This window comes from Pseudomonas sp. WS 5412 (genome assembly GCF_012985615.1).
In the GTDB taxonomy this organism is placed as follows: Bacteria; Pseudomonadota; Gammaproteobacteria; order Pseudomonadales; family Pseudomonadaceae; genus Aquipseudomonas; species Aquipseudomonas shahriarae.
This window is the reverse complement of the sequence record NZ_JAARMB010000009.1, coordinates 1-57257: the sequence shown is the minus strand read 5'-3', so window position 1 is coordinate 57257 and position 57257 is coordinate 1. Positions and strand designations below refer to the sequence as shown.

The window sequence follows — 57257 nt, the reverse complement described above, 5'->3', positions numbered from 1 at the left end:
AACTGGGCAAAACCGCCGACTTGGGCCCGGCAATCAGTGCTTTTCTCGATAACAAGCGCCTGTCCGCCGAACAGCAAAACGAAATTCATCGCCTGCTGGGCCTCTACACCCGAGTGAAATACGGCACGGCGGCTACCGAGACCCTGCGCGAGCTGGTGGCCATACCGACCTTCCAGGTAGAAGGCGTAGCCCAGCACGACAACCCTGAATTCATCAAGATCGCCGACAAGATCAAAAGCCTGGCCCAGGCGTTCAACCTGAAGTTCCGCAATATCGACAACCGCGTCTACGAAATATCCCTGGAAGGTGCCGGCGACGAAGTTGTGGGCATCCACGCCCACGCCGACGTGGTGCCGGTGACCCCGGAAAACTGGGTACTGGCCGATGGCACCCGCCTCGACCCGTTCAAGGTCACGCTGATTGGCGACCGCATGTACGGCCGCGGCACCGAGGATGACAAGAACGGCATCGTGGTGACGCTGTATGCGATGAAAGTGATCAAGGAAGAAAACCTGCCCCTGGCACGCAACTTCAAGCTGCTGGTGGACACCACCGAAGAAACCACCGGCGACGCCATTCCCTACTACTTCGAACACAACCCGACGCCCAACTACAACCTCGCGCTGGACGGCGGCTACCCGGTCGTCATCGCCGAAAAGGGTTATGGCACGGTCATGGCCACCTTTGCCAAGCGCAAAGCCGACGGCAAAGGCGCCGAAATCATTGCCATGACCGGCGGCCTGGCGACCAACCAGATTCCTTCGGCATCGGTGGCCACGTTGCGCAGCGACAGCCCAGCCGAACTGGCTGCCAGCCTGCAACAGGCCGGGAGTGAATTCGCCAAGGCCAATGGTGGCGATTTCACAGTAGATGCCAAGGTCGTCGACAAAGACGTCAAGCTGACCGTCACCGGGGTATCGGCGCACTCTTCCGAACCCGAATCGGGCATCAACCCGGTGGCGCGGATGCTGGTCTTTATCAACAGCCTGGACGGCAAGGTTGCGTTCAAACACAACGAGATTACTGACGCTGCCCGCTATGCCGCCGATAACTGGGGCCTGGATTACCTGGGTGGCAAATTGGGTGTGGGCTTTGCCGATACGTTCATGGGGCCACTGACCACCTCGCCGACCTTTGTCGGCATGGACGAAAAAGCCTTCAAGCTGGCGGTCAACCTGCGGGTGCCAAAAGGTAAATCCCCAGAAACGCTCAAGAAAGAGATCGCTGACAAGCTGAGCGCCTGGAGCCAAAAGACCCATATTGCGCCAGCCTTCGACTACTCGGTCGCCGCGCCGATGTACCGTAACCCCGAGGGTGAATGGGTCAAGGCGCTGCTGGCCGTGGCCACGGAAAACCTGGGCATGAAGCCTGAGTACGGGACTTCGGCTGGCGCAACCTCGGTGCATGACCTGCCCAATGGCGTGCAATTCGGCCTGGCCCGCCCCGAGGTCAAATACACCGGGCACACCGACAACGAGTTCAAGACCACCGAGCAGTTCCTGCTGGACCTGCAGATCGTGACGGAAATGATGGGCCGTATCGGGCAGTTGCCGAAACTCTGACCCAGCACCTGGACCCGCTTGTGCGGCGGGTCCATTTGCGCAGGCTTGAATTGCAGACAAACAAAAACGCCGCTCATCACTGAGCGGCGTTTTTGTTGAATATGGAGCGGGAAACGAGACTCGAACTCGCGACCCCGACCTTGGCAAGGTCGTGCTCTACCAACTGAGCTATTCCCGCAAATGGCGTCCCCTAGGGGACTCGAACCCCTGTTACCGCCGTGAAAGGGCGGTGTCCTAGGCCACTAGACGAAGGGGACACGCTAACTGAAACACATGGTGTGTGTTCCAGTGCCCAGAGGCCTTGTCCGAAGACTTGGTCCTGGTTTCACTCAGTGCCGCCCGAAAGCCACACTGTTTAAAAATGGAGCGGGAAACGAGACTCGAACTCGCGACCCCGACCTTGGCAAGGTCGTGCTCTACCAACTGAGCTATTCCCGCAATGGCGTCCCCTAGGGGACTCGAACCCCTGTTACCGCCGTGAAAGGGCGGTGTCCTAGGCCACTAGACGAAGGGGACACACGTACAACATTCACTCCCTACCGCGTTTCGCTGTGTGCTTTACGCTGTAAGTGGCGCGCATTCTATGGATGGATTGAAAGGTCGTCAACCCCCAAGGATAAATTTATTTAAATCAATGACTTCGCCCCGCTTTACCGCCACTGTCGGAGTTTCTCGCCGTCCAGGCTTTGGCGCCTATATTCTGGCGCCCGACAAGACGTTATAGTCCTGACCCGCGAATGGTGGCAATGTGCATCTATTCAGAGTTACCTACATATACAGATGAAAGCACTGACTCATCTCGTCGAAGAGTCCTATCCGCCGCAAGCGCCAATCACTACACTTCAACGCACATCCTACAAAGAGGTCACACCGGTGACACCACTCATGATCACCCTGCTGGTAATAGCCGGGATCGTAATACTGATCGCCATTGGCTACATGAACCACGTGGTGGAAAACAACAAACTGGAAAAAGCCCGGGCCCAGATTGAGCTCAATGATCGGCTGCGCCGCTGTGGCGAGATCACCGAGACGTTCCCCGGCCAACTGATGACGCCGCAGCTCAAACTGCTGCTGACCCGCCTGGAACTGAACGTCAACCAACGCATGCTCCACCTCAACAAATCCAGCAGCACCATCAAGGCCCGTATTGCCGAGTTGGAAGCACTGGTGGGCCAGGGCGAGTCGATCCCGGTGAACAACCCTCCAGGGCCGATCCAGACCGAGGCCAAGGCCAAGGATGTACGCTTCCTGCTCGAAGCCCTGCACGGCCAGGTCACCCGCGCCGCCCAGGACGGCTTTTTGCCCACCAACGAGGCCAAGCACTGGATCCGCGAAATCCGTCACCTGCTGGTGCTGCTGCACATCGAGTTCTTCAACAATCTTGGCCAACACGCGCTGCAACAGGCGCAGCCCGGCCAGGCGCGCCTGGCGTTCGAGCGCGGCGTGCAATACCTGCGCAAGCAGCCTGAACCGGCCACCTACAGCCAGCACCTGCAACTGCTGGAAAAACAATTGGCGCGTGCCAACTCCATGGTGCTGACCAACAGCCAGCAAACCGCCGAAGAGACCAATGAGCTGACCGCAGGCTTGAAAGCCGATGACGCTGATGCCGAGTGGAAAAAGAAAGTCATCTACGACTGATCCTCTCCTGCCTTGATTCGCCGGGTGCATGCTTTGCACCCGGAGCCATCATCCTGCCTCTACCCCTCGCTGCAATAACTCGCGTACAAAAGTGCACTTCATTCCGTAAACGAAAGAGGCCTTCATGCCAAGTGTCATCATTGATGGTCAGCCCCTGCACTACGTGGACCAGGGCGCGGGCCCTGCTGTCCTGCTCGGCCAGAGCTACCTGTGGGACCAGCACATGTGGGCACCGCAGATCGCCGCCCTGTCGCAACAGTACCGAGTGATCGTGCCAGAGCTGTGGGGTCACGGTGAGTCTGGCCCGCTACCGGCACAGACCCGCACCCTGGACGACCTGGCACGCCAGGCCCTGGCCTTGCTGGACCATCTGGAGATTGCCCAGGTCAACCTGGTGGGTTTATCCGTCGGCGGCATGTGGGCTGCGCCGCTGGCGTTGCTGGCGCCCGAGCGGGTCAACAGCCTGGTATTGATGGATACCTATCTGGGCGCAGAGCCTGAGGCCACCCGCGAACAGTATTTCGCACTGCTCGGCGCAATCGAGGCCGCGGGTGCTATTCCAGATGCCCTGCTGGATATCATCGTGCCGATCTTCTTCCGCCCCGGCATCGACCACGACTCTGCGCTGTATCAGGACTTCCGCCAGTCCCTGCGCGACTTCCCCAAGGATCGCCTGCTGCAAAGCATCGTGCCCCTGGGTCGCCTGATTTTCGGTCGTGGGGATGCGCTGGAAGGCTTATCCCGCCTGAATGCTGATACGACTCTGGTGATGTGTGGCAACGAGGACCAGCCGCGCCCACCCGCAGAAGCGCAGGAAATGGCCGATCTGATCGGCTGCGATCTGGTATTGATCCCGGACGCAGGGCATATCTCCAGCCGGGAAAATCCTGATTTCGTCAATGAGGCACTGCTGACCTTTTTGGCCAATCACGCCTGATCACACCTTGAGTATCTTCAACGTAGATGAGATGCCGAGGCACGCAGCTACACTCCCCCCTGTGGGAGCGGGCTCGCCCGCGATGGCGCCCGTGAGTACACCTCAGGGTGTCAGCTCCCCCAGGGAACTCGTTCCGGCCCTGAATATGATCACAGCCGGAAATGCCCCACCATCCCCTTGAGTTCCGCCCCCAGTTGCGCCAACTCGATACTCGATGCCGCATTACCCTGCATGCTCAGCGCCGATTGATCGGCGCTGGCGCGGATACTGGTGACGCTGCGGTTGATTTCTTCGGCCACCGAGCTCTGCTGCTCGGCCGCGGCCGCGATCTGCTGGTTCATCTGCTGGATCAGCGACACCGCCGCGGCAATGCTGCCCAACGCACTTTCGGTTTCCAGGGCATCGCTGACAGCCAGCTTCACCAGCTCGCCGCTGTGCTGGATATCCCGCACTGAAGACTGCGCCGCGCTGCGCAAGGTGCTGACCAGACGTTCGATTTCCTCCGTCGATTGCTGGGTGCGCCTGGCCAGGGCGCGCACCTCATCGGCGACCACCGCAAAGCCGCGCCCTTGCTCCCCGGCGCGTGCCGCCTCGATGGCGGCGTTGAGCGCCAGCAGGTTGGTCTGCTCGGCAACACTTTTGATCACCTCCAACACGCTGCCGATATTCTGGATTTCGGCGCTCAGGCTTTCGATGCTGGTGCTGGCAGAGGTCGCCGAACTGGCCAGCAGCTCGATGCGCTGCAGGCTCTGGCGTACCACCTGCTGGCCAGTGTCGACCTTGTCGTCGGCGGTCTGCGCCGCTTGTGCGGCCTGCTCGGCATTGCGTGCCACATCGTGCACCGTGGCGGCCATCTGGTTCATGGCGGTGGCGACTTGCTCGGTTTCTTCTTTCTGGCTACTGACTTCGAGATTGGTCTGCTCGGCCCCCCTGGACAATGACTGGGCCGAGCTGGCCAATTGTTCAATCCCCGCCTGCAGCCCGCTGACCATATTGCTCAGGCCCCCGCCCATCTGCTGCATCGCCTGCATCAACTGGCCCATCTCGTCCTGTCGGCTCACCTCCATGCGCCCGCTGAGATCCCCGGCCGCAATCTGCCGGGCCACGGCAATCACGCTGCGCAGCGGCATCACGATCAGCCGGGTAATCAGCCACGCGGCAATCACCCCGACCAATAAGGCCAGGGCCGATGACACAATGATCAGCAAGCTGCTCTTGGCCAACTGCGCCTGCATCGACTGGTCCTGCGCGGCATAGGCCTGGTTGACCTGCGCCACCACTTGCGCGGCCCGCTCATGCAACTGTTGGTAGACGATTTTTTCCTGGGCCAGCAGGCCGGTGTATTCGGTGAGTTTTTCGCTGAAGGCTCCGATATGCCCGACCACTTCATTGAGCACGGTCTGATAGCCAGGATCCTTGACCAGGGCCTGCAGTTGCCCGGCCTGGGCCAGGGCCTGATCGGCCTGCTCGATGTGGCCTTGCCCGGCACTGTCCGCGTCGCCCTTGCGGCTCTGATCCAGGCGCACATGGGCTTCGTTCATGGCCTGCAACATCAAGCGCGAAACCTGCCCCACCTGCCCGGCCTGCTCGATAAACTCGGCGCCCTCTTTGCCTTGGCTTTCCTTGAGGTTATAGGCCCCATCGTCGGCCAGGCCGGCCTGCAATACATCGAGGTTGTTGGCGACACTGGACACCGACCAACTGGCCATTTCCAGCGCCAGGTCCTTGGCCTGGGTCAGCTCGACAAATTCGTCAAATGCCTTGCGATAGGCGCCCAGCGCCTGCTCGACCTCGCTCATGTTGAGCGCCTGGGCTTCGGCCACCAGGCTATCCACCCGTTGGTGCAGGACCTCGACCGAGTCGGCATCGCTGCGCAATGCATACTCCTGCTCAATCAAACGCACATTCAGCAGCCCCTCATTGAGCGAAGACATGCCCTTGAGCCCCACAAAACGCTGACCAACGGTTTGCAGGGACCACACGCCAATCGCCGCCACCAGGGCCGTCAACAGCAGTACCAGGGCAAACCCCAGCCCCAGCTTCCTGGCCAGCCCAAGGTTGGCAAATCGTCGTTGCACGGCCGAAATCATTGCGCAAAGTCCTCTTGGGGTGGCGAACGCCAGCAAGTCCAGTATTCGTACAACGAGATTCGCAATCCCGGGCCCTGCAACACAAGACGTTGGCGCCACAATAATGGCAAAAAGCTACACCTCCGTCGTTTTCAGAATGGTGGAAGTCGATCCTGTGGGGCCCATGGCCTTGAACAATGCCAGGGCCCGATGATCGCAGGCATAGGCCACATTGATCCGCAGCCAGTCAGCGTGCTCGCCGGTCGGGCTGAACAACTCGCCAGAAGACAGCAAGACCCCAAGCTGCCGGGCCCTTGCGTGCACCCTTGAGCCATCCCCTGAACCCGGGCGCGCCCACACAAACATGCCACCTGCGGGCACCGCAAAGACCTCCCACTCTTCATCCTCCAGCACCTGCAAGGTCTTCGCCATCTCCGCGCTCAGCCGTCGGCGCAGGCGCTGTACCCATTTGCGGTAGGTGCCGTTGGTCAGGAGACTGGCCACCATCGCTTCGGCAAAGCGTGAGGTGCCCATACCGGTCAAGGTCTTGAGCTTGAGCAATTGGCTGATGAGGGCCGTGCTGGCGGTGAGATAGCCAACCCGCAGGGCGCTGCTCAGGGTCTTGGAAAAGCTCGAGACATAGATCACCCGATCATCATGGGCCAACGCCGCCAGACGGGTACAGGAAGCATGTTGCAGGTCGCCGTAGACATCCTCCTCGACAATCAGGAAGTCCCGAGTGTGGGCCAGGTGCAACAGACGCTCGGCGACCACCCGCGACAGGCTGGTGCCCGTCGGGTTGTGGTAGAGGCTGTTGATGAACAGGCACTTGGGGCGGTGGCGGGCCAGCAGCGTTTCCAGGGCCTGGATATCCGGGCCGCTGCGGGTTCTGGGCACCTCCAGCAACATGACACCGTGGAAAGCCAACTGACGATACAGGTTGCCGTAGCCAGGGCTCTCGACCACCACCGTGTCGCCGGCCTTGAGCAAGGTGCGGATCAGCAGGTCCTGGGCATGGCTCGCGCCGTGGGTGGTGAGGATCTGCTCGGCAGTGCTGGCCACCTGGATCTGTGTCAGGCGCTTGTGCAATTGCTCACGTAGCGCTGGCAACCCCAGGGGCGTGCTGTAATTGAAAACCCCAGCGGTATCGGTACGGCTGATTTCGCGAATCGCATAGCTGATGTCATCACTTTCACGCCAGGAGTCCGGCAGCCAGCCGCACCCCAGCTTCAATTCTCCCAACTGGTTATCGGTAAAGGCCCCCCACCTGCGTTCTGCCCCCTCATACCACTGGCACTCCGCCAATGGGCTGCTGGCCACCGGTTGCTCGGCGATAACAAACCCCGAACCGGCCCTTGAGGCCAAGACCCCTTCGGCCACCATGCGCTCCAGCGCCTCGATCACACTGGATTGACTGAGCAGGTTGTCCTGGGCCAGTTGCCGGATGGAAGGCAAGCGCGTTCCGGGGCTGACCCCGCTCTCCCGAATCCATGCGGCAATGGCGCTGACAATTTGCTGAACCACCGGTACAAGGGCTTGTCGATTGATCCCTAAATCCATGAGCCACCCCCCTTCAACTGTTTGGCATTTAACTCAAAACAGTTAAGCACAGAAGGCCAGGATCACCCTGCTCATAAATTTATTAAATCATTGATTTTATTGGGTTATTTACCTATTGAAACACAATAGCCCAGGGCATCTTGCCACCTGCGGAAACGCCCCACAGCACTGGAAATCACTTTCTCAGTGGTGCACGGCGACCCGTCCTAAATAGCCGTCGCACCGCCATCCACGGCCAATGCCTGGCCAGTGGTGAACGCGGCGCCATCGCTGCACAGATACAGCACCGCGCTGGCGATTTCCCCGACCGTGCCAATGCGCCCGACCGGGTGCATGGCGGCGGCAAACTCGGCCTTGCGCGGGTCGGCTTCATAGGCACGACGGAACATGTCGGTGTCGATCACCGCCGGGCACACGGCGTTGACGCGGATTTTCTTTTTCGCGTACTCGATGGCTGCCGACTTGGTCAGGCCAATCACCGCATGCTTGGACGCCGCATAAATACTCATCTTCGGCGCAGCCCCCAACCCCGCCACCGATGCGGTATTGACGATCGCCCCACCGCCCTGGGCCAGCAGCAACGGCAGCTGATACTTCATGCACAACCACACGCCCTTGACGTTGACCCCCATGATGGCGTCGAACTCATCCAGGGTGCCATCGGCCAACTTGCCCTGTTCAATCTCGATGCCGGCATTGTTGAACGCATAGTCCAGGCGACCATAGCTGTTCAGCACTTGCTGCATCAGTTGCTGCACATCTGCCTCCAGGGTGACGTTGCAGCGCACGAACAACGCCTCGCCGCCCGCCTCGCGGATCAACGCGACGGTGCCCTCGCCGCCCGCCACATCCAGGTCGGCGACCACGACCTTCAGGCCTTCGTTGGCGAATGCCAGCGCCGTGGCGCGGCCGATACCGTTGGCAGCGCCGGTGACCAGGGCGACCTGGCCGGAAAACGTCATGCTCATTGCTTATATCCTTGGATGAATGCCCGTGGGCCCAGCATAGCCAGGGCCAGGCGCCACGCGTCAGCACTATCAGAGGGCCGGTTGAGCGCCCATGCACGGCAGTGATAAGCCTGCCGGGCCCACTATCAACCCAGCCTATCGCCGGGCATTCGCAGGTATCGGCCGACCTTGCTCCTGGCGCCTGGAAGGTCTATCACTTGAGGTCCATTTATCCAGAGTCCTTGCCATGACTGCCCAGACCAACCGCCAATTCCTGCTTGCCAAACGCCCGGTCGGTGCGGCCACGCGGGACACCTTCACCTACCAGGAAGTGCCAGTGGGCAACCTGGCGGACGGCCAGGTGCTGGTGCGCAACGAATACCTGTCCCTCGACCCGGCCATGCGTGGCTGGATGAATGAAGGCAAGTCCTACATCCCGCCGGTCGCCATCGGCGAAGTAATGCGCGCCTTGGGCGTAGGCCAGGTCATCGCCTCGAACACACCGAAATTCGCGGTCGGGGACTACGTGAATGGCGCCCTGGGTGTACAGGATTACTTCCTCGGCGAGCCGCGCGGTTTCTATAAGGTCGATCCGAAACTGGCGCCGCTGCCGCGCTATCTGTCGGCGCTGGGCATGACCGGCATGACCGCCTACTTTGCCCTGCTCGACACCGGCGCGCCCAAGGCCGGCGATACCGTAGTGATTTCCGGCGCCGCCGGGGCGGTGGGCAGCATTGCCGGGCAGATCGCCAAGATCAAAGGCTGCCGCGTGGTAGGGATTGCTGGCGGCGCCGACAAGTGCAAGTTTTTGCTGGAGGAACTGGGGTTCGACGCGGCCATCGACTACAAGCACGAAGACGTGCCGGCGGCCCTCAAGCGCGAATGCCCAAAAGGCGTGGACGTGTATTTCGATAACGTCGGCGGCGATATCCTCGACGCCGTGCTCAGCCGCCTCGCGTTGAAGGCGCGGGTGGTGATCTGCGGGGCCATCAGCCAGTACAACAACAAGGAAGCCGTGAAGGGACCGGCCAACTACTTGTCACTGCTGGTCAATCGGGCGCGTATGGAAGGGTTTGTGGTGATGGACCATGCGGCGAACTTTGCCGCCGCCGGGCAGGAAATGGCCGGCTGGATGGCGCAAGGCAAGCTCAAGAGCAAGGAAGATATTGTCGAGGGACTGGAGACGTTCCCTGAAACGCTGATGAAGCTGTTCAACGGCGAGAACTTTGGCAAGTTGGTGCTGAAGGTCAACTGACACCCCACAGCGCCCTTGTGGGATCGGGTGCCAAGCGGCACACCGTAAGCAACTGTGGGAGCTGGCTTGCCTGCGATAGCATCACCTCGGACTGACTGAAAAACCGAGGTGCCTGCATCGCTGGCAAGCCAGCTCCCACATTTTTAGCGCAAAGGCATCAGGCGATTTCGGCAACCACCGCCGCCAGGGCCTTGGCCGGATCGGCCGCCTGGCTGATCGGACGACCGATCACCAAGTAATCAGAACCCGCATCCAGCGCCTGGCGCGGCGTAAGAATCCGCCGCTGATCGTCCTGGGCGCTGCCCGCCGGACGAATCCCCGGGGTCACCAGTTGCAGCGTAGGATGGGCAGTCTTCAACGCCTGGGCCTCCAGCGCCGAACACACCAGGCCATCGAGGCCGGCTTTCTGCGCCAGGGCCGCCAGACGCAGTACTTGCTCCTGGGGCTCGATATCCAGGCCAATACCGGCCAGGTCCTCACGCTCCATGCTGGTCAGCACGGTCACACCGATCAGCAACGGCTTGGGACCGCTGCGCTGATCCAGCACCTCACGGCACGCGGCCATCATGCGCAGGCCGCCGGAACAGTGGACGTTGACCATCCACACGCCCATCTCGGCCGCGGCCTTGACCGCCATCGCGGTGGTGTTGGGGATATCGTGGAATTTCAGGTCGAGGAACACCTCAAAACCCTTGTCACGCAGGGTGCCGACGATTTCTGCGGCACAACTGGTGAACAGCTCCTTGCCGACCTTGACCCGGCAGAGCTTGGGGTCCAACTGGTCAGCCAGCTTCAGTGCGGCGTCACGGGTGGGGTAATCCAGGGCGACGATGATAGGAGTCTGGCAGACGGACATTGGAATGGGCTCTCAGGCAAGTCGAAATCGGCGCGGATTGTAGCGCAAGCAGCAGCTTTGCGGGATCCGATGATCGGTAAATCCTCGGCAAGCGCCTATTTTTCTGGGAGAACCGACTAATATTTCAAAGCAGATACATTCACGACACGCCTGCAACATGCCCCGACAGTAGCCTCGCCCGCAGGTGACGGCAAAAACGTGACTACCCTGGACCTAGCCATTGCCGGCTCCTACAAAGGATCAGCTCACCTTGTCCTCGCGACGAACCTGCGCCTGAGTCGCGCTCCAATCCGTCAACAGGCTATACGCCACCGCCAACAAGGTCGGCCCGATAAACAAGCCGATAAAGCCAAACGCGATCAAGCCACCAAATACCCCCAGCAACACAATCACCAGTGGCAGGTTACCGCCGCGGCTGATCAGGTAGGGCTTGAGCACGTTGTCTACGCCACTGATGATGAATGTGCCCCAGACGCCGAGGAACACCGCGTAGGTGTAATCGCCCTTCCATACCAACCAGGCCGTGGCCGGGATCCAGACCAGGGGCGGGCCCATGGGGATCAGGCTGAGCAGGAAGGTGACGATGCCCAGCACCAGTGCCCCGGGCACGCCGGCAATCAGGAAGCCGATCAGTGCCAGCAATGCCTGGGCGGCGGCGGTGCCGATCACGCCGTTGACCACCCGTTGCACCGTGCCGGCCACCAGGTCGATGTAGTAGCCGGCGCGATCACCGATCAAACGCTCCAGCAGGCGGTGGACGAACATCGCCAGGCGTGGCCCGTCGCGGTAGAAAAAGAATACAAACACCAGGCTGAGGGTCAGTTCGAGGATGCCGCCGCCGATCTGCGCGCTGCGGGCCAGCAGCCAGTTGCCGACCTGTCCCAGGTAGGGCTTGATCGTGACCATCAGGGCCGCGCCCTGCTGGTCGATGCTGTCCCACATGCCCACCAGCCGCTCTCCCACAAACGGGATCGAGCCCAGCCAGGTGGGTGCTTCGGGCAGGCCGTCGACCTGGACGTCCTTGATCAGCGCCACGGCATCGCGCACATGGTCGGCCAGGTTGAAGCCCAGCCACACCAGTGGCACTGCCACCAGCAACATCCAGCCCAAGGTCAGAATCCCCGCTGCCAGGGACTCACGGCCGCCCAGGGCGCGGGTCAACAGGCGCATCAGCGGCCAACTGGCAAACGCCAGCACCGCGCCCCAGAACAGCGCCGACCAGAACGGTGCCATCACCCAGAAACTGGCACCAAACAGCACCAGGAGCAGGATCTGCACCAGCAGGCGATCATTGTTGAGCATGTGCTTTCTCGAAAAGAAGTCTGTTGAGGGAGAGCTTAGGCGAACGGCGCGGGTCCGTTCGCCCTGGAACGATCAGCGGATCACTTGCAGATGCAGGCCCTGGGTCTCGCCAGTAGCGGTTTCCAGGCGCGCCGCACGCACGCCCTTGTCGATCAGGCCCTGGCGCCAGGCTTCAGCGTTGGGTCCGCTCAAACTGACCCGCAAGGTGGTGTCGAGGTTCAATCCACGGGAAATCAGGGTCAACCATGTTGCGTCGGGCTCAGCCCCCAGCAAAGGGAAATCCAGGTCGCCGGTGCTTTTCAGTTCGCGCAGCAGTGTGGCAGAGGTCGGCAGCAATTGCCCCAATGGCGCGCTGGCGTCCATTTGCTCCACATGCAGGTAAGCCCGGCGATTGCCGCGGGTGATGCCGTACAGCGCCACCAGAGAGTTGTCCTGAGGGGCGGCCAGGCGCAGCAAGAGGAATTCCTGCTGGCCATCGGCGCCGACCAGCTTGGCATTGCCCAACACTTCATTGGCCCAGAGGCTGCTTTCGCCACAATCGCGGGCCTGGCACCAGAACAACAACTGCGCGCCCTGTTCTTGCAACGCCTCGCGCGTGGCTTTGAAGGCCGTGCTGGAGCTGTGCTCGGCAGGCAGTTCATAGGTGATGGCGGTTACTTGGCCGCGGGCCGTGGCCTGACCGTCGTAGCGCAACTGGCCGCTGATCTTGCGGATCGCGCCCATGGGGTAGATGCGTTCTTTTTCTTCGGCGGGACGGTAGTCGACAATCTGCGCATCCACCTGACGGGCCACGCTGGGCAGATCCTGGCTTCCCGGTAGATCAGCAGCGAAGACCAACGGGCTGATGCAGCACAGCCCAAGCACACGGATAATTCCCTTGGCACTACTCATCGGATCGGTGCGCCTGGGCCGGTGAATGCCTTCGCGGTATTCGGATTGTTCATGGTTGACTCCCTTTCAATCCGCCCAGCCTCGACAGTTGCCCCCGCCAAGTCAAGGCGCGGTGAAGAACCGATTGAAACAGTCTGCAACAAGAACCGCTCCCGACTCGTCATTCAGGTGCAAATGATGGCCACCTGCAAGGGTGGTGACAGTGAACGGCACCTGCGCAAGCAGCTCGGGATGTTTGGCCAGCATGCCTTCTTGCGCGACCACCAACTGTGCAGGGCACGCCACTCGACGCACAAAGGCCATGGCCTGTTCTTCCGTCAGGCGTATTGGCGAGGCCAGGGTCAGGCGGCTGTCACTGCGCCAGGTGTAGCCGCCCGGCACTGGCATCAAGCCGCGCTGGGCCAGGAGTTCCGCGGCTTCACGGCTGACGGCCACCACGCCTTTCATTCGCGCTTCCACCGCCCGGTCGAGGGTGCCGTACACCGGTTTGCGTTTGTCCTGCAGGTTGATTTGCGCCTGCAGGGCCATGCCCAGGCGCTCGGCGGGGTCCTCGCCGGTGGCGGTCGGCGGGATCACGCCGTCGATCAATGCCAAGTGCGTCACGCGCTCCGGCATGGCCCCGGCCAGCACCGTGGAAACGACTGCCCCCAGGGAGTGGCCAAGTAATGCAAAACGTTTCCAGCCCAGCTGTTCGGCCACTTGCAGCACATCAAACACGTAATCCCACAAGGCGTACCCTGCCCCAGCCGGGCGGTGGGCCGAGTGGCCGTGGCCGGCCATGTCCAGGGCGACAATGCGCAAACCCTGCAGCTTGGGCGCCAGGCGCGCAAAGCTGTTGGCGTTGTCCAGCCAGCCATGCAGGGCGATCACCGGCAGGCCGTCTTCCGGGCCGAACAGATGGGCCGCCAGCTCAATGTGCGGCAGGCTCAGGCGCACCTCTTCGACAGGCGTGGTCATGCGCAACTGCGCTCGCGGGCTTCCCAACGGGTAAACAGGTTCTTGATCAGGGTCGCCGTGTCCTGCGGCCGCTCAAGGGGAAACATGTGGCCGCCGGGCATGGTCAGCATCTCGCCCATGGGCAGGCGTGCGACGCCGCTGGCGTGATGGCGCATCACCACCCGGCTCTGCCGGCCGCGTACTACGGCCAGTGGCACTTTCAATTGGCGGGTCTGGCCGGGGCTGGTGTGTGGCACGCCCCGATAAATGCTGATTTCCGTGGCCGGGTCGAACCGCAGGCGCAGGCGATCGCCGACCTGGTGCAGACCATGTTGCAGGTAGGCCTCCAGGCAGTCCGGGTCAAACCCGCGAAACAGTGTCTTGCCGGAAAAATACTGACGCGCGGCGTCCAGGTCGCTGAACTCTTCGCGCCGGCCCAGGGTGCGGCCAGCCGGGGTCAGGCGGTCGATCAGGCCAAAACGCTTGGCCGCGCGGATCACCCAGCGGTCGGCCAGGGTCAGCACCGGCGAGTCGAGCATCACCACCCCGCGATACAACTGCGGGCAACGCAGGGCCGCGTGCAAATGCAGCACCCCGCCCAATGAGTGGCCGACGCCCCACACCGGCTCCGGCTGCTGCTCCAGGTGGTGGATCAGTTCGTCCACCAGGTTCTGCCAATTGTCATCCACCGGAAACCGCGGGTCGTGGCCGTGCTGCGACAGGTGCGCCACCGCGTACTCCGGGGCCAGGGCATCGAACAATTTGCCGTAGGTCGCCGAAGGAAAGCCATTGGCATGAGTGAAAAACACATGTTGCGACATAACCAACCCATCATCCAAAACAGAATTCGATTGTCCTCACGCCTGGCCGCTACAGCAATGACTGTAACTGCCAGGAATGATGACACTCACGCCACACCTATCGCGCCGGCGGGTTCTCGCCCAGGGGCACCACGGCCATGGTCAGGCGCGACACACAACTGGCCTTGCCCTCGTCACTGGTCAGGCGGATGTCCCAGACATGGGTGGTGCGCCCGATATGGATCGCCCGGGCCACCGCCGTTACCCGCCCGGAACGCAGGCCACGCAGGTGGTTGGCGTTGATTTCCAGGCCCACGCAATAGAACTTGCTGGCGTCGATGCACAGGTAGCTGGCCATGGAGCCGACCGTTTCGGCCAACACCACCGAGGCCCCACCGTGCAGCAAGCCATAGGGTTGATGGGTGCGGTGGTCGATCACCATGCTGGCGGTCAGGGACTGGTCGTCGAAGGTCTCGAAACGGATATCCAGCACTTCACCAATGGTGTTTTTCTGGATGGCATTGAGTTGCTCGATATTGGGGAGGGTGCGCCACAGGCTCATTGCAGTGTCCTTGTTGATTTTATTTGGGTGCTCAATCCTGCCACAGCACTGCCTCGGAACGTGCGCTCCAGGCCTGGAACTGTGGGCCGTAGGTTGACTCGATCACGTTGCGCTTGATCTTCAGGGTCGGTGTCAGAAAGCCGTTTTCCACGGCCCAACTGTCTTTCACCACCACCAGTTGACGCAAGCGCTCATGTTTATCCAGCACCTGGTTGACCTCTTCCAGCAGGCGCTCCAGGCTGCCATGCAAAGATTGCCGGGCCTCGCCGGCGGCCTCCTGCTGGCCCACTGCAGACAGCACGCACAAACCCATCGGCGCGCTCAGGCCATCACCCACCACACACACCTGTTCAATACGCCCGTGCTCCGCCAGGCGGTTTTCGATGGGGGCCGGGGCGACGTACTTGCCCTTGCTGGTCTTGAAGATCTCCTTGAGCCGCCCGGTCAGGCGCAGGCGGCCTTCGGCATCCTGCTCGCCCTTGTCGCCGGTACGCAGGAAGCCGTCTTCGGTGAGGGTCTCGGCAGTCTTCTGCGGGTCCTTGAAGTAACCGAGCATGGTCGCGCCGCTGCGCACCTGGACTTCACCGGCCGGGTCAATGCGCACCTCCACGTCCGGGCACGGCAGGCCGATCCAGCCAATCTTCTGCTGGCCGGGGCGACAGACATGGGAATAACCACAGCTTTCGGTCATGCCATACACCTCCAGCACATCCAGGCCCAGGCGCAGGTACCAGCGTAGCAACGCCTCAGGCACCGGCGCCGCGCCGGACAGGGCCACCCGCACGGCGTCCAGGCCAAGCCCGGCGAGCACCTTGCGCCCGACGCGCTTGCCGATAAATGGCAGGCGCAATAGCAGCTCCAGGCGTTTTTCCGGGATTTTGCCGTACACCCCCATCTGGAACTTGGTCCAGATCCGTGGCACGCCAAACAAGGCCGTGGGCCGGGCGCGTTGCAGGTCGGTGAGGAAGGTGTCGAGGCTTTCGGCAAAAAACACCGTTTGCCCGGTGTAGATCGCAGCCATCTCGACAAACATGCGCTCGGCCACATGGCACAGCGGCAGGTAGGACAGCAGCCGGTCGCCCTCCCCCAGGCCGAACAGCTCGGTGCCTCGGGTTGCCGCAAACGCCAGGGCGCCGAAGGTGTGCATCACGCCTTTGGGCAGGCCGGTAGTGCCGGAGGTGTAAATGATGGTGGCCAGGTCAGTGGCAGCCGGCGCCGGGTCATCCTGGATCGGTGAGCAGGCCTGCAGGTCGGCCCAAGTGAAGTCGAACGGGCCCTCAGGGCACAGCGGCAGGCTGATGGTCGCAAGCCCGGCCTTGATGCCTGGGGCCATGGCCGGCCAGTCGTCGAGCTTGCCGATAAACACCAACGCCGCCTCGGAGTGCTCCAGCACGTGGGCCACGGAATCGGCGGTGAGGTTGGGGTACAGCGGCACCGAGACATGCCCGGCCATCCAGATCGCCAGGTCGGCGATAATCCAGTGCGCGCAGTTTTTCGAGATCAGGGCAATGTGCGAGCCCTGGGGCAACTCCCGTGCCCGCAGCCAATGGGCGGCGCAACGGGCCTGGTGGCCGACCTCGCCCCAGGTAAGGGTCTGCACCTCGCCGCCACCCGTGGGCTGGACCAGGAAGCGCTGGCGCGGATGGCGCGCCTCACGTTCAAAGAAGACCTGCAGCGGCAAACGAAAAGCGACAGACATGGGACGCGCTCCTGTGTGTTCCGATGGTAGCCAACCAAGCACTTGCTTGGTGGACTATTCCATGCACACAGGAGCACTGCAAGTCGCTTGCGGGCAGAACGCAATCAAACTGTGGGAAAGGGCTTGTGTGGGAGCGGGCTTGCTCGCGAATGCGGAGTGTCAGCCAATACATTCATTGACTGATGCACCGCATTCGCGAGCAAGCCCGCTCCCACAGTTGATTGTGTTGTGCCTTAAAAATCAGGGGTTTTTCACGCTGTTGAGGCTCATCAGCCCCGCCAGCGGGAAGTCCCCTTCCAGCTCCGCCAGGCTGGCGGTGTGCATCGGTTGCGGCTGGCGCTGGTGCCCGTGCTGCAAAAAGCTGATCAGGTTGCCCACCAAAGGCTGATGGCTGACCAGCAGCACATTGTCATCGGTGTCGAGTTTTTCCAGCACTTGCAGGGGGTTGCCGTCCGGCGTCAGCCACGACACGGTGCGGATTTCTGGCACAAACCCCAACGCCTCGCGCACCAACTGGGCAGTCTGTTGCGCCCGCACATAAGGGCTGGCGATGATCGCGCTGATGGGCTGGCCGATCAGGTGTGCGGCGCTGTGCAGCACTTCTTCGCGGCCACGCTCGGTCAGGTTGCGCTGGGCATCGCTGGGTGCATGGGACTCGGCTTCACCGTGGCGCAACACCCACAGCTTCATAGCTTGGGCTCCTCATCGCGCACCGGGTGCGGGGCTGGCGGCACGCTGTGGGCGGCTTCGCCTTCCGGGGCGCGCGGGGTTGGCCAATCAGCAAAGGGCCAGGGTTTCTGCTCACTGTGGAAACTGCCAAAACGGCCAATCTGCGCGAGGAACTGGCTGAGGCTGTCGCCAAAGTTCATCAGGCCCAGGTTCGGTGCGCCGTAGATCAGGCGGTAGATCAATTGCACCACCACCAACGCCCCGAGGATGAACTGCGCTACTTGCCAGACCAGGGCAAACACCAGCATCCACAGGATGCGCAGGGCAATGGATTCATACTTGGGTGCTGCTTTCGGATCGTTCATCGCGGGTTCCTCAGTTGAAACCACTGGTGGAAATAAAGTCGACATCAGTCTTGGGCTCGGCACGCATCAGCAACTCGATGACCTGGTTCAAGGTGCGCCCTTCGAACAGGATCGCGTGCAGGCCGGCGACCAACGGCATATAGACCCCGGTTTCCTGGGCCTTGGCCTTCAGTACTTTGAGAGTATTGACCCCTTCGGCCACTTCACCCAGGCGGGTGACGGCATCTTCCAGGCTCAGGCCCTGGCCCAGGGCGAAACCGACCTGATAGTTGCGGCTTTTCGGTGACGAACAGGTGACGATCAAGTCGCCCACCCCGGCCAGGCCGAGGAAGGTCATGGGGTTGGCGCCCTGGTTGACCGCAAAGCGGGTCATTTCCGCCAGGGCACGGGTAATCAGCATGCTCTTGGTGTTTTCCCCCATGCCCAGGGCCACCGCCATGCCGGCGATGATGGCGTAGACGTTTTTCAACGCGCCGCCCAGTTCTACGCCAAAGCGGTCAGCACTGGCATAGACACGGAAGGTACGGCCATGCAGCACGGCCTGCACCTGTTCGCACAAGGCCTCGTCTTCACTGGCGACCACCGTCGCGGTCAAGGCATGTTCGGCCACTTCCCGCGCCAGGTTCGGCCCGGAGAGCACACCAATGCGCGCCTGGGGCGCGATTTCTTCGAGGATTTCGCTCATCAGCTTGAAGGTCTGGGCCTCGATACCTTTGGTCAAGCTGACCAGCATCTTGCCCGCCAGCCGCTCGGCATGGGGCGCCAGCACCGAGCGCAGGGCACTGGAGGGCAGCGCAACGAAGCACAGGTCGCAGTCATCCAGGGTGGCCTGCAGGTCCGTGACCGGTGTGACCGCAGCGTGAATCTTGATGCCCTTGAGGTAACGGGGGTTTTCGCGGTTGACCCGGATGGCCTCGGCCTGTTCGGGATCGCGCATCCACTGGCGCACCTGATGGCCGTTTTCGGCCAGCAGATTAGCCACGGCGGTACCAAAACTTCCGCCTCCCAGGACCGCAATTGGGCGCTTTTCAGTCATATGCAATCCGTTAATCCATAAGCAGTGGCGATGGCGGCATTATACGGGCCGGCCAGACGGCGACCAGCCCTTCTGTGTTTTCCGCATTTGTCGGAAAATGGCCGAATAGACCACAGTAATTGCGATGGTGCCGACTGGCAAAAGCGCCCGCCTCAGTTAACATGGGCGGCTATCCGCAATTATCAAGGCCGTGCCGTGTATTTGGGCCCTCCTCCTCGTTCATCTCTGTTTCTGGCGCTATTGGTCAGCACGCCGTTGCTGGCCGACGATCTGTTCCTCGACAACCAGCCACTGCCCCAGGTCCTGACGGCGACCCGACTCAAGCAGTCGGCCGCCGCGGTACCTGGCAGCATGACGGTGATCGACAGCGAACTGATCAAGGCCAGCGGCGCTCGGGATATCGCCGAGTTGCTGCGCCTGGTGCCGGGGATGATGGTGGGCTACACCTCGGGCAACCAGGCTGCCGTCAACTATCACGGCACCAACGCCAGCGAAGCGCGGCGCATGCAGGTGCTGATCGACGGCCGCTCGGTGTACCGCGCCGGCCTGGCCACGGTGGACTGGAGCGATATTCCGGTGGCCATGGAGGATATCGAGCGGATCGAGGTGTTCCGTGGGCCCAATACCGTCAGCTACGGCGCCAATGCGCTGATGGCGGTGGTCAATATCCTCACCCGCTCGCCGGCCAACAGCCAGGGCACTCGGATGAAAATGATCCGGGGCGAGCGCGGGATCAACGATTGGTATGCCAGCCAGGGCCTGGGCTGGGACACCGGCAACCTGCGGCTGTCGCTGTCCGGGCAGCAGGATGACGGCTTTGACAGCAACCGCGTGGGTGCCGACTACCGCGACAGCCGGCGCCTGAGCCGCTTCAGCCTGAAGGTCAGCCAGACCCTCGACCAGCAGCAAAGCATCGACTGGCAGATCAACGCCAAGGAAGGGACCAACCAGCGGCCATACACCTACAAGCCGGTATTTGCCGGGATTACCGATGGCGGTACCGATTCCGACGTCAGCGCCAAGGACTACGCCGCCTCCCTGCGCTGGAACTTCGATTTCAATCCCGACCACAGCCTGTATATCCAGGGCTCGGCGCAGCAATGGGATCGCCGGCAGATCTGGAAAGCCTGTGATGCCAAGGTCTCGTTCAGCCCGCAGTTGACGCAACTGTGGCAAATGAACCCCAACTACGCTGAAAAGTTGGCGCGGCACATAAAGGATTTTGAAAACGGCAGCCCACCACCCGGCTCCCCTGCCGAGCAGGCATTGGCCGAAGAAGTCCTGAAACAGTGGAATAACGGCGGCAAGGAAAGTGTCTGCGGCAATATCGACCAAAGCACCAAGGAAAGCCGCTACGACCTGGAAGTGCAGGACACCCTGAGCCTGTCCGACAGCCTGCGCCTGGTCAGCGGCATGAATTACCGCTACGACCGCGCCGACTCCGACACCTACTTCAATGGCCGGCTGGACGACACCACCTGGCGCCTGTTCGGCCACCTCGAATGGCGCGCCAGCGAACACTGGCTGTTGCAGGGCGGGGCGATGTATGAAAACACCCAACTGAGCGATAGCTCGCTGACGCCCAGGGTCGCGATCAACTACCTGATCAACCCGCGCCACGGGCTGCGGGCGGTGTACTCCGAAGCCATCCGCTCGCCGGACATGTTCGAGAACAACGTCAATTGGAGCTATAAGGTCACCAACCTCAGTTCCCCCACCTACGGGCAGAACTCCGGCCAGTATTTCGTCAAGACCCGGGGCCCGGGCAACCTCGACAAGGAACTGATGCGCTCCCGGGAACTGGGCTATAACGGCTTTTTTGCGGATTTCGGGCTGAACCTCGACATCAAGCTGTTCTATGACGAAATCACCGGCATGATCAGCGAGCCCCTGCGCAATAACCAGTACATCGCCAGCAACAGTAACAGCTCGCGGTTTACCGGCACCGAAACCCAGCTGGACTGGCACCTGAGTGCCGCCGACCGCCTGCGCCTGACCTATGCTTACGTGGATGCCCACGCCAGCAACGCGCTGGACCGGCAACAGACTGCGCGAAACAGCGGCTCGGCCGGCTGGATGCGCGAGTGGGGGCAAGGCTGGTCCAGCGCGCTGTTCTATTATGGCAACGACGCACTCAACCAATATCGCTTTGAACGGGTCGATATGCGGGTCGCCAAACGCATCGCCCTGGGCAAGGCCAACCTGGAGCTGGCCGGCATGCTGCAACAACGCCTCGACCGCCAGCCCACTACCCATGTCGACAATAACTACGACCAGCGCCATGTCCTCTACTTCAGCGCGGAGTTAGAGTTCTGACATGAACCCTGCCCAGTCAAGGATGACCGCCCTCTTCGGCGCCAGGTTCTGGCGCCGCTGCCTGCTGCTCGTCAGCCTGGCATTGGCCGTGCCCGCGTGGAGCGCCGAAATCCTACTGACCGCCGCCGAGGATGGACCCGGCGTGCAGGCATTCACCCAGGCCCTGCGCGAACAGCGCCCCGCCGATAGCGTCACCTTCAAGGCCCTGCAAGACATGCCCGCCCCCGGCCAATTACCGACCAGCACCCGCCTGATCCTGCTGGATCTGCCGAGCCTCGACTGGCGCCTGCAGGCCCCCCAGGGCCCGGCCACCCTGGTGCTGCGCATCAGTCGCCTGCAAGCCCGCGAGCGCCTGGGCAGCCATGTGCCCGGCAAGATCAGCCTGCTGTGGAGCGATCCGCCCCTGGACCGGCAGCTGCGCCTGATCGCCAATATCCTGCCCCAGGCCCGGCGCATTGGCGTGCTGTACGGTAGCGACAGCGAATTCCTGCTGCCGGAACTGCGCCAGCATGCCGCAGCTCTGGACCTGGAAATCGTCGCCCAGCACTGGGACAACATTAATGACAGCCGCCCGCTGCTCAGCCTGTTTAAAAGCAGCGATGTATTGCTGGGGCTGGATGATCCCCAACTGTACAACCCGAAAACCGTGAAAAACCTGCTGTTGAGCAGCTACGCCAGACAACTGCCACTGATCGGTCCCAATGCCGGCTTCGTGCGGGCGGGCAGTCTGGCCAGTACCTACAGCGATCAGGCCGACTGGTTGAATGTGCTTGACCGCCTGCTCGATCACGCGCCGGCCGCCTGGCCGCGCTCGCTGTACCCGGAACACTTTAAAGTCGTGGGCAACCCGCAAGTGGCGCGCTCGCTGGGGATCGAAGTGGTGGACGAGACCACCGTCGCAACCCGATTGGCCGAAGGGGAAAAACACCCATGACCTTGGTTCGCCGCTGGGATATCAACACCCGCACCCAGATCATCACCCTGGGCCCGGCCCTGTTACTGACGCTGCTACTGATCAGCTTCTTTACCTTCGTGCGGATCCAGGACTTGCGCCAGGAACTGGACCACACCGGCCAACTGATCGCCAACCAGTTGGCCCCGGCCACCGAGTACGGGGTGATCTCCGGCAACAATGACGTGCTCGACAGCCTGCTGCGGGCGACGCTGGCCACGCCCCATGTGCGTTTCCTGGAAATCCAGGACAGCGCGGAAAACATCCTGGTGTATGTCGAGCAGCCGTCGGAAAAGCATGACCGTTCGCTGTCGGTGAAAGTCTTCCAGGCGCCGATTCGCCTGCAGCATATCCAGCTGGGCAACGATTTTTTCCAGGACAGCACCGCGCAACCCAAGGCGCCACGGGCCGACTATCTGGGGCGGGTGATTGTCGGCATGTCCAATGACGCCTTCAGCCAGCGCCAACAGGAAATCCTCTTCAAGGCCGGGATCCTCGCGCTGTTTGCCCTACTGTTCACCTTCCTCCTGGCGCGCCGCCTGGCCTCCAGCCTGTCGCAACCGATCAGCGCCATGGGCCATGCGGTCAAGGCAATCCAGCAGGGTGATTACAAGACCCCGCTGCCGATTGTCGACGACTCCGAGTTGGGCGACCTGTCACGGCATATCAACAACCTTGCCGAAGGCCTGCACCATGCCAGTCGCGAACAGCAGCAGGCCATGGCCCAGTTGATCCAGACGCGTGAGGAAGCCGAGCGCGCCAACAGCGCCAAATCCGACTTCCTGGCGATGATGAGCCATGAACTGCGCACGCCGATGAATGGCGTACTGGGCATGCTGCAACTGCTCGAAACCACCGCCATGACCGACGAGCAGACCGAGTACGCCGCGCTGGCCTCGGAGTCCACCGAACACTTGCTCAAAGTCATCAACGATATTCTCGATTTCTCGCGTATCGAACGCTCGGCCCTGGAGCTTGAGCATATTCCGTTCAACCTGGTGGACCTGATCAACAGCTGCGCCCAGGCCTTCCAGCACAGCGCCATACAGCGCGGGCTGGTCCTGGAGTTGCCGATCCCGCCGGGCATGGAAGCGCTGCGCGTGCAGGGCGACCCGACGCGGATCCGGCAGATCCTGGTGAACCTGATCGGTAATGCGCTGAAATTCACCGAACAAGGCACGGTCAGCGTCGAGCCGAACTGGCAGACCCTGGACCACGAACTGCTGTGGTTCACCTGCACCGTGCGCGACACCGGGATTGGTATTTCGGCCGAGCGCCTGGAACTGATGTTCGACGCCTTTCAACAGGCGGACAGCTCTATCTCCAGGCGTTACGGCGGCACCGGCCTGGGCCTGCCGATTGCCCGGACCCTGGCCGAGCGCATGGGTGGCACCTTGCGCGCCCAGAGCGAGGAAGGCCTGGGATCGGTGTTTACCCTGGAAATTCCCCTGGCGATCTGCCAGCAGAGCCTGCCGCAGATTGCTCCGGACGCGCAGCACAAAGCCGGCGCCGGTGAAGGCCGCCATGTGTTGCTGGTGGAGGACAACCCGGTCAACCGCACCGTGGTGCAAGCCATGCTGCGTAGCCTGGGGTTTGAGGTGAGCGTCGCCACCGACGGCGCCGAAGCGATCCGCAGTGCCGAAAGCCTGATCTTCACCGCGATCCTGATGGATTGCCGGCTGCCGGTGATCGACGGTTATGACGCCACCCGCCAGATCCGCCAATTGCCCGGCTGCACCGACCTGCCGATCATTGCCCTGACGGCCAATGCGTTACAGGGTGATCGCGAAGCCTGCCTGGCCGCCGGAATGAACGATTACCTGGCCAAGCCGTTCAAACGCACGGATTTGCAGCAAATCCTACAGCGCTGGGTGCATTAGATGGGCAGCATCAGCCAACTGCGACTGGCGTGAAAGACGAAAGTGCGGCAGTCTTAGGCACCCGAGCGGGCCTATAAATGAGTCCGGTTTAAAATTTCAGTGCACAAGTGTACATTCATGTCCTTGATGCTGTGACTTTCACTACAACGCAATAGTCTACCTGTAGGCTGCCGACGTGAGGCAAGCACGCTTCAGTCGGTCGGGAAGATTTACCCGGCCCTGCCGCATGGGATTATTGAGGAGCTCGCATGACCAAACAAAACGCCTTTACCCGGGAAGACCTGCTGCGCTGCAGTCGCGGTGAGCTGTTCGGCCCAGGTAACGCGCAACTGCCCGCCCCCAACATGCTGATGGTGGATCGCATCACCCTTATCAGCGAAGAGGGTGGCAAGTACGGCAAAGGTGAATTGGTCGCCGAGCTGGATATCACCCCGGACCTGTGGTTCTTCGCCTGCCATTTCGAAGGTGACCCGGTGATGCCGGGCTGCCTGGGCCTTGATGCCATGTGGCAGCTGGTCGGCTTTTTCCTCGGCTGGCAAGGCCTGCCAGGCCGCGGTCGTGCCCTGGGTTCGGGCGAAGTGAAGTTCTTTGGCCAGGTCCTGCCGACCGCCAAGAAAGTCACCTATAACATTCAAATCAAGCGCGTCCTCAAGGGCAAGCTGAACCTGGCCATCGCCGATGGTTCGGTGAGCGTCGACGGTCGCGAGATCTATACCGCCGAAGGCCTTCGCGTCGGCGTGTTCACTTCCACTGACAACTTTTAAGGGTTATCCGCATGCGCCGCGTCGTTATCACTGGTCTGGGCATCGTTTCGTGCCTGGGCAATGACAAAGAGACCGTCTCCGCTAACCTGCGTGCAAGTCGCCCTGGCATCCGCTTCAACCCGGAATATGCCGAAATGGGTCTGCGTAGCCAGGTTTCCGGCTCCATCGACCTTCCCCTCGAAGAACTGATTGATCGCAAGATCTATCGCTTCGTTGGCCATGCCGCAGCTTATGCCTACCTGGCCATGAAAGACGCGATTGCCGACTCCGGCCTGAGCGACGACCAGGTGTCCAACGTCCGCACCGGCCTGATCGCCGGCTCCGGCGGCGCGTCGACCTTGAACCAGATGGAAGCGCTGGACATCCTGCGCGAGAAAGGCGTCAAGCGCGTTGGCCCGTACCGCGTCACGCGGACCATGGGCAGCACCGTTTCCGCGTGCCTGGCCACGCCCTTCCAGATCAAGGGCGTGAACTACTCGATCTCCTCCGCCTGCGCCACCAGTGCTCACTGCATTGGCACTGCGGTCGAGCAGATCCAGTTGGGCAAGCAGGACATCGTGTTCGCCGGTGGCGGTGAAGAAGAGCACTGGAGCCAATCGTTCCTGTTCGACGCCATGGGTGCACTGTCCACCCAGTACAACGAAACCCCGGAAAAAGCCTCCCGTGCCTACGACGCCAAGCGTGACGGTTTCGTCATCGCCGGCGGTGGCGGCATGGTGGTGGTCGAGGAGCTGGAACACGCTCTGGCCCGTGGCGCGAAGATCTACGCGGAAATCGTCGGCTACGGCGCGACTTCCGACGGCTATGACATGGTCGCGCCAAGCGGCGAAGGTGCCATCCGCTGCATGCAGATGGCCATGGCCACCGTTGATACCCCAATCGACTACCTGAACACCCATGGCACCTCCACTCCGGTGGGCGATGCCAAGGAAATGGAAGGCGTGCGTGCGGTATTCGGCGACAAGGCTCCGGCCATCAGCTCCACCAAGAGCCTGTCGGGTCACTCCCTGGGCGCCGCAGGCGTTCACGAAGCGATCTACTGCCTGCTGATGATGGAAGGCAACTTCATGGCCGGCTCCGCCAACATCGACGAGCTGGACCCAGCCGTTGCCGATATGCCGATCCTGACCAAGACCCGTGAAGATGCCACCATCAACACGGTCATGAGCAACAGCTTCGGCTTCGGTGGCACCAATGCCACCCTGGTGCTCAAGCGCTGGCAGGGTAAGTAATACCCCGCAGGTTGTGCTTATGAAAACGCCCCGACTGGTTCGGGGCGTTTTTTATGGGGTGGGGTTAACTTTAGACCGCGTCGCTTTCATCGCAGGCAAGCCAGCTCCCACATTGATCGCATTCCAACTCGGTCGGGTATGGGCTTGCCTGCGATGGCGACCTTCAGCCCTACACCGAAAACCGCGCCACCATGGTGTTCAGATCCACCGCCAAGCGCGATAACTCCTGGCTCGCCGCACTGGTTTGATTCGCCCCTGCCGACGTCTGCATCGACAGGTCGCGGATGTTCATCAGGTTGCGATCCACCTCCCGCGCCACCGCTGCCTGCTGCTCCGAGGCGCTGGCAATCACCAGGTTGCGCTCGTTGATCAGGGTAAACGCCGAGGCAATCTCCTCCAACGCCGTGCCCGCAGACTTGGCAATCTCCAGGGTCGCACGCGCCCGGCCATTACTTTGCTGCATGGAACTGACCGCCTGATCGGTACCCTGCTGAATCCCGCCGATCATCTGCTCGATTTCCTGGGTCGATTGCTGGGTGCGATGGGCCAAGGCCCGCACTTCATCGGCGACCACCGCAAAACCACGCCCGGCCTCGCCGGCCCGCGCCGCCTCGATCGCCGCATTCAACGCCAGCAGATTGGTCTGCTCGGCAATGGAGCGGATCACATCCAATACCTTGCTGATGCCGTACACCTTCTGCGCCAAGTCCTCGACCTGGGTGGCATTGGCGGTCACGTCGTCGGCCAGGGACTCAATCGACAGCACCGTCTGGTGTACCTGTTCGCGCCCGTGCTGGGCAATACGATCGGATTCGCGCGAGGCCTGTGAGGTAGCTACCGCGTTACTGGCCACCTCCTCCACCGCCGCCGTCATCTGGTTGACCGCCGTGGCGGCCTGTTCGATTTCCTGGCTTTGCTGGTGCAGGCCACGGGTGGCGTCTTCGGTGACCGAACTGAGTTCCTCGGAAGCGGACGCCAGTTGGCTGGAGGACTGGGAAATACGCTGGATGGTCTCGCGCAGGTTTTCCTGCATGCTCTTGAGCGCCTGCTGCAGGCGCGCTGGCTCGTCCTTGCCGCTGACGGTGATCTCGCCGGTCAAGTCGCCGCTGGCCACCCCTTGGGCGACCCTCAGCGACTGCGCCAGTGGCGACACGATACTGCGGGTCAACAACACGGCCAGGCCGATGGTAATCAGCGCAGTCAGGGCAATCATGCCAATCACCCCTATTCGGGATTGACTGAACACTTGCTGGGCCAGTGCCGCCGCCTGATTGGCGCTGACCTTGTTGAGAGTGACCAGTTCGCCCAGGGTACCGGCCATGGTATCGGCCAGATGATTCATCTCGCCATTGACCACCTTGACCGCATCTTCCAACTGGTTCTGCCGGGACAACGCCATGACCTGCTCCTGGCGTTGCAGGTACTGTTGCTGCTCAACCTTGAAGCGGTCGAACAGTACCTGGTCCTCGGGCAGCACAATCAACGCTTCATACAGCAACTGCGCGGTGTGCAACTGCTTTTTGATTTCGAGGATTTTTTGCTCATTCTGCGCCACCGCCTGAGGGTCGCGATTGACCAGCAGGCGCAGGGTCAAAGCGCGTATGCGCAGCAGATCCTGACTCATTTCACCGGCCGCCATCACACTGGGCAGCCAGTTGGTTTCCACCTGGTCGGACTGCTCGCGCATATTGGCCATTTGCAGCAAGGCGAACCCGCCCAGCACAAACACCATCAACGCCAACAATCCAAAACCCAAGCCTGCACGCGGAGCGATATTGAGACTTCTGATACTCATTGCGCTGATTCCTTTCAAGAGCGCTGCATCCACCTGCAGCGAGTTGCTCTTGAAAGGTATCGGCGTCTTCGGCTTTTTGCGTAAGACGAAAACGCGATATCAAAACGCCTTTATCTACTGAGTCTATTAGTGTAGCGATTCAGCGCACAGTAAAGCTCTTCTGGGTCAGCAGGCGATCACCCTGGAACACCATGAACCGCCACTCGCCCGGCACCACTTCGTGGCTTTCGGTGAACTCGTAGGCCATCACGTCCTGAGGCGCACCGGGCACCAGTTTCTGGGTCACTTCGAACTTGTCATGCCGCTGGCCATCAGCCGTGCGAATGCCTGGGGTGAAGTAGAGCAAGGTCAGCGGCGTGTCTTCGGCCACCTTGCCGAGCAACTGGTAACGCAGGCCAAACTTGGTCCCCAGCTTGGCCGGCACTACGGTGGTGGCCTGGATCTGCTCGTTGCTACGGCGCAACACGCGCTCGCCCGATTGCAGCTCGGCTTTCGGGCCTTCGAATACGCCGAATTCCACCGGGCCTTCGATACGGACTTCGGCACTGGCCAGGCCGCTGATCATCATCAATGCCGCCAGGGCGCTTAAACGGGTGAGGTGCATAGTGGGCTCCTTGAGTGAGATGGCGGGAGCTTATGACACCGGTATGACGGGACGATGACAAACCCGATCAACGCGCCTTGGGCAAAATCGCCAGGAAATTGTCCCGTGCGACTTTTCGCGCAACGTCTTCAGGCAAGGCATCGAGGAAGGGATTGAAGCTGCGCATCTCCTTACCCAACTTGTTGAACCGCCCTACTACATCAGACCCCAGCATAAAGCGCTCCGGGAAGCGCTCTACCAGCGCCAGCCATTGCGGACGGGGCTTTCCCGCCTCGTCCAGTAAATAAGGGGTGAGCACGCTCCAGGACAGGTCGATGTACAGGTTGGGATAAGCCTCCAGCATGCGGCTCAGGGTCGGCAACAGGAAGTCCAGCTGCGTCTGGTGCCGGTGGATCTCCATGCTGGTGCCGGCATGGGCCCAGATAAACCGGGTATGCGGATGATTACGCAGTGGCCCTTCGATCTCCGCCAGGTACAAGGGGTTGCGCTCGCGCTTGGAGGTGATGTTGGAGTGCACCAGCACCGGCAGGTCATTCTCGGCGGCCAGGTGATAGATCCGCGTCATGGCCTCGTTATTGGCCCGAGGTGTGTCACCGGAGGTCAGCGCAGTCAGGTCATCGTGGCGGGTGAAGACTTCGCCAATGCCCTGCCACAGCCCCGGATACAGGTCGAGCATGCGCTGGATATGCGCCTCGGAGTTCTTGTCGTTGGGGTTGAAGCCGCTGAGGAACGGGTGGAAATGCTGGCGCTGCTCGGGGGCCAGCTTGCTGACGGCTGCGGCGACGATTACATCGGTGGCGCTGTACCAGTAGGCATCCGCGTCATCTCCGGCGTAATAGCGTGGGCGCTTGGGTTCGTCTTCGTGCCACTTCTTCGCAACCGGGACGCCGGAAATCATCACATGCTCGATGCGATTATCGGCCATGGCCTTGAGCAGCTTGTCCATGCCGGCCGTCTCCTGGAAGAAGTCGACGTAATGCAGGTGCGCGTCGCTGTAGGCATAGTCGCGGGCTTGTACGGTAAGGCTGCTGGCGGCGAGCAACAGGGCAAGACTCAGGCGGGTCCAGGGCACGATACAACCTCAATAAGGGATTAGTCAGGTAGACCAGCGGCGGCCTGCCGGGGTTCAGCTGATAAAAATACGGAACACTCAGGTGCCAGCATGCTCTATAACTGCATGATCTTCATCCTGCCACCCTGTGAGGTTTACCATGCCTGTTATCGTTAATACGCTGAACACCGAGAACTTTCGCCATAGCGTCAACATCAATAACCATGAGCTGTTTACCGACCTGCCCAAGAGCCTGGGTGGCGACGACTCGGCGCCCTCGCCCCACGATTACTTCGACGCCGCGCTGGCCTCATGCAAGGCCCTGACCGTCAAGCTGTATGCGCAGAAAAAGGACATCCCCCTGACCGGCGTGACCGTGGAAGTCACCCACGACAGCACCGAGGAGCAAAAGGGCAAGTACAAGCTCAACGTCAAGCTGACCCTCAAGGGCGTGCTCACCGATGAGCAACGCACCGAGCTGCATCGCGTGGCCGACAAATGCCCGGTGCATAAACTGATGACCACCGCCGAGATCAGCATCGAGACCAAACTCGCCGAAGGTGCGTTCAGCCAGTAACACCGATTCCCTGCCTGGCGGGTTATGCTCAAGCCCTACAAACCCGCTCAGACAGGGATGCTCCATGACCACCGTGACTGTGATCCGCCCGCGCGCCGAAGATGTCGAAGGCCAGCCCATCCTGCGCCCGCTGCCCTCGCGGGAATGCCGTAGCGTCGGGCCCTTCGTGTTTTTCGACCATATGCTCCAGACCCGCTATGCCCCTGGCAACGGCATGAATATCCGCCAGCATCCGCATATTGGCTTGTCCACCCTCACCTACCTGTTTGAAGGCGAACTCCTGCACAAGGACAGCCTCGGCTCCGATCAAGTGGTACAGGCCGGTGACGTCAGCTGGATGACCGCCGGCAGCGCCATTGCCCACGTCGAACGCACGCCCGACGCGCTCAAGGCCAAGGGGTTCGATCTGCATGGCCTGCAAGTGTGGCTGGCCTCACCCAAGGCACACGAGCAAGGGCCGGGGCATTACAGCCATCACCCTGCCGCCAGTTTGCCGGTCAGTGACAACCTCGGGGTGGTGATCCGCATGATCGCCGGCAGTGGCTTTTGCCTGGAATCACCGGTGCCAGTGCTGTCACCGACGCTGTATGCCGAAGTCCACATGCAAACCGCCACCACCCTGCTGATTCCGGATGAGCATGTGGAGCGGGCAGTGTATGTGCTGGAAGGTGATGCGCAGCTCGAGGGCGAACCCGTGGAACCCCATAGCCTGGTGGTGCTGCCGGCGGGCCAGAGCATGGCGCTGTTTGCCGAGACCGACTGCCATCTGGTGGTCTTCGGCGGTGCGCCACTGGATGGGCCACGGCGGATCAACTGGAATTTTGTCGCCAGTGACCCGGCATTGATCGAACAGGCTCGCCAGCGCTGGGCGGCCGGGGATTGGCCGACAGTGCTGGGCGAGGCAGGGAGAATTGAGCTGCCTCTGAGATAGCTATCGCGGGCAAGCCCGCCCTCACACTTGGAATGCCCTCCAACATGTGGGAGCGGGCTTGCCCGCGATGGGGCCAACTCAGGCGCTAAATATTCAGCCCTTGAACACTTCATCCAACAAATTATGCATCGCCTGGAACGCTCGCCCAGCGGTCTTGGCGTCGTACATCATCTTGCCCGGCACATTCGCCTGCGGGTCAGTGAACGAATGCACCGCGCCACCGTAGCTCAGCAATTGCCAATCCACCCCGGCCGCGTTCATCTCGTCTTCAAAGGCAGGCAACTGCTCTTTGGGCACCAACGGGTCAGAAGCGCCATGCAGCACCAGCACCGAACCCTTGATGTTCTTCGCGTCTGCCGGGTTGGGCGTGTCGAGGGTGCCATGGAACGACACCGCCGCCTTCAGCGGCGCGCCGGTACGCGCCAGCTCCAGAGAGCAGCAACCGCCAAAGCAGAAGCCAAAGGTCGCCAGCTTCGAGGTATCGACAGCCGCTTCGGCCTGGCCTTGCAGTTGTTCAAGGGCCGCCTGCATGCGCTTGTTGAGCAGCCCACGGTCATTCTTCAACGGCATCATTGCCGCGCCAGCTTCATCACCGTTCGACGGGCGCACCTGTTGCCCGTATAGATCGGCGATCAACACCACATAGCCCTTGCCGGCCACGGCCTTGGCGATCTCTTCGGCGCCTGCGCTGACCCCCATCCAGTTCGGCGCCATCAACAGGCCCGGCAGTGGGCCCTGGTGGCTGGCATCGAAGGCCAGGCGGCTTTCATAAGACTGGCCATCAATCTGATAGACCACGGAACGCACGGTGACTTGGCTCATCATTTTCTCCGGTTGATATCCATGAAAACGAAAAACCCCGCCGAAGCGGGGTTTTCTTGCAGCGTTGTTAAACCGACAGTTCAACCAACAGCTTGTTCAGTCGGCGCACGTAGGCGGCCGGGTCTTTCAAGCTGTCCCCTGCGGCCAGGGCCGCCTGGTCGAAGAGGATGTGCGACAGGTCGCCAAAGCGCTCTTCACTCTGCTCGCCGTCGAGTTTCTCGATCAGCGGGTGAGCCGGGTTGAATTCGAAGATCGGCTTGGAATCCGGCACCTTCTGCCCGCTGGCTTCCAGGATCTGGCGCATTTGCATGCCCAGGTCCTGCTCGCCAATGGCCAGGATCGCCGGGGAGTCGGTCAGACGGTGGGAAACCCGCACTTCGCTGACAGCATCGCCCAGGGCGGTCTTGATGCGTTCAACCAGGCCTTCTTTGGACTTGGCCACTTCTTCAGCGGCTTTTTTGTCCTCTTCCGAATCCAGGTTACCCAGGTCCAGGTCACCACGGGCCACATCGACAAAGCTCTTGCCGTCGAAGTCGCTGAGGTAGCTCATCAGCCACTCGTCGATACGGTCGGTGAGCAGCAGCACTTCGATGCCTTTCTTGCGGAAGACTTCCAGGTGCGGGCTGTTCTTGACCTGGGCGTAGGTTTCGCCGGTCAGGTAATAAATCTTGTCCTGACCTTCCTTGGCGCGAGCCAGGTACTCGGCCAGAGACACCACCTGCTCGCCGTCTTCGCCTTGAGTCGAGGCAAAACGCAGCAGGCCGGCGATTTTTTCCTTGTTGGCGAAATCTTCAGCCGGGCCTTCTTTCATGACCTGGCCGAAGTTTTTCCAGAAGCCCTTGTACTGCTCAGGCTCGTTCTTCGCCAGTTTTTCCAGCATGTCGAGTACACGCTTGGTCAGCGCCGACTTCATGGAGTCGATGATCGGGTCTTTCTGCAGGATTTCCCGCGACACGTTCAGCGACAGGTCGTTGGAGTCGACCACGCCCTTGATAAAGCGCAGGTACAGCGGCAGGAAGGATTCCGCCTGATCCATCACGAACACGCGCTGCACGTAGAGCTTCAGGCCTTTGGGCGCTTCACGCTGGTACAGGTCGAACGGAGCACGGGCCGGTACGTAGAGCAGCGAGCTGTATTCCAGCTTGCCTTCGACCTTGTTGTGGCTCCAGCTCAGTGGGTTCTCGTAGTCGTGGGCGATGTGCTTGTAGAACTCCTGGTATTCCTCGTCCTTGACCTCGGTACGCGGACGGGTCCACAGGGCGCTGGCGCGGTTGACCACTTCCCATTCCTGGGCTGGAGCCTCCTCGCCTTCGGCCGCCGCTTGTTCTTTCGGCAGTTCGATCGGCAGCGCGATATGGTCGGAGTACTTCTTGATGATATTGCGCAGGCGCCAGCCATCGGCGAATTCATCTTCACCGGACTTGAGGTGCAGCACGATGCGGGTACCGCGGTCGGCCTTGTCGACGGTGGCGATTTCGAATTCGCCCTCGCCCTTGGAGGCCCAGTGCACGCCTTCGCTGGCGTCGAGGCCGGCGCGGCGGCTGAACACTTCAACTTTGTCGGCGACGATAAAGGCCGAGTAGAAGCCCACGCCGAACTGGCCGATCAGGTGCGAATCTTTCTTCTGGTCGCCCGACAGGTTCTTCATGAAATCGGCGGTGCCGGATTTGGCGATAGTGCCCAAATGGGTAATCGCATCTTCACGGCTCATGCCGATGCCGTTGTCTTCGAGGGTGACGGTCTTGGCGTCCTTGTCGAAGCTCACACGGATTTTCAGTTCCGCGCCACCTTCCAGCAACTCAGGCTTGGACAGGGCTTCGAAACGTAATTTGTCGACAGCGTCAGAGGCGTTCGAGATCAATTCGCGAAGGAAGATTTCCTTGTTGGAATACAGCGAATGGATCATGAGGTGCAGCAGCTGCTTCACCTCGGTCTGGAAGCCCAGGGTTTCCTTTTGAGTTTCCACACTCATGGTCATCAAACTCCAATTGGATGGCAGTGGCCGCACCCGAAAGGGTTAGCGGCGGGTTGTCATCAAAGTTGGGGGCTAAGACCAGGATTTCAAGGGCGGGCCTGCTCCTGAATCTTGAAATGCGCGCGAGCGGTCGCGATAGGTTCGGCCGGGGTGCTTTGCCAGGCAGTGATTGCCACATTGGCCACCCGCCGTCCCTGGCGCCACACCTGGCAGGTGGCAAAGGTGTCGCGAAACTGCCCGGCCCGCAGGTAATCCAGGGAAAAATCGACGATCTTGGGCAAGCCTTTTTCAACCCCTGGGGTGCCCGTGGCCACCCATAGATGAAAGGCTGCCGACAGCTCCATAAAGCCTGCGATCACACCGCCATGGATGGCCGGCAATATCGGGTTACCAATATTGTCCTTGTTGGCCGGCATGCGAAACAGCAACTCATCCCCCAGGCGCGTGCATTCAACACCGATCAGCCTGGCGTAGGGGATCAGTTCGAGCAGCGCCTTATAGTCGCCCCGGTGATGGGCCTGTTGCATGCGGGTCTTGAATTGATGGGTCATGCCTGTTCTCCCTTGATGCTGCTGCCCAGTCCTTTGGTGCCCTTCAGGCGTTTGCCCATGCGCATGAACGTGCCCACCACATGGGCAATCGGCTGCTGGGGGTCATCCTGATAAGCGAAGCCACGGGTGAAAATCACATCGGTGGTCACCCGATAGCATTGGGCAAAGCCGAACACCGCCTTGTGCGGCTCGGCCGGGTGCATGTAGTCGATACGCAGATCCAGGGTCGGGCAGACCTCAAACTCCGGAAGCACACACAGAGTGGCCATGCCACAGGCCGTGTCCATCAGGGAGGTCAGGGCGCCGCCATGGATAATCCCGGTTTGCGGGTCACCGACAATCTGCGCGCTATAGGGCAAGAGCAAAGTCATGCCCTGGGGGCTCGCATCATGTACTTGGATGCCCAGGACCTGACAGTGACGCAGGGCCGAAACAAAACGTACAGCACGCTCTAAAAGGGGGCTATCGGTCATTGGATAAAGACTCTTATTAGTAGTGATCCGGCGAAACAAATACCCCGGAAGAAAGTTCCTTAGCGAAACAGCCTATATATCTGTGGGATTAAAGGAACTAATGCGTGCACCCCATGCTCGAAAGGCCAGTAGATATCTTCAATAAGGAGAAACACCCCATGCGCAAGACTTTCGCTGTTTCCTTGATGTTGGCTGCCGCCCTTGGCCTCGCTGCCTGCGATAAAAAATCCGAGGACAAAGCTCAGGATGCCAACCAGCATGCTGAACAAGCTCAAGAAAAAATGAGCGAAGCTCAGGATAAAGTGAACGACGCTGCAAAAGAAAACGCCGAAGCCGCCAAAGCCCAAGCTGAATCTGACGCCGCCGCCGCTAAAGAAGCTGCTCCAGCTACACCTGCAACCGGTTCCTGATACCGTGGTTTAAATACCACGTTGCAAAAGAAAGCCCGCTTAATAGCGGGCTTTACTTTGTGCGGAGCTTTTATCAAATCAGCAAAGTGCGAAATGTCGGACTAAGCATCAACAACAGTGAACACAGTAACCCCACCACCCACACCAGGCTGCGCTGCCATGCCAAGTCGGCCCAGTAGCACGCAAGATAGACTACCCGCGCAATCACAAAGATGATCGCCAGCCAATCAATCAGGTAGCCCTGGGTCTGAGTGGTATGGGCCATCAATACACCCACTGCAAACAAGATAAACGCTTCAAAACTGTTTTGATGAGCGGCCACTGCCCGTGCGCCGAAGCCGGTCAATTGCGCTTGCTGGCTGCGGGGAAGGTGGTTGTCATACCCGCCCTGCTCTTTCATGGCCTTGCCCACGGGCATGCGCGCCACGAAAATCAGCAGTGCACTGATAAATACACACCAGAACGGAATACTCACGATGTTGCCTCCTTGGTCGCTTCAGGCATCGGTGCCTCTGTAGGGGTATAGACCATGACCTCCAGAACGTCGGAATGAAATTCCCGGCGATACAACACCAGCACCACCCCGCTGCTCATCAGCATGAACAGCCAGGGGCTGACAAACCAGGCAAGCATGGTCATGCCGAAGTAATAGGAACGCAGGCCGAAGTTGAACTGGTTGGCGGCCATCGAAATCACCCGCGCAGCCCGTGAGGCAAACGCCTTGCGCTCCTGCTCGGAGACGTGGCGTTCACCGACCATCGGCGCCGAGCCAATCAGGATCGCCGCGAAGTTGTACTGGCGCATGCACCAACTAAAAGTAAAGAACGCATAGACAAACACCAGAGCCAGGCACAGCAGCTTGATCTCCGACATACCCTGGGACGCCTGCTGCACCATGGGAATGTCCGCCAGCAGCGAGACCGCGCGCTCCGAAGCCCCCAGCACGGTAAGGATACCGGCGAGGATGATCAGGGTGCTGGAGGCGAAAAACGAGGCGTTGCGTTCCAGGTTGCCAATCACGCTGGCATCGGCGATGCGGTTGTCGCGCAGGAGCATGCGGCGCATCCAGTCTTCGCGATACAGGTGCAGCACACTGGCCAGGCAGGCCGTGTCCCGGGCTTTCCAGCTGGCGTAGCGGGTGTAGCCGCCCCAGCAGATGACGAACCACAGTGCAGCAAGCAAGTGAATCAGGTTGGCTTCGACAAATGACATGCGGGTCCTCTAAACAAATGGGGCTGGCTAACTCGGCCAATGTAGAAGCTGGCTTGCCTGCGAAAGCGGTGGATCAGTCGGCCTGATACCGACTGGATGGACGCCATCGTAGGCAGGCCAGCCCCCACACTGACCGTGCTCCTGATCTGGAAAATTCATCACCCTTTCGACGTTAGCCCACAAAAAAAGGCACTGCCCACCGCCCATAAAAAATGCCCCGGATCGTTTGATACGGGGCATTTCGATGTCAGCGTGTGACGAGCGCTTTAGGCGATGGCTTCGCTGCGCTTGCCGAGCATACGGTCAACCCCGAATGCAGCCACCAGGGTAATCACACAAGGCACCAGCCAGGCCAGGCCTTGCTCGCTCAATGGCAGGTTAGCCATTTGCGCAGGCATCCAACCCGCCAGCCCCGCACCCTTAAGGGCGTCGATGGTGCCAAAGATAAACGACACCAACATCACCGGGCCCAGGATGCGGCCATGCTCATGCCAGAAGTCTTTGCAGAAGCTCAGCGCCACCAGCACGATGCACGGCGGGTAGATGGCGGTCAGTACCGGGATCGAGAACGCGATCAGCTTGGTCAGGCCCAGGTTAGACACCAGCAGCGAAAACGCAGCAAGGATCACCACCAGAGTCTTGTAGGACAGTGGCAATACCCGGCTGAAGTACTCGGCGCAGGCACAGGTCAGGCCCACGGCGGTGACCAGGCACGCCAGGGAGATCAGCACCGCGAGGAAACCGCTGCCCAGGGAGCCAAAGGTGTGTTGAACATAGGCGTGCAACACGGCTGCGCCGTTGGCTGCACCGGCGGCCACTTCATGGCTGCCCGAACCGAGGCGGAACAGGCTGATGTACACCAGCGCCAGGCCCAGGCCGGCAATCAGCCCGGCAATGATCGCGTAGCGGGTGATCAACTGCGGCGACTCGACACCACGGGAGCGGATAGCGTTGACGATCACGATGCCAAACACCAGCGCGCCCAGGGTATCCATGGTCAGGTAACCATTGATAAAGCCCTGGGAGAACGGTGCGGCGACGTACTCAGGCGTAGCAACGCCGATATCACCCGCAGGCAGAGCAAAGGCCGCGATACCCAGGACCGCCAGCGCAATGATTTTCAGCGGCGCGAGAAAACGGCCGACGGTATCCAACAGGCGCCCTGGGTACAGGGAGATGAAGAACACCAGCAGGAAGTACACCGAGCTGTAGAGGAACAGTGCCAGCGGGCTTTCGCCGGTCAATGGCGCCAGGCCGACTTCAAACGACACCGTCGCGGTACGCGGGGTGGCGAACAATGGCCCGACTGCCAGGTAGCACGCGGCAGCCAGGATGCCACCGGCGACCTTGCCGATAGGGCTGCTCAACGCGTCCATGCCACCGCCGACCTTGGCCAGGGCGATGACCGTAACCACCGGCAGACCGACTGCGGCGATCAGGAAACCCAGCGCCGCCATCCAGACATGCGGCCCGGACTGCAAACCAACGATAGGCGGGAAGATGATGTTGCCGGCGCCCACGAACAGGGCAAAAGTCATAAAGCCCAACGCCAGGATATCCTGGCCTTTCAACACTTTCATTTGAGGAAATACCACACTACTGAATCGGAATTTAGAGGGGGATTCCCTATGGATGAGGGAAATACTGCCGGCCCTTATGGGGACCGACCGGTCTAGCACGCGGCTTCCTTTTGGGATGCAGGCGCATAAAGAGGCGGCAAGAGTACCGAATTTGTCTGACAAACGCACTGTTGCGGGGCGGACTGTCCGATAAGCGACACTTTGATGTCGCGTTTTCATACTTAATTTCGCAATGCTGTCCACTGTGGGAGCTGGCTTGCCTGCGATGCAAGCGGCGCGGTGATACAGGCAAGCCAAGGTGATGCAATCGCAGGCACGCCAGCTCCCACAGTGGATGGCAGAATGCACAAAGGCCACCCGAAGGTGGCCTTTGTGTGGTGAAGCGTCAGTTAAGCGCGAGGCTTACTTGATCGCCCAGCCAGTCAGCTCGGACAAAGCCTTGCCGATGTCTGCCAGCGAACGCACGGTTTTCACGCCTGCGTCTTCCAGGGCAGCAAACTTCTCGTCTGCAGTACCCTTGCCGCCAGAGATGATTGCGCCAGCATGGCCCATGCGCTTGCCCGCAGGGGCAGTCACACCAGCGATGTAGGAAACAACTGGCTTGGTCACGTGTGCCTTGATGTAGGCAGCCGCTTCTTCTTCAGCCGAACCGCCGATCTCACCGATCATCACGATCGCTTCGGTCTTCGGGTCTTCCTGGAACAGTTTCAGGATGTCGATGAAGTTCGAGCCTGGGATCGGGTCACCGCCGATGCCGACGCAAGTCGACTGACCGAAACCGGCGTCAGTGGTCTGCTTCACAGCTTCGTAGGTCAGGGTGCCGGAACGGGAAACGATACCGACTTTGCCTGGCAAGTGAATGTGACCTGGCATGATGCCGATCTTGCATTCGCCTGGAGTGATCACGCCTGGGCAGTTAGGGCCGATCAGGGTAACACCCAGCTCGTCGCACTTAACTTTAGCGTCCAGCATGTCCAGGGTAGGAATGCCTTCGGTGATGCAAACGATCAGCTTGATGCCGCCGAATGCCGCTTCCAGGATGGAGTCTTTGCAGAAAGGAGCTGGAACGTAGATCACGCTGGCGGTGGCGCCAGTTTGAGCTACAGCTTCTTTCACGGTGTTGAACACTGGCAGGCCCAGGTGCTCGGTGCCGCCTTTGCCCGGAGTTACGCCACCAACCATCTTGGTGCCGTATTCGAGGGCTTGCTGGGTGTGGAAGCTACCTTGCGAACCGGTAATACCCTGGCAGATAACTTTGGTGTCTTTATTGATCAGGACGCTCATTATTTGCCCTCCGCAGCTTTGACAACTTGTTGAGCAGCGTCGGTCAGGCTGGTTGCAGCGATGATGTTCAAACCGCTTTCTGCCAGTACTTTAGCGCCCAGTTCAGCGTTGTTACCTTCAAGGCGTACAACAACCGGGATTTTCACGCCGACTTCTTTCACTGCACCGATGATGCCTTCGGCAATCATGTCGCAACGAACGATGCCGCCGAAGATGTTGACCAGTACTGCAGCGACGTTGGAGTCGGACAGGATGATCTTGAATGCTTCGGTAACGCGTTCTTTGGTAGCACCGCCGCCTACGTCGAGGAAGTTGGCTGGTTTGCCGCCATGCAGGTTGACGATGTCCATGGTACCCATGGCCAGGCCAGCACCGTTGACCATGCAACCGATGTTGCCTTCCAGGGCTACGTAGTTCAGTTCGAACTTGGCAGCGTGCGCTTCGCGCGGATCGTCTTGCGACGGATCGTGGAAAGTCTTCAGCTTAGGCTGACGGTACATGGCGTTGGCGTCGATGTTGATCTTGGCGTCGAGGCAATGCAGATCGCCGTCAGCCTTGATCACCAGCGGGTTCACTTCCAGCAGGGCCAGATCGTGATCCTGGAACAGTTTGGCCAGACCTACGAAGATCTTGGCGAACTGGGCAACTTGCTTGCCTTCCAGACCCAGCTGGAAAGCCAGCTCGCGACCCTGGAATGGCTGAGCGCCAACCAGTGGATCGATAGTGGCTTTCAGAATTTTTTCTGGGGTTTCGTGAGCGATCTTCTCAATGTCCACGCCACCTTCGGTGGAAGCCATGAACACGATGCGACGGCTCGAACGGTCAACGACAGCGCCCAGGTACAGCTCTTTAGCGATATCAGTGCACGATTCAACCAGGATCTTGGTGACTGGCTGGCCATTGGCGTCAGTCTGGTAAGTCACCAGACGCTTGCCCAGCCACTGCTGTGCGAAGGCCTTGGCGTCTTCTTTGCTGCGAACCAGCTTAACGCCGCCCGCTTTACCGCGACCACCAGCGTGGACCTGGGCTTTGACAACCCATTCAGTACCGCCGATTTTGTCGCAAGCTTCTGCTGCTGCTTCCGGGGTGTCTACTGCGTAGCCCTTGGAAACTGGCAGGCCGTACTCAGCGAACAGCTGCTTACCCTGATACTCGTGAAGATTCATGCTTTTTACCGTCTTCGTTAGGTACTGCGCATTCGGCGCTGCGCTCATTATGAGTGCCGCGCCACCTGTGACTGCTGCTTGCCCAGCTCCACCGCCCTAAGGCCGGCAAAGCTGCGCAAGACTGCGTCCAGCGGATATTCCGCGGTGAGTCTTGCGCGCAAGGCTCACGACGGGCAACCGCCGTGGTTTCTTATTATCTTGCTTAGCGCTTCTTCTTGTTGGCAATGTGGATGGCATGGCCATTCACTGCCAACGCGGCTTCGTGCAACGCTTCAGACAGGGTCGGATGGGAGAAAACCATCATGCCGATGTCTTCGGCGCTGGTGCCGAATTCCATACCGATAGCGCCCTGCTGAACCAGCTCTGCTGCGCCTGGGCCAATCACGTGGACACCCAGTACGCGGTCAGTCTTGGCATCAGCGATGACTTTGACAAAGCCGCCAGTGTCGTTCGCTGCCATGGCACGGCCAGAAGCGGCAAACGGGAAGGTGCCGACGTTAACTTCAACGCCTTCAGCTTTCAACTGCTGTTCGTTCTTACCAACCCATGCAATTTCCGGGTGGGTGTAGATGACCGAAGGGATCAGGTCGTAGTTCATCTGGGTCTTGTGACCCTTGATGCGCTCAACCACCATGATGCCTTCTTCAGAAGCCTTGTGCGCGAGCATCATGCCGCGAACCACGTCGCCGATGGCGTAGACGCCAGGTACGGTGGTAGCGCAGTGATCGTCAACATGGACAAAGCCACGCTCGTCGATGGTCACGCCGCTGTCAGCTGCCAGCAGATCAGTGGTCACTGGACGGCGACCAACGGCAACGATCAGCTTGTCGAAAGTGATGGTCTGTTCGCCATCCTTGTCGGTGTAGGTCACGACAACTTCTTCGCCGTTGACTTTCGAACCGGTCACGCGAGCGCCCAGCTTGATGTCCAGACCTTGTTTGGTCAGGGTTTTCAGCGCTTCTTTGGACACTGCGGTGTCGGCAGCCAGCAGGAACGTGTCCAGGGCTTCCAGCACGGTCACTTGCGAACCCAGACGGGACCACACCGAACCCAGTTCCAGGCCGATCACGCCGGCGCCGATCACGCCCAGGCGTTTTGGTACCGCTTGGAATTCCAGGGCGCCGGTCGAATCGACGATCACGTTCTGATCAACAGGAGCAGGCGGAATGTCGATTGGACGCGAACCTGGAGCCAGGATCACGTTTTCGGCTTCGATGATTTCAGTCGAACCGTCTGGCTTGGTGATTTCAACTTTCTTGCCGGCCAGCAGTTTGCCGTGACCTTGCAGGGAAGTGACGCCATTGGCCTTGAACAGGGTAGCAACGCCAGAGGTCAGGCCTTTAACGATGTTGGCCTTGCGGCCGACCATTGCTGGCACGTCCATGGTCACGCCAGCGTGGTTGATGCCGTGGATGGCAAAACCGTCCTGGGCTTCGTGGAATTTCCAGGAGCTGTCCAGCAGCGCCTTGGAAGGAATGCAACCGACGTTCAGGCAGGTACCGCCCAGGGCCAGTTTGCCTTCCTTGTCGGTGTATTTTTCGATGCAAGCAGTCGAGAGGCCCAGTTGAGCGGCCTTGATGGCGGCCACGTAGCCGCCAGGGCCCGCACCAATCACTACAACGTCAAATTTCTGAGACATGAAAATAGATCCTCTATTTTAGCGACAAGCTTCAAGCCTCAAGTTGCGAGCCAAGCTGCTCATTCCGGCAGCTTGCAGCTCGCAACCCGAAGCTGCTTCTATCAGATATCCAGGAGCAAGCGAGCCGGGTCTTCCAGCAGATTCTTGATGGTCACCAGGAACGTCACGGCTTCTTTACCGTCGATCAGGCGGTGATCGTAGGACAGTGCCAGGTACATCATCGGACGGATCACGACCTGGCCGTTGATGGCCATCGGACGCTGGATGATGTTGTGCATGCCCAGGATCGCAGCTTGTGGCGGGTTGACGATCGGGGTCGACATCATCGAACCGAAGGTACCACCGTTGGTGATGGTGAAGGTACCGCCGGTCATCTCGTCGATGGTCAGCTTGCCGTCACGGGCTTTCTTGCCGAAGCCGGCGATGCCGCCTTCGATTTCAGCCAGGCTCATCAGTTCGGCGTTACGCAGGACCGGTACTACCAGGCCACGGTCGCTGGACACGGCAACGCCGATGTCAGCATAGCCGTGGTAGACGATGTCGCCGCCGTCGATGGAAGCGTTGACTGCCGGGAAGCGCTTCAGGGCTTCGGTGGCCGCTTTCACGAAGAACGACATGAAGCCCAGGCGCACGCCATTGTGGGACTTCTCGAACAGGTCCTTGTACTTCGAACGCAGGGCCATGACTTCAGTCATGTCGACTTCGTTGAACGTGGTCAGCATGGCCATGTTCGACTGTGCTTCAACCAGGCGCTTGGCCACGGTGGCACGTACGCGAGTCATCGGTACGCGCTTCTCGGTGCGGTCGCCAGCAGCGAATACAGGCGCAGCGGCAGCTGGAGCAGCAGCCTTGGCAGGTGCGGCAGCCGGAGCGTTTTTCTTGGCTTCGACAGCAGCAACCACATCTTCCTTGGTCACACGGCCGTCTTTGCCGGTGCCTTTGATGGAAGCCAGGTTGATGCCGTTTTCTTCAGCCAGCTGACGCGCAGCCGGTGCAGCGATTGGATCTTCACCACCCGCAGCCGGAGCGGCAGCAGCAGGTGCGGCAGCCGGAGCAGCAGCGGCGGCTGGAGCAGCGGCAGCAGCACTGCCCTCTTCGATCGAACCCAGTACCTGGTTGGACAGGACGGTAGCGCCTTCTTCGGCAACGATGGCGCCCAGGACGCCGTCGGCTTCGGCCAACACTTCCAGAACAACCTTGTCGGTCTCGATGTCGACGATCAGGTCGTCACGCTTGACGGCCTCGCCTGGTTTCTTGTGCCAGGTGGCAACGGTGCCATCGGCAACCGATTCCGGGAATGACGGGGCTTTGATTTCGATAGCCATTATCTGTGGGTCCTTAAAATTCGGTTTCAGTCAGCGCGAAGGCGTTAAACAGTGAAAGCATCTTGCAGCAGTTTTTCCTGCTGCTCGGCGTGCATCGACGCATAACCACACGCAGGTGCAGCAGAAGCATCACGGCCGGCATACTCCAGGCTCAGGGCCTTGTTGTGGTTACCGATGCTGCGACGCAGATGATGCTGGCTGCTGTACCACGCGCCCTGGTTCATCGGTTCTTCCTGACACCACACCACGTGGGTGAGGTTGGTGTAAGGCGCGATGGCCTCCATCAGGTCGTCTTCCGGGAACGGGTAAAGCTGCTCGATACGCACGATGGCGATGTCTTCGCGGCCTTCGGCACGACGTTTTTCCAGCAAGTCGTAGTAAACCTTGCCGCTGCACAGGATCAAGCGAGTGACCTTGGCTGCGTCCAGGGTGTCGATTTCCGAAATAACGGTCTGGAACGAACCGTCGGCCAGATCTTCCAGGGTCGAGATGGCCAATTTGTGACGCAACAGCGATTTCGGAGTCAGCACTACCAGCGGCTTGCGCAGCGGGCGGATCACCTGGCGACGCAGCAAGTGGTAGATCTGGGCCGGGGTAGTCGGCACGCACACCTGGATGTTGTGCTCAGCGCACAATTGCAGGTAACGCTCCAGACGGGCCGAGGAGTGCTCCGGACCCTGACCTTCATAACCGTGTGGCAGCAACATGGTCAGACCGCACAGACGGCCCCACTTGTGCTCGCCGCTGGTGATGAACTGGTCGATAACCACCTGGGCACCGTTGGCGAAGTCGCCGAACTGGGCTTCCCAGATCACCAGCGCGTTTGGCGTGGTGGTCGAGTAACCGTATTCGAACGCCAGAACGGCTTCCTCGGACAGGAACGAATCGTACAGGTCGAAACGTGGCTGGCCTTCATACAGGTTCTGCAACGGGATGTAGGTGCCCGCGTCTTTCTGGTTGTGCAATACCGCGTGACGGTGCGAGAACGTACCGCGGCCGATGTCCTGGCCGGTCATGCGGATCGGGTGACCTTCGAACGCCAGGGTCGCGTACGCCATGGTTTCAGCGTAACCCCAGTTGATCGGCAGGCCGCCGGCTTGCATCTTCTGACGGTCTTCGTAGATCTTCGCAACCTGGCGCTGTACGACGAAGCCGTCTGGAATTTCCAGCAGCTTGGCAGACAGTTCCTGCAGGGTTTTCAGATCGAACGAAGTGTCATGACGTGCAGTCCAGGCGTGGCCCAGGTACGGACGCCAGTCCACGAACAGCTCTTTGTTCGGCTCTTTGACCAGGCTTTTTACTACATGCAGACCATTGTCCAGGGCGTTGCGGTATTCGTCGATTTTCGCCTGAACACGCGCGTCATCCAATACACCGGCCTTGGTCAGGCTTTCGGCGTACAGCTCACGGGTGGTGCGCTGCTTGGTGATCTGCTGGTACATCAACGGTTGGGTGCCGCTAGGCTCATCCGCTTCGTTGTGACCGCGACGGCGGTAGCAAACCAGGTCGATGACCACGTCACGCTTGAACTGCATGCGGTAGTCAATGGCCAGTTGGGTCACGAACAATACGGCTTCCGGATCATCCCCATTCACATGGAGGATCGGCGCCTGGATCATCTTGGCAACGTCGGTCGCGTACTCGGTAGAGCGTGCGTCCAGCGGGTTGCTGATGGTGAAACCAACCTGGTTGTTGATAACGATGTGAACCGTGCCACCGGTCTTGAAGCCGCGAGTCTGCGACATCTGGAACGTTTCCAGGACCACGCCTTGACCGGCGAATGCCGCGTCACCGTGGATGGAAATCGGCAGAACCTTCTCACCGGTGGAGTCGTTGCGACGATCCTGACGAGCACGCACCGAACCCTCGACCACTGGAGAAACGATTTCCAGGTGGGACGGGTTGAACGCCATGGCCAGGTGAACTTCACCGCCGGTGGTCATCACGTTGGACGAGAAGCCCTGGTGGTATTTAACGTCACCGGAACCCAGCTCGACCTTCTTCTTGCCTTCGAACTCGTCGAACAGCTCGCGCGGGTTCTTGCCGAAGGTGTTGACCAACACGTTCAGGCGACCACGGTGAGCCATGCCGATCACGATTTCCTTGGTGCCGTAGGAACCGGAACGCTGGATCATCTCGTCAAGCATCGGAATCAGGCTCTCGCCGCCTTCCAGGCCGAAACGCTTGGTGCCTGGGTATTTGGTGCCCAGGTATTTTTCAAGGCCTTCGGCAGCGGTGACGCGCTCAAGCAGGTGGCTGCGCACATCGGCGGACAGCACCGGACGGCCACGCACGCCTTCCAGGCGATGCTGGAACCAGTGGCGCTGCTCGGAATCGGTGATGTGCGTAAATTCAGCGCCGATGGTGCGGCAATATGTCTGCTGCAACGCTTCGTGAATTTCGCGTAGGCTCGCTTCCTCTTTGCCGATGAACAGGTCGCCGGCACGGAAGGTCGTATCAAGATCGGCATTGGTCAAGCCGTAGTGATTGATCGACAGGTCCGCAGGTGCAGGACGCTGCCACAGCCCCAGCGGATCAAGCTGGGCTGCCTGGTGGCCACGCATACGGTAGGCCTGGATCAGTCGCAGTACTTCAACTTGCTTCTTCTCGTGCTCACTGCTCACGCTTCCGGCGGAAACCGGCTGGGCGCGGCGCTGGTTCTTTGCCAGCAGCACAAATTGATCGCGAATTGTTGCATGCGATACATCGGTGGCAGCGTTGCCGTCTGAAGACAACGTCTGAAATTTGGTGCGCCATTCTTCTGGCACAGCGTTAGGGTCGTGCAGGTAGAGCTCATAAAGCTCTTCCACATAGGCAGCGTTACCACCTGAAAGATAGCCGCTGTTCCACATGCGCTGCATCACGCTTTCTTGCATGCTTGGTCACCCTCGATTTGGGGACACCACCGGCGAAAACACCGAGTTTGCTTGCAAAAGGCCAAGTGCAGCGACCAAAACAAGCCACTTAGGATCACGCTGATAGTTCGGGTACCAACCCGAATGCCCCTGCTTGTCTCATTTCTTCAAAATAAGAGCCGCGGCTTTGTAAGTCGCTGCTCAAGTTAAAACTACGGCGCCGGTTGAAGCCTGCGCCGTAGCATTTACGGGCACAACGGTCCTGCTTTTACTACAACGTCTTACACGCCGCTTTGCAGCAGCATGTTACGGATGTGACCAATGGCCTTAGTCGGGTTCAGGCCTTTGGGACATACGTTGACGCAGTTCATGATCCCGCGGCAGCGGAATACGCTGAACGGGTCATCCAGTGAAGCCAGACGCTCGGCCGTCTTGGTGTCACGGCTGTCTGCCAGGAAGCGATAGGCTTGCAGCAGTGCAGCTGGACCCAGGAACTTGTCCGGGTTCCACCAGAAGGACGGGCAAGAGGTCGAGCAGCAAGCGCACAGGATGCACTCGTACAGACCGTCGAGCTTTTCGCGCTCTTCCGGGGACTGCAGACGCTCGATGGCCGGAGCCGGCGTGTCGTTCTGCAGGAATGGCTTAACCTTTTCGTATTGCTTGTAGAAGATGCTCATATCGACGACCAGGTCACGGATAACCGGCAAACCTGGCAGTGGACGTACAACAAGCTTGTTCTTCTTGACCACGGCCGACAGCGGCGTGACGCAAGCCAGGCCGTTTTTGCCGTTGATGTTCATGCCGTCGGAGCCGCAGACACCTTCACGGCAAGAGCGACGATAGGAGAAACCCTCGTCCTGCTCTTTGATCAGGGCCAGCACATCCAGCACCATCAGGTCTTTACCACCGGTATCGACCTCAAATTCCTGCATGAACGGCGCAGCGTCCTGATCAGGGTTGTAGCGATAAACACTGACTTTCAACATGGCAGCCACCCTTAGTAAGTCCGAATTTTCGGTTCAAACGTCGGAACCGTCTTCGGCGAGAAGTTCACGGCACGCTTGGTTACGCGCTTGTCACCCGGGAAGTACAGGGTGTGGCACAACCAGTTTTCGTCATCGCGATCTTCAAAGTCTTCACGAGCGTGAGCACCACGGGATTCTTTACGAACCTCGGCGGCAATCGCAGTCGCTTCAGCCACTTCCAGCAGGTTTTGCAGTTCAAGGGCTTCGATACGAGCGGTGTTGAACGCCTGGCTCTTATCGTTGATCTTGACGTTGGCAATCCGCTTGCGCAGGTCTGCCAGCTGGGCAATACCCTTCTGCATGTATTCGCCAGTACGGAATACACCGAAGTAGTTCTGCATGCAGCTTTGCAGCTCGCGACGCAGGGTTGCTACGTCTTCGCCATCAGTACGCTCGTTCAGAGCATTCAGGCGTGCCAGGGCAGCCTCGATGTTGGCGTCGGTCGCGTCATCGTATTCGATGCCGTCGGTCAGGGCTTTTTCCAGGTGCAGGCCGGCAGCGCGGCCGAATACCACCAGGTCGAGCAGCGAGTTGCCGCCCAGACGGTTGGCACCGTGAACCGATACGCAAGCCACTTCGCCTACCGCGAACAGACCATGAATGATCTCGTCCACGCCTTCGGCGTTCTGGGTGATCGCCTGGCCATGAATGTTGGTCGGCACGCCGCCCATCATATAGTGGCAAGTTGGAACTACTGGTACTGGAGCAACCACCGGGTCAACGTGTGCGAAGGTCTTGGACAGTTCGCAGATACCTGGCAGGCGGCTGTGCAGCACTTCTTCGCCCAGGTGATCGAGCTTCAGCATCACGTGGTCGCCGTTCGGGCCGCAACCGTTGCCGGCGATGATTTCTTTAACCATCGAACGGGCAACCACGTCACGACCGGCAAGGTCCTTGGCGTTCGGAGCATAACGCTCCATGAAACGCTCGCCGTGCTTGTTGATCAGGTAACCGCCTTCACCACGGCAACCTTCTGTAACCAGTACACCGGCGCCGGCGATGCCGGTTGGGTGGAACTGCCACATTTCGATGTCTTGTACCGGCACGCCTGCACGCAGGGCCATGCCAACGCCGTCACCGGTGTTGATCAGGGCGTTGGTGGTCGAAGCGTAGATACGACCTGCACCGCCCGTCGCCAGCACGGTAGCCTTGGCGCGGATGTAGGTGGTTTCACCGGTTTCGATGCAGATAGCGATCACGCCGACGAATGCGCCGTCCTGGTTCTTCACCAGGTCAACCGCGTAGTACTCGTTCAGGAACGTGGTGCCGGCTTTCAGGTTGCCCTGATAAAGAGTGTGCAGCAGTGCGTGACCGGTACGGTCGGATGCCGCGCAGGTACGGGCAGCCTGGCCGCCTTTACCGTAATCCTTCGACTGGCCGCCGAATGGACGCTGGTAGATACGACCCTGTTCGGTACGGGAGAACGGCAGACCCATGTGGTCCAGCTCGAACACCGCAGCCGGGCCTTCCTGACACATGTACTCGATAGCGTCCTGGTCGCCGATATAGTCGGAACCCTTGACGGTATCGTACATGTGCCAGCGCCAGTCATCGTTCGGATCCGCAGAAGCGATGGCGCAGGTGATGCCACCCTGGGCCGATACGGTGTGGGAACGGGTCGGGAACACCTTGGTGATCACGGCAGTCTTGTGACCGCCCTGGGCCAGCTGCAGTGCAGCGCGCATGCCGGCGCCGCCGCCACCAATAATGATGGCGTCAAAAGAAATCGTTGGAATGTTAGCCATGAATCAGATACCCCAGAGAATCTGCACACCCCAGACGAAGTAAGCGAACATTGCGACGCCGCATACTGCCTGGAAAAGGAAACGTACTGCAGTCGCGGACTTGCCCAGCGCCATCGGCGTCAGGTAGTCGGTCGCGATGGTCCACATGCCGACCCAGGCGTGAGCGCCCAGGGCCACAAGGGCGAGCAGACTGAAGATACGCATCCCGTTGTGGGAGAACAGACCGTGCCATTGGGCGTAGCCAATGCCAGGGTTTGCAACGAGGTACCCGATCAGGAAAATGAAATAAGCCGCGAGAACGACCGCAGACACACGCTGCGCCATCCAGTCATAGAGGCCTGAACGCGATAGGTTCGTAACGCTGGTTACCATATCCAAACTCCTGCCAGAACGATCAGCACCACGGAAATGGCGATGATGATTTTCGAGCCCAGGCGGCCGCCTTCCAGCGTCTCACCGATGCCCATATCCATGATCAAGTGGCGCACACCGGCTACCAGGTGATACAGCAGAGCGGACAGGAGGCCCCATGCTACGAACTTGGCCAGCGGGCTGGTCAAGCATGCCTTCACCTCGGCGTATCCTTCCTCGGAACCCAGGGATTTGCTCAATGCATAAAGCATGATGCCCAAGCCCAGGAACAGGATGATGCCGGAAACACGGTGCAGGAACGACGTAACGCCGGTGATGGGGAGTTTGATGGTCCTTAGGTCTAGGTTTACAGGTCGTTGGCTATTCACGGCTTTTTTTCACACTGAAGAGCCCCTAACAATCAGGGCAAAGTTGTTGGGGAGTGCACTGGTCAGGTAAGCACCACCCAGGGAGTGCGACCCCCAATGAAAGCAAGCCCAAAAGCCCTTGGCGGTCGGTGGCCGAGTATAGACAGTTAGGCTACTAATGACAACGCGCACTCCTCACCCTAATAGCTGATTGCGCTGACGGGATAAAAGGCGTAAACGGCAGGCAATTTCGAGGAAAAAGTACGGTTAAAGCCTTCTGGAGCAAGACTTTAGGCAAATTGACATCTGGATTTATATCAATATAGTGGTGCGGGCCCTGCGTGGGGGGTCTGTCTGATGATTTGAAGCATAAATAGGAGGCCACATGGCTGACAAAAAAGCGCAGTTGATCATCGAGGGCGCAGCCCCCGTCGAGCTGCCCATTTTAACCGGCACCGTTGGTCCCGATGTTATCGACGTACGGGGCCTGACGGCCACGGGCCGTTTCACTTTCGACCCAGGCTTCATGTCGACCGCTTCTTGCGAGTCGAAGATTACCTATATCGACGGCGATAATGGCATTCTGCTACATCGCGGCTACCCGATCGAACAACTGGCCGAGAAATCGGACTACCTGGAAACCTGCTACCTGCTGCTAAATGGCGAATTGCCAACAGCCGAGCAAAAGGCCCAGTTTGTCAGCACCGTGAAGAACCACACCATGGTTCACGAGCAGTTGAAGACCTTCTTCAACGGCTTCCGTCGCGACGCCCACCCAATGGCCGTCATGTGCGGTGTAGTCGGCGCCCTGTCGGCCTTCTACCACGACTCCCTGGACATCAATAACCCGCAGCATCGCGAAATCTCCGCGATCCGTCTGGTTGCCAAGATGCCCACCCTGGCCGCAATGGTTTACAAGTACTCCATGGGCCAGCCCATGATGTACCCGCGCAACGACCTGACGTACGCGGAAAACTTCCTGCACATGATGTTCAACACCCCGTGCGAGATCAAACCGATCAGCCCGGTGCTGGCCAAGGCCATGGACCGGATCTTCATCCTCCATGCCGACCACGAACAGAACGCCTCGACGTCCACCGTGCGCCTGGCGGGCTCCTCGGGTGCCAATCCGTTCGCCTGTATCGCCGCGGGCATCGCTGCACTGTGGGGCCCTGCCCACGGCGGTGCAAACGAAGCCGTATTGACCATGCTCGATGAAATCGGCGATGTGTCCAACATCGACAAGTTCATCGCCAAGGCCAAGGACAAGAACGATCCGTTCAAGCTGATGGGCTTCGGTCACCGGGTCTACAAGAACCGCGACCCGCGCGCCACCGTCATGAAGCAGACCTGCGACGAAGTGTTGAAGGAACTGGGCATCAACAACGATCCGCAACTCGAACTGGCCATGCGCCTGGAAGAGATCGCGCTGACCGACCCGTACTTCATCGAACGCTCGCTGTACCCGAACGTCGACTTCTACTCGGGGATCATCCTCAAGGCGATCGGCATTCCAACCAGCATGTTCACCGTGATCTTCGCCCTGGCGCGGACCGTGGGCTGGATCTCCCACTGGAAAGAAATGCTCTCCAGCCCGTACAAGATTGGCCGCCCGCGCCAGCTGTACACCGGCTACGAGTCGCGTGACATTACCAAGCTGGAAGACCGCAAGTAAGCATTCAACTGCTTAGCTGCATTGAGAACGGCCTCCCTTAGTGGAGGCCGTTTTGTTTGTGCTGCCTGACATACCGCTTTCGCGAGCAAACCCACAGTTGACCGCATTTCAAAGGATGAACGCGGTCAACTGTGGGCTTGCTCGCGAAGGCAATAGCGCAGGCAACACAGAACCCCAGGCAAAAAAAACCGGCCTTTCGACCAGGGCATTTCTTACTGAGCTACAACCTAAGCGGTTGACCGCCCCGCTCGCCCCAGGCCAGTCTGCGAGCGCACAAACTGCGGGAAGCGCTTTCACTGCCGCCACCGATTTATGGGTGATGGAGAAGAGCCAGTGATCATCCAGAACAGCGCCGGGTACTCCCATAGCTGACCGCATCGCCCGGGCGCACATCATTCAACTGTGGGAGCCGGGCTTGCCCGCGATGAGGCCGACCCAAACACTACAAATCATCCAGCCAAAAAAATACCCCGGCCTTTCGACCGGGGCATTTCTTATTGAGCTACAACCTTAGTGGTTGACCGCCCCGCTCGCCCCCAGGCCAGTCTGCGAACGCACAAACTGCGGGAAGTACAGCGCCCGTTCTTTCACTGCCGCCGCCGACTTGTCGGTGATGGAGAAGAACCAGATACCCACGAACGCGATGATCATCGAGAACAGCGCCGGGTACTCGTACGGGAAGATTGCTTTTTCATGGTGCAGGATCGAGACCCAGATGGTCGGGCCCAGGACCATCAGGCCAACCGCACTGACCAGACCCAGCCAGCCACCAATCATCGCGCCACGGGTGGTGAGGTTTTTCCAGTACATGGAAAGCAGCAGCACCGGGAAGTTACAGCTGGCGGCAATGGAGAACGCCAGGCCGACCATGAACGCGATGTTCTGGCTTTCAAACAGGATACCCAGACCAATCGCCAGCACTGCCAGGGCGATGGTGGTGATCTTCGACACGCGAATCTCATCCTTCTCGTTGGCCTTGCCTTTCTTGATCACGCTGGCATACAGGTCATGGGACACCGCCGAAGCACCGGCCAGGGTCAAACCGGCAACCACCGCGAGGATGGTGGCAAACGCCACGGCCGAGATGAAGCCCAGGAAGATACTGCCGCCCACCGCGTTGGCCAGGTGCACCGCCGCCATGTTGTTACCACCCAACAGAGCGCCTGCTGCATCCTTGAACGCCGGGTTGGTGCTGACCAGCAGAATCGCGCCGAAGCCGATGATAAAGGTCAGGATGTAGAAGTAGCCGATAAAGCCAGTGGCATACAGCACGCTCTTGCGGGCTTCTTTAGCGTCACTCACGGTGAAGAAGCGCATCAGGATGTGTGGCAGGCCAGCTGTACCGAACATCAGGGCCAGGCCCAGGGAGAACGCCGAGATCGGGTCTTTTACCAGGCCGCCAGGGCTCATGATCGCCTCACCTTTAGGGTGAACCTTGATCGCCTCGGAGAACAGCAGGTTGAAGTCGAAGTTGACGTGCTTCATCACCATCAGTGCCATGAACGAAGCACCGGACAGCAGCAGCACTGCCTTGATGATCTGTACCCAGGTGGTCGCCAGCATGCCGCCGAACAACACATAGAGGCACATCAGGATACCCACCAGGATCACCGCAACATGGTAATCAAGGCCGAACAGCAACTGGATCAGCTTGCCGGCGCCGACCATCTGCGCAATCAGGTAGAACGCCACCACCACCAGCGAACCACAAGCCGACAGGCTGCGGATCTGGGTTTGCCCGAGGCGATAGGACGCTACGTCGGCAAACGTGTACTTGCCCAGGTTACGCAGGCGCTCGGCGATCAGGAACAGAATGATCGGCCAGCCCACCAGGAAGCCGATCGAGTAGATCAGGCCATCGTAGCCAGAGGTGAACACCAGTGCGGAAATCCCCAGGAAGGACGCCGCCGACATGTAGTCGCCGGCAATCGCCAGGCCGTTCTGGAAACCGGTGATCTTGCCGCCAGCGGCATAGTAGTCAGCCGCCGAGTTGTTACGCTTGGACGCCCAGTAGGTGATGCACAATGTTGCGCCGACAAAGGCGACAAACATCAGGATCGCCGCAACGTTCAACGGTTGCTTGTGCACTTCACCGGTCAATGCGTCCGCCGCCCAAACGGCAGGAGCAAAAAGCGAAGCGCCGAATACAGCCAATAGACGACGGATCATTGCGCAGCCTCCTTGAGAATCGCATTGTTCAGGTCGTCGAATTCGCCATTGGCGCGTCGCACGTAGATGCCTGTGAGCACAAAGGCCGAGACAATCAGCCCAACCCCAATCGGGATCCCCCAGGTGATGGACGACTCAGGGCTGATCTTGGCCCCCAAGACTTGTGGCCCATAAGCAATCAACAGGATGAATCCGGAATACAGCCCGAGCATGATCGCCGAGAGAATCCAGGCGAACCTTTCCCTTTTTCTCACCAGCTCCTTGAAGCGCGGGCTGTTTTGAATCGAGAGGTAAATGCTGTCGTTCATTGTTTTTATCCTCGCAGCACAGCTTTTTTATTATTGGAACATATCCACTGTATGCGGCTGCGGGAGAGGTTCCAGACGACCTTAGTCTTAGAACCAGTGTAGCGAGGGTTTGGGAGGTGACAGAAACAATTGCGGGAGTGAGCTTATGTGAGAGCGGGCTTGCCCGCTCCCACACAAGGCACACCACCAATACTTTTCAGGGGGTCAAGGAGCGGTCCACTCAGCCACACGCTCAGGGTGCTTGGCCACCCAATCCTTGGCCGCCGCATCTGGCTTGGCACCTTCCTGGATAGCGAGCATTACTTCGCCGATTTCATCCTTGGAGGCCCACTGGAATTTCTTCAGGAACGCCGCGACTTCCGGGGCTTTCTTTTCCAGGCCCTTGCTGCCGATGCTATTGACCGTCTCGGCGGCGCCATAGATGCCTTTTGGATCGTCAAGGAAACGCAGCTTCCACTTGGCGAACATCCAGTGTGGCACCCAGCCGGTCACCGCAATGGAATCCTGCTTGTCTTCGGCACGGGTCAACTCAGCGATCATTGCCGCCCCGGAACTGGCCTGCAGCTTATAGTCCAGGCCATATTGCTTGATGGCTTCGTCAGTCTTGAGCATCACGCCCGAACCGGCATCAATGCCAACGATCTTGTTCTTGAAGGTGGTGTCGGTCTTCAAGTCCTCGATGGACTTGGCCTTGACGTACTCCGGCACGATCAAACCGATCTTCGCATCCTTGAAGTTGGGGCCGTAGTCGACCACTTTGTCCTTGTTCTTGGTCCAATACTCGCCGTGGGTGACCGGCAGCCAGGCCGAAAGCATGGCGTCCAGTTTGCCAGTGGCCACGCCCTGCCACATGATCCCGGTGGCAACCGCCTGCAGTTTCACGTCATAGCCGAGTTTTTGCTTGATCACTTCAGCCGCCACGTGGGTGGTGGCGACACTGTCCGACCAGCCGTCCACATAACCGAGGCTCAGGGTCTTGCTGTCGGCGCTGGCCAGTGTGGAACTCATCGCAACTACCAAGGTGGCAGCTGCGCCCAAGAGTCGTCGCATCTTCATAGTGCTTCCCCGAAAGTGCTGCGCCCGACGGATGCCGAGCGACGTCAACCTGTTGTCATGTGGTGCCGTTCGATCATCAACCTGCTGAACCTGTGGACCTGCTCTGACTACGACCTCAGCGGAGCAAGAAACGACATCACAACGCCAGCAGGAAAATTCCTAGGACGCAGCGTCAAAATCCCGCCCGAACTTTGCATGTCAAAATTATGCGGTCCCCCTGAAAACCGGCAAATGCAGGTAAGATGCGCGGCTTTGTTCCCACACGGCCTGACCATGACCGCGACTGCCCGCTTCCCCTTCATGCCTTATGTATTTGCCTTGCTGCTCGGCCTGTTCGCGCTGGGCGGCTACTGGTATGGCCTCGGCCAGCCAGTTGTGCTGCCGGACGTCGCCAGCGCCAGCCACAAGTTGCAATGCGCGTCCTACACGCCCTTCGACAAGGACCAGTCACCGTTCGACCAGCCGTTCAAACTGCGCCCCGAGCGCATGGACGCCGACCTGGCATTGCTGGCCACGCGCTTTGAGTGCATCCGCACCTACTCCATGACCGGCCTCGAAGCCCTGCCGGACCTGGCGCGCAAACACGGCCTGAAGTTGATGATCGGTGCCTGGATCAACAGCAACCCGGTGGACAACGCCAAGGAGGTCGACCTGCTGATCGCCTCGGCCAATGCCAACCCTGACGTGGTCACGTCGGTGATCGTCGGCAACGAAGCCCTGTTGCGCAAGGAAATCACCGCCACGCAGTTGGTGAAGCTGATCGAAAAGGTCAAAAGCCAGATCCAGCAGCCGGTCACCTATGCCGATGTCTGGGAGTTCTGGCTGCAACACCCGGAAATTGCCCCGGCGGTGGATTTCCTGACCATTCACTTGTTGCCGTATTGGGAAGATGACCCGGCGGGGATCGACCAGGCTCTGCGCCATGTCGGCGATATTCGCCAGACCTTCGGCAACCGCTTCGCCCCCAAGGACGTGATGATTGGCGAAACCGGCTGGCCCAGCGAAGGCCGCCAGCGGGAAACCGCAGTGCCGAGCCGGGTCAACGAAGCCAAGTTCATTCGCGGTTTTGTCGCCATGGCCGAAGCCAATGGCTGGCATTACAACCTGATCGAAGCCTTTGACCAGCCGTGGAAACGCGCCAGCGAAGGGGCGGTCGGCGGTTACTGGGGGCTGTTTGATGCCGATCGCCAGGACAAGGGCATCCTGGCCGGCCCGGTCACCAATGTGCCGTACTGGCCGCTGTGGCTGGGCGTTGGCGGGCTGATCCTACTGGGCACCCTGGTGCTCGGCGGGCGTGTGCGCAGTACCCGCGCCGCGTTGTTGCTGCCATTACTGGGCGCGGTGGCGGCGGGCTCGATTGGCAGCTGGGCCGAACTGACCCGAGTGACCGCGCGCTTCACTGATGAATGGATCTGGGCCGGGCTGTTGCTGGCCCTGAACCTGTTGGTGCTCGCCCATGGGGCCCTGGCCTTGAGCGCTCGCCAGGGTTGGCGCGCACGGGCCTACGCCTGGCTGGAGCAGCGCGCTGGCTGGTTAATTGCATTCGCAGGGTTCGCCACGGCGGTAATGATGCTGGCACTGGTGTTCGACCCACGCTACCGCAGCTTCCCCACTGCCGCCCTGCTGCTGCCGGCGCTGGTCTACCTACTGCGCCCGGTCAGGGGGCCACGCCGGGAAATGGCCCTGCTGACCTTCATCATCGGCGCCGGCATTGCACCGCAGCTGTACCGCGAAGGCTTGATGAACCAGCAGGCCCTGGGTTGGGCGCTGGTCAGTGTGTTGATGGTTGCAGCCTTGTGGCGTTGCCTGCGGGTGCGCAATCCCTGAGATCGCTATCGCACCGCTCCCACATTTTGATTTGTGAATACATTCAAATGTGGGAGCTGGCTTGCCTGCGATGGCGGTACATCAGCCAATACATTTATCGACTGATACAGCGCCATCGCAGGCAAGCCAGCTCCCACAGGTATATGCGCACGCTTCGACGATCAGGTCGGCTGTCAGGCCGCCTCGCTTTGCTTTTGATCTGAGGCGCCCCGTTAAACCACGCTGGCCGTCATCCGATATTGATTTGGG

General features: G+C 60.1%; 49 protein-coding genes and 4 tRNA genes (1 of these 53 running past the window's edge). 14 read left to right on the top strand and 39 right to left on the bottom strand.

The annotated features are described in order from the left end of the window. A protein-coding gene (locus tag HBR94_RS13800; protein WP_170044982.1) for a dipeptidase crosses the window boundary here: on the top strand, positions 1-1562 show its 3' portion. It extends 178 nt beyond the left edge of the window; 1562 of the gene's 1740 nt are visible here — the last part of the coding sequence; the start codon falls outside the window, past its left edge; it ends in the stop codon at positions 1560-1562. 102 nt (positions 1563-1664) lie between these two features. Here HBR94_RS13800 and HBR94_RS13795 read toward each other — a convergent pair. From HBR94_RS13795 to HBR94_RS13780, 4 genes are all read right to left on the bottom strand, one after another. Further along, positions 1665-1740, bottom strand: a tRNA-Gly gene (locus HBR94_RS13795). Between the two features lie 3 nt (positions 1741-1743). Next, a tRNA-Glu gene (locus HBR94_RS13790) sits at positions 1744-1819 on the bottom strand. A 105-nt stretch (positions 1820-1924) separates the two neighbouring features. Next, positions 1925-2000: transfer RNA gene (locus tag HBR94_RS13785), tRNA-Gly, on the bottom strand. 2 nt (positions 2001-2002) lie between these two features. After that, positions 2003-2078: transfer RNA gene (locus tag HBR94_RS13780), tRNA-Glu, on the bottom strand. Positions 2079-2435: 357 nt separating this feature from the next. Here HBR94_RS13780 and HBR94_RS13775 point away from each other — a divergent pair. Together HBR94_RS13775 and HBR94_RS13770 are read left to right on the top strand one after the other, a co-directional pair. Then, a complete protein-coding gene (locus tag HBR94_RS13775) occupies positions 2436-3206 on the top strand; it encodes a hypothetical protein (protein ID WP_057438889.1) in 771 nt (256 codons plus the stop codon). A 124-nt stretch (positions 3207-3330) separates the two neighbouring features. Then, entirely contained in the window at positions 3331-4143 is an 813-nt protein-coding gene (locus tag HBR94_RS13770; RefSeq protein WP_057959005.1) for an alpha/beta fold hydrolase, read from the top strand. A 149-nt stretch (positions 4144-4292) separates the two neighbouring features. Here the strand turns inward: HBR94_RS13770 and HBR94_RS13765 are convergent, their stop codons facing one another. The 3 genes from HBR94_RS13765 to HBR94_RS13755 all read right to left on the bottom strand — a co-directional run bounded on the left by HBR94_RS13765 (position 4293) and on the right by HBR94_RS13755 (position 8740). Beyond that, positions 4293-6233, bottom strand: a complete 1941-nt coding sequence (locus HBR94_RS13765; RefSeq protein WP_170044981.1) for a methyl-accepting chemotaxis protein — start codon at positions 6231-6233, stop codon at positions 4293-4295. Between the two features lie 114 nt (positions 6234-6347). Beyond that, positions 6348-7772 (bottom strand): PLP-dependent aminotransferase family protein, encoded by a 1425-nt coding sequence (locus HBR94_RS13760; RefSeq protein ID WP_170044980.1) that lies wholly within the window; start codon positions 7770-7772, stop codon positions 6348-6350. Positions 7773-7978: 206 nt separating this feature from the next. Beyond that, a complete protein-coding gene (locus tag HBR94_RS13755) occupies positions 7979-8740 on the bottom strand; it encodes an SDR family oxidoreductase (RefSeq protein WP_120732284.1) in 762 nt (253 codons plus the stop codon). Positions 8741-8966: 226 nt separating this feature from the next. On the opposite strand from HBR94_RS13755, the gene HBR94_RS13750 reads away from it, so the two are divergent. Further along, entirely contained in the window at positions 8967-9974 is a 1008-nt protein-coding gene (locus HBR94_RS13750) for an NADP-dependent oxidoreductase (protein WP_057438886.1), read from the top strand. A 157-nt stretch (positions 9975-10131) separates the two neighbouring features. On the opposite strand, the gene pyrF is transcribed toward HBR94_RS13750, so the two are convergent. The 10 genes from pyrF to HBR94_RS13700 all read right to left on the bottom strand — a co-directional run bounded on the left by pyrF (position 10132) and on the right by HBR94_RS13700 (position 19090). Then, complete coding sequence (pyrF, locus tag HBR94_RS13745) at positions 10132-10830, bottom strand: orotidine-5'-phosphate decarboxylase (protein WP_057438885.1); 699 nt, start codon at positions 10828-10830, stop codon at positions 10132-10134. A gap of 240 nt (positions 10831-11070) precedes the next feature. Beyond that, positions 11071-12132 (bottom strand): AI-2E family transporter, encoded by a 1062-nt coding sequence (locus HBR94_RS13740; protein WP_057438884.1) that lies wholly within the window; start codon positions 12130-12132, stop codon positions 11071-11073. A 72-nt stretch (positions 12133-12204) separates the two neighbouring features. After that, entirely contained in the window at positions 12205-13023 is an 819-nt protein-coding gene (locus tag HBR94_RS13735) for a DUF4892 domain-containing protein (RefSeq protein WP_057438883.1), read from the bottom strand. Positions 13024-13125: 102 nt separating this feature from the next. Further along, entirely contained in the window at positions 13126-13980 is an 855-nt protein-coding gene (locus tag HBR94_RS13730) for an alpha/beta hydrolase (protein ID WP_057438910.1), read from the bottom strand. Then, entirely contained in the window at positions 13977-14780 is an 804-nt protein-coding gene (locus HBR94_RS13725; protein WP_057438882.1) for an alpha/beta hydrolase, read from the bottom strand. The genes HBR94_RS13730 and HBR94_RS13725 overlap by 4 nt, the downstream gene beginning before the upstream one ends. 97 nt (positions 14781-14877) lie before the next feature. Continuing rightward, positions 14878-15321 carry a hotdog fold thioesterase gene (locus HBR94_RS13720; protein WP_057438881.1) on the bottom strand — a complete coding sequence of 148 codons (444 nt, stop codon included), beginning with the start codon at positions 15319-15321 and terminating at the stop codon, positions 14878-14880. 31 nt (positions 15322-15352) lie between these two features. Continuing rightward, positions 15353-17020, bottom strand: a complete 1668-nt coding sequence (locus tag HBR94_RS13715) for an AMP-binding protein (RefSeq protein ID WP_057958999.1) — start codon at positions 17018-17020, stop codon at positions 15353-15355. 240 nt (positions 17021-17260) lie between these two features. Then, positions 17261-17710, bottom strand: a complete 450-nt coding sequence (sixA, locus tag HBR94_RS13710) for a phosphohistidine phosphatase SixA (RefSeq protein WP_057438880.1) — start codon at positions 17708-17710, stop codon at positions 17261-17263. Beyond that, a complete protein-coding gene (locus HBR94_RS13705) occupies positions 17707-18054 on the bottom strand; it encodes a DUF4389 domain-containing protein (protein WP_057438879.1) in 348 nt (115 codons plus the stop codon). The genes sixA and HBR94_RS13705 overlap by 4 nt, the downstream gene beginning before the upstream one ends. 10 nt (positions 18055-18064) lie before the next feature. Continuing rightward, complete coding sequence (locus HBR94_RS13700) at positions 18065-19090, bottom strand: NAD(P)H-dependent glycerol-3-phosphate dehydrogenase (RefSeq protein WP_170044979.1); 1026 nt, start codon at positions 19088-19090, stop codon at positions 18065-18067. A gap of 195 nt (positions 19091-19285) precedes the next feature. On the opposite strand from HBR94_RS13700, the gene HBR94_RS13695 reads away from it, so the two are divergent. From HBR94_RS13695 to fabB, 5 genes are all read left to right on the top strand, one after another. Next, a complete protein-coding gene (locus tag HBR94_RS13695) occupies positions 19286-21406 on the top strand; it encodes a TonB-dependent receptor (protein WP_057438877.1) in 2121 nt (706 codons plus the stop codon). 1 nt (position 21407) lies between these two features. Then, the gene (locus HBR94_RS13690) at positions 21408-22340 is read left to right on the top strand and encodes an ABC transporter substrate-binding protein (protein ID WP_262383393.1); all 933 of its coding nucleotides are present in this window, start codon (positions 21408-21410) and stop codon (positions 22338-22340) included. Continuing rightward, the gene (locus HBR94_RS13685) at positions 22337-24238 is read left to right on the top strand and encodes an ATP-binding protein (protein ID WP_170044978.1); all 1902 of its coding nucleotides are present in this window, start codon (positions 22337-22339) and stop codon (positions 24236-24238) included. Before HBR94_RS13690 ends, HBR94_RS13685 begins: the two co-directional genes overlap by 4 nt. A gap of 248 nt (positions 24239-24486) precedes the next feature. Further along, the gene (gene fabA, locus HBR94_RS13680) at positions 24487-25002 is read left to right on the top strand and encodes a 3-hydroxyacyl-[acyl-carrier-protein] dehydratase FabA (protein WP_057958993.1); all 516 of its coding nucleotides are present in this window, start codon (positions 24487-24489) and stop codon (positions 25000-25002) included. A gap of 11 nt (positions 25003-25013) precedes the next feature. After that, positions 25014-26234: a beta-ketoacyl-ACP synthase I gene (gene fabB / locus HBR94_RS13675; protein ID WP_057438874.1), complete on the top strand. Its 1221-nt coding sequence runs from the start codon at positions 25014-25016 to the stop codon at positions 26232-26234. A 169-nt stretch (positions 26235-26403) separates the two neighbouring features. Here fabB and HBR94_RS13670 read toward each other — a convergent pair whose 3' ends face one another. From HBR94_RS13670 to HBR94_RS13660, 3 genes are all read right to left on the bottom strand, one after another. Next, positions 26404-28029, bottom strand: a complete 1626-nt coding sequence (locus HBR94_RS13670; protein WP_170044977.1) for a methyl-accepting chemotaxis protein — start codon at positions 28027-28029, stop codon at positions 26404-26406. Between the two features lie 139 nt (positions 28030-28168). After that, on the bottom strand, positions 28169-28633 hold the full coding sequence (locus tag HBR94_RS13665) for a DUF3859 domain-containing protein (protein WP_057438872.1): 465 nt from the start codon (positions 28631-28633) through the stop codon (positions 28169-28171). Positions 28634-28700: 67 nt separating this feature from the next. Beyond that, positions 28701-29705, bottom strand: coding sequence for an amidohydrolase family protein (locus HBR94_RS13660; RefSeq protein ID WP_115127695.1), 1005 nt, complete (start codon positions 29703-29705; stop codon positions 28701-28703). 139 nt (positions 29706-29844) lie between these two features. Between HBR94_RS13660 and HBR94_RS13655 the strand changes: the two genes are divergently transcribed. Both HBR94_RS13655 and HBR94_RS13650 read left to right on the top strand, forming a co-directional pair. Then, positions 29845-30261 (top strand): OsmC family protein, encoded by a 417-nt coding sequence (locus HBR94_RS13655; RefSeq protein ID WP_057438871.1) that lies wholly within the window; start codon positions 29845-29847, stop codon positions 30259-30261. Between the two features lie 64 nt (positions 30262-30325). Continuing rightward, positions 30326-31192 (top strand): pirin family protein, encoded by an 867-nt coding sequence (locus HBR94_RS13650; RefSeq protein ID WP_170044976.1) that lies wholly within the window; start codon positions 30326-30328, stop codon positions 31190-31192. Between the two features lie 93 nt (positions 31193-31285). Here the strand turns inward: HBR94_RS13650 and HBR94_RS13645 are convergent, their stop codons facing one another. From HBR94_RS13645 to HBR94_RS13630, 4 genes are all read right to left on the bottom strand, one after another. Continuing rightward, positions 31286-32014 (bottom strand): dienelactone hydrolase family protein, encoded by a 729-nt coding sequence (locus tag HBR94_RS13645; protein WP_057958988.1) that lies wholly within the window; start codon positions 32012-32014, stop codon positions 31286-31288. Positions 32015-32081: 67 nt separating this feature from the next. After that, on the bottom strand, positions 32082-33986 hold the full coding sequence (gene htpG, locus HBR94_RS13640; RefSeq protein WP_057438909.1) for a molecular chaperone HtpG: 1905 nt from the start codon (positions 33984-33986) through the stop codon (positions 32082-32084). A gap of 89 nt (positions 33987-34075) precedes the next feature. Next, the gene (locus tag HBR94_RS13635) at positions 34076-34540 is read right to left on the bottom strand and encodes a PaaI family thioesterase (RefSeq protein ID WP_057958987.1); all 465 of its coding nucleotides are present in this window, start codon (positions 34538-34540) and stop codon (positions 34076-34078) included. Beyond that, positions 34537-35013: a PaaI family thioesterase gene (locus HBR94_RS13630; protein WP_170044975.1), complete on the bottom strand. Its 477-nt coding sequence runs from the start codon at positions 35011-35013 to the stop codon at positions 34537-34539. Before HBR94_RS13630 ends, HBR94_RS13635 begins: the two co-directional genes overlap by 4 nt. Before the next feature lie 158 nt (positions 35014-35171). Between HBR94_RS13630 and HBR94_RS13625 the strand changes: the two genes are divergently transcribed. Further along, a complete protein-coding gene (locus tag HBR94_RS13625; protein ID WP_029292691.1) occupies positions 35172-35423 on the top strand; it encodes a hypothetical protein in 252 nt (83 codons plus the stop codon). 73 nt (positions 35424-35496) lie between these two features. Here the strand turns inward: HBR94_RS13625 and HBR94_RS13620 are convergent, their stop codons facing one another. The 12 genes from HBR94_RS13620 to sdhC form a co-directional block, all read right to left on the bottom strand. Then, positions 35497-35898, bottom strand: a complete 402-nt coding sequence (locus HBR94_RS13620) for an MAPEG family protein (RefSeq protein WP_057438866.1) — start codon at positions 35896-35898, stop codon at positions 35497-35499. Then, entirely contained in the window at positions 35895-36635 is a 741-nt protein-coding gene (locus tag HBR94_RS13615; RefSeq protein WP_057958986.1) for a DUF599 family protein, read from the bottom strand. Before HBR94_RS13615 ends, HBR94_RS13620 begins: the two co-directional genes overlap by 4 nt. A gap of 266 nt (positions 36636-36901) precedes the next feature. After that, the gene (brnQ, locus tag HBR94_RS13610) at positions 36902-38215 is read right to left on the bottom strand and encodes a branched-chain amino acid transport system II carrier protein (protein ID WP_170044974.1); all 1314 of its coding nucleotides are present in this window, start codon (positions 38213-38215) and stop codon (positions 36902-36904) included. Positions 38216-38617: 402 nt separating this feature from the next. Then, on the bottom strand, positions 38618-39499 hold the full coding sequence (gene sucD / locus HBR94_RS13605) for a succinate--CoA ligase subunit alpha (RefSeq protein WP_057438865.1): 882 nt from the start codon (positions 39497-39499) through the stop codon (positions 38618-38620). Next, complete coding sequence (gene sucC / locus HBR94_RS13600) at positions 39499-40665, bottom strand: ADP-forming succinate--CoA ligase subunit beta (RefSeq protein ID WP_003233235.1); 1167 nt, start codon at positions 40663-40665, stop codon at positions 39499-39501. Before sucC ends, sucD begins: the two co-directional genes overlap by 1 nt. A gap of 202 nt (positions 40666-40867) precedes the next feature. Then, positions 40868-42304, bottom strand: a complete 1437-nt coding sequence (gene lpdA, locus HBR94_RS13595; protein WP_057958985.1) for a dihydrolipoyl dehydrogenase — start codon at positions 42302-42304, stop codon at positions 40868-40870. 101 nt (positions 42305-42405) lie between these two features. Beyond that, positions 42406-43629 carry a 2-oxoglutarate dehydrogenase complex dihydrolipoyllysine-residue succinyltransferase gene (odhB, locus tag HBR94_RS13590; RefSeq protein WP_057438862.1) on the bottom strand — a complete coding sequence of 408 codons (1224 nt, stop codon included), beginning with the start codon at positions 43627-43629 and terminating at the stop codon, positions 42406-42408. Positions 43630-43673: 44 nt separating this feature from the next. Continuing rightward, on the bottom strand, positions 43674-46505 hold the full coding sequence (locus HBR94_RS13585) for a 2-oxoglutarate dehydrogenase E1 component (RefSeq protein ID WP_057438861.1): 2832 nt from the start codon (positions 46503-46505) through the stop codon (positions 43674-43676). 260 nt (positions 46506-46765) lie between these two features. Beyond that, positions 46766-47470, bottom strand: a complete 705-nt coding sequence (locus tag HBR94_RS13580; RefSeq protein WP_057438860.1) for a succinate dehydrogenase iron-sulfur subunit — start codon at positions 47468-47470, stop codon at positions 46766-46768. 11 nt (positions 47471-47481) lie between these two features. Further along, the gene (gene sdhA, locus HBR94_RS13575) at positions 47482-49254 is read right to left on the bottom strand and encodes a succinate dehydrogenase flavoprotein subunit (RefSeq protein ID WP_076963916.1); all 1773 of its coding nucleotides are present in this window, start codon (positions 49252-49254) and stop codon (positions 47482-47484) included. A 3-nt stretch (positions 49255-49257) separates the two neighbouring features. Next, positions 49258-49626 (bottom strand): succinate dehydrogenase, hydrophobic membrane anchor protein, encoded by a 369-nt coding sequence (gene sdhD / locus HBR94_RS13570; protein ID WP_029292670.1) that lies wholly within the window; start codon positions 49624-49626, stop codon positions 49258-49260. Further along, positions 49620-49994: a succinate dehydrogenase, cytochrome b556 subunit gene (gene sdhC, locus HBR94_RS13565; protein ID WP_003172804.1), complete on the bottom strand. Its 375-nt coding sequence runs from the start codon at positions 49992-49994 to the stop codon at positions 49620-49622. The genes sdhD and sdhC overlap by 7 nt, the downstream gene beginning before the upstream one ends. 364 nt (positions 49995-50358) lie before the next feature. Here sdhC and gltA point away from each other — a divergent pair, with 364 nt between their 5' ends. Next, a complete protein-coding gene (gltA, locus tag HBR94_RS13560; protein ID WP_003222994.1) occupies positions 50359-51648 on the top strand; it encodes a citrate synthase in 1290 nt (429 codons plus the stop codon). A 510-nt stretch (positions 51649-52158) separates the two neighbouring features. Here the strand turns inward: gltA and HBR94_RS13555 are convergent. From HBR94_RS13555 to HBR94_RS13545, 3 genes are all read right to left on the bottom strand, one after another. Further along, positions 52159-53817, bottom strand: a complete 1659-nt coding sequence (locus HBR94_RS13555) for a cation acetate symporter (RefSeq protein WP_057958982.1) — start codon at positions 53815-53817, stop codon at positions 52159-52161. Continuing rightward, on the bottom strand, positions 53814-54125 hold the full coding sequence (locus HBR94_RS13550) for a DUF485 domain-containing protein (protein ID WP_057438858.1): 312 nt from the start codon (positions 54123-54125) through the stop codon (positions 53814-53816). Before HBR94_RS13550 ends, HBR94_RS13555 begins: the two co-directional genes overlap by 4 nt. A 204-nt stretch (positions 54126-54329) precedes the next feature. Further along, positions 54330-55181 (bottom strand): glycine betaine ABC transporter substrate-binding protein, encoded by an 852-nt coding sequence (locus HBR94_RS13545; protein WP_057438857.1) that lies wholly within the window; start codon positions 55179-55181, stop codon positions 54330-54332. A gap of 273 nt (positions 55182-55454) precedes the next feature. On the opposite strand from HBR94_RS13545, the gene HBR94_RS13540 reads away from it, so the two are divergent. Continuing rightward, positions 55455-57008, top strand: coding sequence for a glycosyl hydrolase family 17 protein (locus HBR94_RS13540; protein WP_057438907.1), 1554 nt, complete (start codon positions 55455-55457; stop codon positions 57006-57008). Positions 57009-57257: the final 249 nt, after the last annotated feature.

What these genes read in the sequence shown, in the direction of transcription:
- HBR94_RS13770 (WP_057959005.1), top strand. Translation starts at nt 3,331, where the DNA reads ATGCCAAGTGTCATCATTGATGGTCAGCCCCTGCACTACGTGGACCAG.
- HBR94_RS13765 (WP_170044981.1), bottom strand. Translation starts at nt 6,233, where the DNA reads ATGATTTCGGCCGTGCAACGACGATTTGCCAACCTTGGGCTGGCCAGG.
- HBR94_RS13760 (WP_170044980.1), bottom strand. Translation starts at nt 7,772, where the DNA reads ATGGATTTAGGGATCAATCGACAAGCCCTTGTACCGGTGGTTCAGCAA.
- HBR94_RS13755 (WP_120732284.1), bottom strand. Translation starts at nt 8,740, where the DNA reads ATGAGCATGACGTTTTCCGGCCAGGTCGCCCTGGTCACCGGCGCTGCC.
- HBR94_RS13750 (WP_057438886.1), top strand. Translation starts at nt 8,967, where the DNA reads ATGACTGCCCAGACCAACCGCCAATTCCTGCTTGCCAAACGCCCGGTC.
- pyrF (WP_057438885.1), bottom strand. Translation starts at nt 10,830, where the DNA reads ATGTCCGTCTGCCAGACTCCTATCATCGTCGCCCTGGATTACCCCACC.
- HBR94_RS13740 (WP_057438884.1), bottom strand. Translation starts at nt 12,132, where the DNA reads ATGCTCAACAATGATCGCCTGCTGGTGCAGATCCTGCTCCTGGTGCTG.
- HBR94_RS13735 (WP_057438883.1), bottom strand. Translation starts at nt 13,023, where the DNA reads ATGAGTAGTGCCAAGGGAATTATCCGTGTGCTTGGGCTGTGCTGCATC.
- HBR94_RS13730 (WP_057438910.1), bottom strand. Translation starts at nt 13,980, where the DNA reads ATGACCACGCCTGTCGAAGAGGTGCGCCTGAGCCTGCCGCACATTGAG.
- HBR94_RS13725 (WP_057438882.1), bottom strand. Translation starts at nt 14,780, where the DNA reads ATGTCGCAACATGTGTTTTTCACTCATGCCAATGGCTTTCCTTCGGCG.
- HBR94_RS13720 (WP_057438881.1), bottom strand. Translation starts at nt 15,321, where the DNA reads ATGAGCCTGTGGCGCACCCTCCCCAATATCGAGCAACTCAATGCCATC.
- HBR94_RS13715 (WP_057958999.1), bottom strand. Translation starts at nt 17,020, where the DNA reads ATGTCTGTCGCTTTTCGTTTGCCGCTGCAGGTCTTCTTTGAACGTGAG.
- sixA (WP_057438880.1), bottom strand. Translation starts at nt 17,710, where the DNA reads ATGAAGCTGTGGGTGTTGCGCCACGGTGAAGCCGAGTCCCATGCACCC.
- HBR94_RS13705 (WP_057438879.1), bottom strand. Translation starts at nt 18,054, where the DNA reads ATGAACGATCCGAAAGCAGCACCCAAGTATGAATCCATTGCCCTGCGC.
- HBR94_RS13700 (WP_170044979.1), bottom strand. Translation starts at nt 19,090, where the DNA reads ATGACTGAAAAGCGCCCAATTGCGGTCCTGGGAGGCGGAAGTTTTGGT.
- HBR94_RS13690 (WP_262383393.1), top strand. Translation starts at nt 21,408, where the DNA reads ATGAACCCTGCCCAGTCAAGGATGACCGCCCTCTTCGGCGCCAGGTTC.
- HBR94_RS13685 (WP_170044978.1), top strand. Translation starts at nt 22,337, where the DNA reads ATGACCTTGGTTCGCCGCTGGGATATCAACACCCGCACCCAGATCATC.
- fabA (WP_057958993.1), top strand. Translation starts at nt 24,487, where the DNA reads ATGACCAAACAAAACGCCTTTACCCGGGAAGACCTGCTGCGCTGCAGT.
- fabB (WP_057438874.1), top strand. Translation starts at nt 25,014, where the DNA reads ATGCGCCGCGTCGTTATCACTGGTCTGGGCATCGTTTCGTGCCTGGGC.
- HBR94_RS13670 (WP_170044977.1), bottom strand. Translation starts at nt 28,029, where the DNA reads ATGAGTATCAGAAGTCTCAATATCGCTCCGCGTGCAGGCTTGGGTTTT.
- HBR94_RS13665 (WP_057438872.1), bottom strand. Translation starts at nt 28,633, where the DNA reads ATGCACCTCACCCGTTTAAGCGCCCTGGCGGCATTGATGATGATCAGC.
- HBR94_RS13655 (WP_057438871.1), top strand. Translation starts at nt 29,845, where the DNA reads ATGCCTGTTATCGTTAATACGCTGAACACCGAGAACTTTCGCCATAGC.
- HBR94_RS13650 (WP_170044976.1), top strand. Translation starts at nt 30,326, where the DNA reads ATGACCACCGTGACTGTGATCCGCCCGCGCGCCGAAGATGTCGAAGGC.
- HBR94_RS13645 (WP_057958988.1), bottom strand. Translation starts at nt 32,014, where the DNA reads ATGAGCCAAGTCACCGTGCGTTCCGTGGTCTATCAGATTGATGGCCAG.
- htpG (WP_057438909.1), bottom strand. Translation starts at nt 33,986, where the DNA reads ATGAGTGTGGAAACTCAAAAGGAAACCCTGGGCTTCCAGACCGAGGTG.
- HBR94_RS13635 (WP_057958987.1), bottom strand. Translation starts at nt 34,540, where the DNA reads ATGACCCATCAATTCAAGACCCGCATGCAACAGGCCCATCACCGGGGC.
- HBR94_RS13630 (WP_170044975.1), bottom strand. Translation starts at nt 35,013, where the DNA reads ATGACCGATAGCCCCCTTTTAGAGCGTGCTGTACGTTTTGTTTCGGCC.
- HBR94_RS13625 (WP_029292691.1), top strand. Translation starts at nt 35,172, where the DNA reads ATGCGCAAGACTTTCGCTGTTTCCTTGATGTTGGCTGCCGCCCTTGGC.
- HBR94_RS13615 (WP_057958986.1), bottom strand. Translation starts at nt 36,635, where the DNA reads ATGTCATTTGTCGAAGCCAACCTGATTCACTTGCTTGCTGCACTGTGG.
- brnQ (WP_170044974.1), bottom strand. Translation starts at nt 38,215, where the DNA reads ATGAAAGTGTTGAAAGGCCAGGATATCCTGGCGTTGGGCTTTATGACT.
- sucD (WP_057438865.1), bottom strand. Translation starts at nt 39,499, where the DNA reads ATGAGCGTCCTGATCAATAAAGACACCAAAGTTATCTGCCAGGGTATT.
- sucC (WP_003233235.1), bottom strand. Translation starts at nt 40,665, where the DNA reads ATGAATCTTCACGAGTATCAGGGTAAGCAGCTGTTCGCTGAGTACGGC.
- lpdA (WP_057958985.1), bottom strand. Translation starts at nt 42,304, where the DNA reads ATGTCTCAGAAATTTGACGTTGTAGTGATTGGTGCGGGCCCTGGCGGC.
- odhB (WP_057438862.1), bottom strand. Translation starts at nt 43,629, where the DNA reads ATGGCTATCGAAATCAAAGCCCCGTCATTCCCGGAATCGGTTGCCGAT.
- HBR94_RS13585 (WP_057438861.1), bottom strand. Translation starts at nt 46,505, where the DNA reads ATGCAAGAAAGCGTGATGCAGCGCATGTGGAACAGCGGCTATCTTTCA.
- HBR94_RS13580 (WP_057438860.1), bottom strand. Translation starts at nt 47,470, where the DNA reads ATGTTGAAAGTCAGTGTTTATCGCTACAACCCTGATCAGGACGCTGCG.
- sdhA (WP_076963916.1), bottom strand. Translation starts at nt 49,254, where the DNA reads ATGGCTAACATTCCAACGATTTCTTTTGACGCCATCATTATTGGTGGC.
- sdhD (WP_029292670.1), bottom strand. Translation starts at nt 49,626, where the DNA reads ATGGTAACCAGCGTTACGAACCTATCGCGTTCAGGCCTCTATGACTGG.
- gltA (WP_003222994.1), top strand. Translation starts at nt 50,359, where the DNA reads ATGGCTGACAAAAAAGCGCAGTTGATCATCGAGGGCGCAGCCCCCGTC.
- HBR94_RS13555 (WP_057958982.1), bottom strand. Translation starts at nt 53,817, where the DNA reads ATGATCCGTCGTCTATTGGCTGTATTCGGCGCTTCGCTTTTTGCTCCT.
- HBR94_RS13550 (WP_057438858.1), bottom strand. Translation starts at nt 54,125, where the DNA reads ATGAACGACAGCATTTACCTCTCGATTCAAAACAGCCCGCGCTTCAAG.
- HBR94_RS13545 (WP_057438857.1), bottom strand. Translation starts at nt 55,181, where the DNA reads ATGAAGATGCGACGACTCTTGGGCGCAGCTGCCACCTTGGTAGTTGCG.
- HBR94_RS13540 (WP_057438907.1), top strand. Translation starts at nt 55,455, where the DNA reads ATGACCGCGACTGCCCGCTTCCCCTTCATGCCTTATGTATTTGCCTTG.